Source organism: Streptomyces geranii (assembly GCF_002954775.1).
Taxonomy (GTDB): domain Bacteria; phylum Actinomycetota; class Actinomycetes; order Streptomycetales; family Streptomycetaceae; genus Streptomyces; species Streptomyces geranii.
In genome coordinates this window covers 1-55565 of sequence record NZ_PJME01000036.1, presented here as the reverse complement: position 1 = coordinate 55565, position 55565 = coordinate 1, and the positions used below count along the sequence as shown (strand labels likewise).

The window sequence follows — 55565 nt, the reverse complement described above, 5'->3', positions numbered from 1 at the left end:
AACACCTCGGCCCGCGGACCCGCACGGGGTGCCACAGTCATTGATCCGGTCGGTGACGACATGGACCAGGCCCTGGCCCAGGCCGCCGCCGTCAACGACCAAGACGATCAGATACTCCAGCGGATCACCCAGGACCTCACCCAAAACGTTCTCCCTGAGGACGGGGTTGTCCATGGCAACTCACCGGACAACCCTGTGACCAGCCACTTCACCGCGGACAACCTTCCCGTCCTGCGAGCGGCAGCCGAAACGGCAGCTGAGACAGGCGACTACGACAAGGCCGACCAGTTGTACGCGGCGTACGTCTCCATTCGCTTCCTCGGCCCGGACCACCCCGACTCCCTCTCCGCGCGGTACCAGCTGGCTCTCTGGCGGGGGAAGGCGGTGGAGGAGGCCTCTGTCCCGATGGTGGTCGCCGAGGTGGTGGCGGACCATGAACGGGTGCACGGAGCCGACGCCATCGCCACCCGGCACCAGTTGCTCCGCTGGCGGGTGGAGGAGGCGGAGGCGGTTGTCGTCGCGAAGGCGTTCGGCGAGTTGGTGGCGGATTACGAACGGGTGCATGGAGCCGACCACCCTGACACCCTCGCCGTCCGGTACCAGCTGGCCTACTGGCAAGGGGCCGCGAAGAGCGCGGCCAGTGCCAAGAGGGCGTTCGCCAAGCTGGTGGCGGACTACGAACGGGTGCACGGAGCCGACCACCCTGACACCCTCGCCGCCCGGCACCAGCTGGCCTACTGGCGAGGGATAGCGGGGAATGCGGCCGGTGCCGCGAAGGCGTTCGCCGAACTGATCGCGGACTACGAACGGGTGCATGCCTACTACCCCAACGCCCTCGCCACCCGGTCGCAGCGCGATTTCTGGAGGCAAGAGGCATCAAGTTGGCGTTCCCGGTTGAGTTGGCTTCTGGCTAGTCCGGGCCTAGATCCCCGTGCCGTTGAACCCCCGGGTTGAACGCTCTACCAACAGTCCAATTGGGCATGAACCCCGTTCATCAACGCCCTCGCCGACCGCGAACAGACCCGCGAGACGGAGGACTCCGAGCGCATCTGCCGCGACGATCCCGCCGTGGTCCAGCGCAGCCGCACCAAGGGACGCGCATCTGCCCAGCTTTTCGCTTGTGGTCTGTCCCGTGATGCCCTTGCCCGGCTTCCCTGAGTGCTTCACCATCTGTGATCAGACGGATACAGCAGTCGTGGGGGTGGCTATGTCGTCGGGTACGGGTGGGGGCTACTGGGCGGACAAGGCGCTGCCCAGCGTGTTCAAGCACGATCTCCTCAAGCGGTATCTGCCGCAGTTCGGCGGCATGACGGGTGCGCAGTCCCATGACAAGCGCGTGGTATACCTCGACGGATACGCGGGTGAGGGCCGTTACGAGAACGGCGATCCGGCGTCTGCGGAGATAGCACTGAGGGTCGCCTCGTACCTGCGCAGCGGGCCAGGGTTGACGTTGGAGTGCTTCTTCTGCGAGCCGCAGGCGAAATCCTTCGACCGGCTACACGAGGTCGTCCAGCACCACCTGGCACGGGGCGTACGGGCGCACGCTCATCGCGGTGAGGTCGACGGCGTTCTCGACCGGGTTATCGAGCGTGCTGTCCGGGAGCCGCTGTTCGTCTTTCTGGACCCGTGCGGGCTCGTCCTGCCGCAGGACCGCCTCATCGATGTCCTCGCGCATAAGCGTCCTCAGAAACGGCCGGCGACCGAGTTGCTGATGAACTTCAGCATGATGGCCGTGTGGCGACTGGGCGGCCACGTCCGTTCCCCGAAAGGCAACGAGAAGTCGCTGCAGCGGTTCGACGACGTGTGCGGCGGGATCTGGTGGCGGGAGTACTTCGCCGATGCGGTGGCATCACGCGACAAGGACGGTGCGGCCGAGGACGCGATCGAGGCGGTGGCGGCCGAGTACGCCCGCCGTCTGGCGCAACGCACCGGGATGCTCGTGCAGTCGGTCCCGGTGTCTCACTCTCCGCGCCAGCGGGCCGTGTACCGGCTGGTGTTCGCCACCCGTAGCCAGTACGGCCTGTGGGTGTTCGGCGACACCGTCGCCCGGGCTCGGGCGACGTGGTGGGAGACGCTGGAGGAGCGTGAGGACGACGACGCACTGTTCTCCATGGCTTCGGTGACGCGCCCGGACCCGAAGGAAGTTGAGGCCAAGGCAGTACCGCAGATAGCCGAGAACGTGGCGAAGTTGCTCGCACGAACCCGGCGGCCTGTCAGGCTCGTTGACCACACACTGGATGTCTTCGGGTCCTTCTACGGGCAGGTTACCGAGCCGGTCGTACGCCAGGCGGTCCGGCTTCTACATGAGCAGGGCGTCACGCCCAGCAACGGGGTGGGGGTGAAGAGGACCCGGGAGATCACCCTTTCCCCGGGGAACCTCGCGGCATGACGCTGTGGCCGGACCCAGCAGTACCGGCCGCAGCGTACGGGCCGGTCAGGCGGCTACCGGCAGCGGCATCTGGTCCCAGGTCCGGCCCTCCAGCAGGCGGCCGCCAGCCTTCGGGGTGCGACCACCCCACTGTTTGAAGAAGAACGCCGCCCCGGCCTCCTGAGAGGTGTCGCGGATCTGCGTCACCCACGCCTCGTCCAGAGGCCGGTGCCCTGGCCCCGACTCGCCACCGGCGATCACCCAGTCGATTCCCATCAGATCCAGCCCGTCCAGCGGCCCCAGCAGCGGCTCGCACGACAGGAACTTCACGGCCGCCGGCACCCGTCGTAGATCGTCGACGCGCGGCAGCTCCTTCGCGCTCTCCACTGAGACGCCCATCCACAGATTCGCCGGCCACTCCAGCAGGTCGGCGACCTGCCGCAGGCGCCGCGCCCGCTTGGTGAGCACCTGGTAGGTATGCTGCGGAGTCTCCGCGATCACGTCGAAAACCTGCCGTACGTAGTCCAGCGGCACGCGCGCGTGGAACAGGTCGCTCATGGAGTTCACGAAGACGGTACGCGGGCTCTTCCACCCGTACGGCACGCGCAGAGCGTCCGGATGCACCGTCAGCCCAAACCCGGGCCCGGACGTTCGTGGGTCACCGTCAGCCTGGTACTTCGGCGACCCCATCGCCTTCAGCCGCTTCGCCAGCGCCAGCGCATAGCAGTTGTCGCACCCCTCGGAGACGCGGTCGCACCCCGTGGTCGGGTTCCACGTCGCCTCGGTCCACTCGATCGCACTGCGGTCACTCACCGGCCGGCCCTCCATCCCCTCGAACCGAGCCTCATCCCCGACGGCGCAACCGCGGCCCGCTGTAACCCCAACGACCCGCCGCACCACCGGGTACCGGCATCCAACCATCCGACGCCCGCACCGTGTTCACCACCCCGAGAATGAAACATATGTTCCCTTTTTTCTATGCCGGTCTGCATGTTGCAAACCGGCCATCCCCGGAGGTTCGCAGGGCTCGCTGACGGTGCACGGCCGCGACAGCAGGCACCACCAGGCGGTCCGTCCACGCCCCGCGTCCCGTACGGCCGTCCAGTAGACCGGCCGACGTATGTCCACAGCCCCGAGACGACTGCCGTGGGGCCGTCAACGCCTCCACCACCAGATGCTCTTCCCGCGCGGAGACAGCCTCGCGGCCAGGCAGATGTCACAACTCCTGGGGAAAATCGCACTGTTGAGGTGCGCGGCGTGCGTGAGGGTGGGCTGAAGAGCCTGTACGGGAGAGAGAAGGGTTCGGAATGGAGCCTGTGATCACCGCAGCGGTGGTGACCGTGGCCGTCAGTGTCATCAATGTCATTGGGAAGATCACTCAACGGCGATTGAACGTCTCTGTGGAGATAGCGCGCATCAGTGAGGCGGCGCAGACCGAGCGGGTCCGCTGCCTCACAGGGCGGTCCGCCGCACCCGCCCCCCACCGTGACGGCCGCGAGGCAGAGCCCGTTGGCCGGAGCGGGGGTGGCAAGCGTGGACGACGCCATCAGCACTGACCTGCACCTTGTCGAGCCGCTGGAGACAGCTGCCACACCGCAGCCGGGGATCCGGCTCGCCGGGGTACTGCACGACGAGCAGTACCCGGCTCTGGTCCGCTTCCTGCTGCTGCAGGGAGCGTCGTGGACAGAGGCCCAAGATGCCGCGCAGGACGCTTTCACTCAAATGTGCGCGCCAGGCGTCACGATCACCTACCCACGCGCCTGGCTACGCACGGTGGCATGGCGGTTTTGGGTAAGCCAGCAGGTGAAACTCGAAGAGAGCTGCGCGGACCTCCCCGAACCTCAGCCCAGCCTGCGCTGGCAGACCCCGGCCCACGCCGCCGAGCTGGGGGAGGAGGAACGTCGGGTGATCTCCATACTTCAACCGCTGCCGGCCAAACAACGGGCCGCAATGGCCTGGCATCTGGACGGTTTCACCACTGAGGAAAGCGCACGAGCGATGGGGACTACCCAGGCGGCCGTCCGCCAGAACCTGGCCCGTGCGAGAACCGCGCTGAAGCAAGGCCTGGGGCTGGAAGGCCGGTTCGCCGACGAGAGGAGGAAGACGTGATGGGCAGCGATCCCCGCACCGCGGAAGGATACGGCCGACGCGATGAGGACCTCGACATTCTGCTGAAGACTATGCATCGTCGACTGGGCATTGCCGTTGTTGACCGCCTCAATGCCCATGGCGGACCGCCCGAACTGCGTACCCCTGACCTTGCGTTGGACCGACTCCTGGCAGCGACCCACCGTGCCACGGGGAAGGCTGTCAGCCGCCGTCTGTCCCGGGACGCCCATGCCGCTCAGCACAACTCCGTACTCCAGGCGCGTCTGGGGGCCCGGGGTCCCCTAGCCCGCCGCCCTGCGATGATCCGGGTGAAATACCGCGAAGAGGCCCTGCGCGTGGTGCACAGCTACTGGCCTTTCGACCTGGCCGAGGCCATGCGTACCGCTGTCCGCATCGTCCAGGACCTGTGTGACCTTCTGAACGACAGCGCACAGCCACTGGGCCGTGTCGACACTGTGGTGGAGCAACTCCGAGAACACCTTGAGGGCATGTCCCGGCGGCCCGAACCGCTCCGGCCCCAGGCTGCCTTTACCGGCCTGGACTACCTCGCCGCCGTCGAGTCCGCCCTCGCCGATCCGGCCGAACGCCTCGCCAACGAACTGCACAGCGTCCGGGAACTCCTGGACGAGGAACTGGCCCCTTCTGTCGCCACCCTCAAGGCGACCGGACGTGCCTACCTGTTCGGCGTCGGGGCAGTTGCCCAGGACCTCGTCGACGATCTGACCCACGGCTGTGGGGATGCCGACGCGCTGGCCAGAGTTGTCGCAGAAGTCGAGCAGGCCAGCAACGACTTTGTCGGAGCAGATCTCACCGGCGCCAAGCTGGACGATGTGCCTCTGGAAGGAATCCTGTGGGATGCGACGACTCTGTGGCCAGCCCAGTGGGAAACCCGCGTGCGCCGCGCCTCACTGCCGTCCGATGAAGAGCAAGGAGTCCTCGTGGTCGCGGCCGAGGGATGCGGCTCCGTGGTCCATGCCGATGCGTAACGTCGGGATCCCGCCCGATCGAGCAGTCGGTGCGGCAGGGGGTGCTGATCTACCAGTTGGCTCAGGCCGTGGTCCGCAGTGCAGCCGACTCGGGGACGGCGACCACCGTCCCGGACGTCCGGGACGCACGCTCTTGCCGTGCCCGGCGCAGCGCCAGGGCACGGGCCGCCTTGATCGCGGCCGGCTGGTCGTCCGTGGGCACCCCCGGCTCCGGGAACGCCTTTCGACTGAGCTCGCGCATCGCCCAGGTCTACCGTTCGACCGCCTCCGTGATGGCGAGGTCCGCCGGGGAGGGCGGGGCGGCCTGCCGGTGGGCAGCGAGTGCACGGTGGTAGCCGTCGCTGGCCATCTCCCGTGTCTTCACCGGCTCCTTGGGCGCCTCCGGGGCCTGGAGGATGCCGTCGTTCGACCCCAGTGTGGACACGGAGCCGGGCGCGAGGATCCGCAGGCCGCGCACGACCGTGCGGCCAGCCGACGCGCTGGCAGCCGCGATGATCCGGGACTGCTCCAGCCGGGCCCTTCGTCGCCCAGGCCGCCGACTCCGGACATACAGTGAGCCGGCCAGAGTCGGCGGCGTAGCCGACCGCCACGATGTGTCCGGCGAGCTCGGGGGCGAGGGCCTCCCACCGCTGGCGCAGCGTGGCACCGGCGGCCGGGAACTCCCAGGCCCGCTCGGTCACCAGCGCGCCGATCGCCGCCCCGAGCCCCATCGGCTCGCGCCCGTCGCGATGGACCACCGACGTCGTCCGCGGCTTCGGCTTCGCCGTACGGGTGTTGCCGCCGTTCTTGTGTGTCGCCTTCAGTGCGGCTCGCAGCGCGACCCGAGCCAGTTCGACGCCCGCCCTAGCCACCCGACAGCCCGCTGCCGCTCACGACCGCTCCCAGGTGGTGTAGCCGAGATCCAGGTGCCCGAGGCCGGACAGGCGCTGCACGTCCGCGACGAAGGCCCTGGTGAACAGCCTCTGCGCCGAGTGCTCGCCGTACCGGTCGATATGGTTGAACACGACATGGTGGTCGCGGGCGGCGCGGGTGCGCCAGTCCAGGACCTGCTCGCGGGTCAGGTCCTCGAGGACCGTGTCCTGGTCGACGACGTCGACCTCCAGCACCGGGGCGGCGGGTACCGAGCGCGGGACGGGCCACGCGACCGGGGCCGACGGTGTGGCCGGCTCATCAAGGGCGGGGCGCGTGGCCGCAGTTTCGGCGCGGGCCTTGGCCGCTGCCGCCTGCCGGGCCCTGACCTGCTCCCACTCCTGTTCGCGGGCCCATGCCCGGGCGGCCACAGTCTCGTGCAGCTGCCGCTCGGTCACCGTACGGCGCTCGGCTTCGGAGGCGTACGGCATCGCGGTGTCGACGGCGGCCGCGACCGCGTTGCGCCGGGCACGGCTGATGGCCTGCCGGTCCTCGCAGCGCGGGCAGTCCCGGCCGGAGTCGAGCAGCATGCGGTCGTCGCACAGCCGGTCGCCGCACTCCTGCCTCTGGGGCAGGCCCTTGCCGATCAGCCAGCCCACCGGGTCCTTGATCGGACCGCCCAGCCGCAACTGATCCTCCAAGCGCCGGGCGAGCCGGTCGGCGAGGACCTGCGGGCCGTCGGCTTGGCCTACGAATCCGCTCACCGTGGCCAGCTCAGCACGCGCGGCGGCCTCCACCAGGCGGCGGGCGGCGGGACGCTCCAGACGCGCCCACAGCAGCCGGACCGGCTCGAAGATCACCCGCAGGTTCTCCGGCGACAGGACCCCTCTCCCCTGCTGCTGCCTGCCCTGCCCCGTACTGGCTACGACCCGCACTGGGGCGCTGGCCACCGGGCCGCAGTTGCCGTTCTCGCTGATCGACGACGGGGACTTCTTCGGCTGTTCCCCGCGCAGCGGGCCGTCCTCGTCGCCGACCAGGCGCAGCCCGCCGACAACGTCGGCGTCCACAGCCTGGTCCTCGCGCTCGCACGCGCACTCCGGCAGATCACCGAACCCCTGACGGCCTTCGCCGGAAAACCCACCAGAGAGCGAGAGAGAAGAACCGTCAGTACCCACAGCAGGGTGATCAGTGTGAAGGGATGCCGTAACGTCGGGCTCTGCCACACCCGCCGCATCCGCCACCGACACACCGCTGACCTGCGACTCTGTGTCCGGCTCGAAGGGCTCACTACCCCCTGCCGCAACGTCGGGGTAACCCGGGGCGCTAGGGACGGTCACACGGTGCTTCTTCCGGGCGTCGGCGCCACCGCGCTTGGCGTGCGCGGCGGCGACCGCCGGCACGATCAGCCGCGTACGGTGCGCGAGACCGGACCCCGTCGCCACCCGCACCCGCTGCACCAGGCCCCGGTCCTCCAGCCGCTCCAGAACCCGCTCCCCCGCGGACGCCTTGCTGCCCAGCAGCCGGGCCACCGTCGCCGCCGCACGGCCCCGCTTGGTGTCCACCGTGCCGCCGCACTGCCGCACCCGACCGTTATCCCGCGACGTCAGGACCAGCAGGAGCAGCGCCAGACGGTCGGTCGCCGCCGCACGCCCCGTACGCGAACCGAGCAGCCCGGCCGGAGTCACCCGACCGTCCCGGTGCACCCACCCCGGAGCCATCACGGCCTCCAGCAACCGCAACAAGGTCGCCAGCTCTTTCTTCTCCAGCGCCAGCGGATGCCCGACCACGCTGTACGCGGCCCACACCGGCAGCACCCGGCACTCCAGCCCGACGTCCTGGCCGAACTCGCCCGGCGCCGTCTCAACGGAGACCAGACCGGAACGGCGCAGCGCCGGGACTACCTCGGAGGCGACGTACGACGCGGACAACCCCAGCCACCGCCCCAGTTCGGGCGTACGGATCTCCACGACGCCTGTCTCCGACGGCGTACGCGACGCCAGCACGATCACAGCAAGCCGGACCGCGTCCGACATGCCCTCCAGACCATCGGCGTCCAGCAACGTGCGCACCGCACCACCCAGCCGGGCCTGGGCATCCCGACCCAACGCCAACGGGTGCGCCGGACCGCGCACCGGCACCGGGCCGGCCTGCGCGGGCACCGACCGCAGCCGACGGCGCCGAACACCGCCGACACGGGCGTCGACCAGAGCGGCGGCCGACGCCGCGGCCGTGCTCACCGGCCCACCCGGAAGGAAGCCAGAACATGATCCATCCGGCGACCCTGGACCAGGTCACCTGTGGACAGATTCCAGCGAGCAGTGGCGGGGCTGTGGACAACGAGATCGGACGCGGGTACGGCGGGAGCCGGGACAGAGCGGTGCACACTTTCTACAGGTGTCGCGATCGGGCCCGGTGTGACACCTGACGGGCACCAGATCGGAAAGACGTCCCGAACAGCGGGATGTACAGGGCGAATCGGGCTGTGAGATTGCGCCAGACGGGACGCCACGGACGCGCAAAAGCGCATGAAACAGGCATAAGCGGGCTGGCGAAAGCCCGCGCGGTCGTGCAGAATGACGACGCCTCCTTCTTTGAAGGTGGACACGACGAAGCCCCTCCTGTGAAAGGGGGCACGCGTTGTGGTTCTGGGAGAACCAAGTTCGAACCGCTCGCAGCCGGCTGGTACCGGGGCGAGCAGCCCCTCCGGGGAGGCCGTGGCAGGCCGAAACCGGAGAATTAGTTGGGGCGCCGTGCCGAGGTGAGTGGCATCACTATGTGGCCGGGCCCCGGGCGGCTAGAAGTCCTGCACAGCAGGCGCCGCCCGCAAACTCACCTCATCTCGACCCCCTCGCGGGGCGAGACGTGTACCCGCACTCGGAGATGTGCGGAAGCATGGGAAAGGCACCCGCCCGCCGGAGCGACGTACGAACCATCGCTACTACGGCGGCAGATGCCTTGTTGTGTGCCTGCCCGAAGGTACGGGTACCCTGAGCCATGTCGAGACCACCTAATTTGGTCTGCGGCCGTGCCCCGGAGTGCAGCCTCGCGGGGCTTAACCATGTCCATTTTGATCTTATCCGGAGACACAGTACCCCCCTCACCGCACGCAACGACACCCCGCCCCACGTCGTGTCGACCTTGCAGAAACCCCTTTTGACGCACCGCCAGCCCGATCGCCGTCTGCCCCCGTGAGCTCCCACCGGAGATCAAACCGGCATGATGAGCGTCATGCATGCACCGCCGACCGACTCCCAGGACCTGGACGTGGAGTCCTTCGCCACGCCGCTGCAACAACGTCGCTTCGCGACAGCCATGCAGCGACTCGCCGCCAGCCGAACCCCCGGCGCCCCGGTGCGCGTGTACGTCAGCGCCGCACCCAGAACCGTGGACAACCCCAAGTGGGACAACTGGCTGGCACAGATCACCCAGGACCTGCCCGACAGCGCCGAAGTCCTGCACTACCGCAGCGTTTTCACCGACGACCAGCCCTACGACTGGGACACAGTCGCCGGAGAAATCGACGGCCTCGTCGTCGTAGGAAAACAAAAACGTGCCGGAAGCAGGGTCTACCGCTTCGGACCGGTAGCCCGACTCGAACTCCGCTCGCTCATCGCCCAAAAACCCGTACTCCTCTACGCCCACAGCCAAGGGCTCATCCCGGTCATCGACTGCCAGAGCCAAGTCCTCACACAGGGCGGCACACCGAGGCTGAAGCTCATCGCGCCCAAGAGGTGGAACCAGGAGAGCGCGACGCTCCAGGCCGCGCTCAGGGCTCTGGGGCCGGCTCAAGGGGAAACCACGGAGGAGGAGCGCACGGTCGCGCCAAGACACCTCGCTCATCCGTTCGTCACACCTCCTCGGTAAGGCCATCAAGTTTTTATTAATTGGAGGCAGGTTGCGCCTGCGGTGCCCCCAATCTGAGCAGATTCTTCGGATACTGCCAAGGAGAATTTGGGCTGATATGCCGAAATTCCCGTAGGATGGTTGCCTTTCCCTCAAATTTCCCGTGAGGCGGGAAGTTCGAGGGTGCCCCTTCAATTCCTTCTGGGCGGACGTATCTGTGGGAACCGCTCATCCCAACAGCGAGGTTCCCAACTCGTCTCCTCCACGATGAAGTCAGGATCCCCCAGATAGGCAAGACGGCCAGTGCGGCAGTCGACGCAGCCGCCATTTGCGTTGCACTGATGAAGCATCGCTTCTCCGGAGCCGGGCGTCTCCAGGATGATGCTGTGCGCAGCAAGGACACCCCTGGCACGCCAGTGAGGTACCGGAGGGAAGCGAACCTCCCAGTCGATTCCCCCGAGTTGGAGAGCGGAAAACTCTGTCGCGTGGTGCGGCTGGGTGCACGGCTCGAGCGCATTCCTGCCATGCCCAGAGCTATGGCAGCACGCACCTCCTCCACTGGGTTTTCACCAAGCCTGAACCATTAACCACGTACGTTGTGGGCGCCGAAGTAGCGGTGTAGCTGTGCTTCCAGATCTGGGCCGCCCTCAAATGTCGCCAGCAGGGAAAGTTCGACAGGCGACCCGACTTGGAGGAACCAGAGACGTTTTTCCGGGTTCCTGCTGTAGCCGATCTTCACGAACCTTGAGCCTAGAGAGCCGACCAGATACACCTGGCCTGCCGCACCAATTCCGGTCGTCATGACCACTTCCTCAGGCTTCAAAGGTCAGCAACGGAACGTCATAGAGAAGCGGGTTCTTCGGGCGAGTCATCACGGGCGCGGTGACCTCGACGACATACATTTCGACGAGAAACTGGACACGGGCACTGAGTAGATGACTTGTATATCCGTTTGCCGACCGTGCCTTCTCCCCCAGAGATGTATGGATATGCGGCGAGACCGAGTCCGTCTCAGCGTCGTAGGCGAGGGTTCCACACCCCATTGCCTCCACACCCGTGACGTGGACCTTGCTCCAGACCGGGGCGTCAGGGTCTTCAAGCTTTTCGCAGGCCCCGACGATGTCCGCCTCCGCGAAGCCGGCGATGAACATCGGGATGTAGCCGTGCCGGATCCCGTTCGCGCGGCAGAAATCGGCAAGAGTCGGAAAGAAGTCGTCGCCGTGGTCGAAATTCACGGCGAAGGTCCGGCCGGTGGTCAGCTCGTAGCTACGCAAGGCGGTTCTCCGGATGCTGGTGAGACGGTTACGAGATGGTGCTGAAGGTCTGGGCGATCTGGTCCGTGTTGGCGGAGGTCATCAGCAGCAGCTGTAGAAGGATGCGTGCCTTGATCGGGTCCAGCGTGCTGGCGGAGATCAACCCGTGTGTGAGCAGGTCGGATTCAGAGCCGGGGAAGCCGTAGGTCTGGCTGAGCACAGGACCGGATCCGGTTCGCGTCGCGAGGATGACCGGCATGCGCTTGGCGAGACTGGCGAGTTCGTCCACGCATGCCATGGGGACATGCCCGGCCCCGAACGCCGCGACCACCAGTCCGTCGACATGGTCGCCAACGGCTCGCAGGACGGTCCCGTCGTCGCCGAGACCAACTGTGACGATCGCGGTGCGCGCGGGAGCGCTGGCATTGTGAGGAGCGACCGTCAGAGAGGTGCTAGGGCGCGCCATAATCCGTACGCGGTCTTCCACGATGTAGCCGATCGGCCCGGGGTACGAGGTGAAGGCCGTCGGACTCGTGGCGTGGGTCTTGCGGACCCAGCGGGCAGCGTGGATCTCTTCTCCGAACACCACGGTGCAGCCCGTACCTCGTGCCTCTGCGCTGGCCGCGACGCGAATAGCGGCCAGCACATTCGCAGGACCGTCCGCGCCGGCCATGCTCGCGTTGCGCATGGCGCCCGTGACCACGATCGGCATGTCCCCGGCGGTGACGAGGTCCAGCAGATACGAGGTCTCCTCGATCGTGTCCGTCCCCTGCGTGATGACCACGCCGTGAACCGGGAGCGTCTCGACCGTCACGGCGAGCTCGAGCAGGTCGGCGAAGGACAGCGACGCCCCAGGAAGCTGTCGGAAATCCACGACCTCTACCGCGATACCCGTGTCGGCGAGGCCCGGCACGGCCGCGACGAGGTCGTCGGCCGACAGCGTGGGCGTTGCTCCCTCGCCTGTCTGGGCTGTCATCGCGATGGTGCCGCCAAGGGTGAACACCGCGACGCGTCGGGTGCTGTCGTTCATGGTCTTTTGCCCCTTCGTGGGCGTGCGAATGGTGTGGGTCAGCGGTCAGCTGGGAGAGAGCCCACGTACCTGCATGCGGTGTCGATGCCATCCGGTGAGACGAGTCGGCTGCGGGATTGGATCAGCCCGGACGACCCGACCTTGGCGAGCTGGGCAGACCGCTGGATCAACCAGGACCAGGGCAGATCGAGGTACTGCGCGAGAGCACGCAGCCGTTCAGCAGGGGTGGCCGCTGCGGTGACCGAATGGGCGCCGACATCCTGCGCTGCGTTCGTGAACTCACGGACTACCGATGATCGGGCGGTCACGTCGACATGCCACATGCCCTCACCGCCAACCCAGTTGGCGATCACGGCCTCCTTGTCGGGGGCTACGACGAAGCCCTCGACCGCCTCGTAGGACGCGTCGGAGGTGACCTGGGTATGGATGCCCATCGCTTCCATCAGCGCCATGGCCAAGAACAACAGGATGCGCTCGTGACGTGGGGAAGAACGGACGACGTTCTCGGGGATGCAGAAGGCGCGGGTGCTCGTACTGCCAAGTGCCTTGGTCGTCTCACGCAGGTACGGGTACTTGTGATCGAAGATCAGCCAGGCGCTGGCCTCCTCCCCGCGCTGCTCGCGGGTCCAGAAGGCGGGCACCTCGGGGAGATCGGGCAACGCCCGGAGAATATGGCGAGCACAGAAATCTGAGCCGAGCCACATGTGGGCGACAGGGTTTAGCCCGGGTGCGGCCTCTCGACTGACGGCGGAAGCGGACAGCCGCTCATACGCCCTGAGATCGCTGTGAGTCTCAGCAAGAGCCTGGTCATCCGCCTGCAGCGCGTCGTCGTAGTTCGCGACGGCCCACAAGATGCCCTGGGTGAAATCGTCCAGTTCGTAGGCAGTCGGAGCGGTGACCTCATGCGCGTTGCGGTTCCTCGCGAGCCTGCCACGCGCCTTGCGTCCATCCAGGACATAGAACTGCGGGGCACCCGCAGAGGCGACAGCCCCGACCAGCAAACTGCGATTCGGCCGGTTCAGGAACTCTTCAGTACGCCGCTGGTCGGGGACGGACACGATCACCCGACCCGCCTCGACACGCGCAGGGTGGACCTGGAGCGAGAGCTGGGAACCGAGCATGGAACGACCGCCCGGGATGAGCGCCTGCCAGTCGACGCCGAAGTCGGGAACAGGGCGAGAAAGTCGGAGGCCGGGCCAGCTTTCGGTGAAGCGCCCGGCGAAACCGAACGGGTCCTGTGTTGCGTTGACTGAAGCCGCTGCTGGTGTAGAGAGACCAGCAACCGCCGCTGCACCGATCCCCACCCCAGCGCGCAACAGCGTGCGTCGATCGAGCGCCACGAGCACCACCGTTCCATCGTCAAGACGTTGAGGGACGAAGATCCCCTCCCCATCTGACGATGCCGCCCAGGAGATAGCCGTGGCCAGGTCCAACGATGTATCGGATACATGGACCGACGATTCGGATACATGGACGGGCTCGGAGACCCCTCGGCCAATCTCCTGCCAGAGCTCGACCAAAAGTCCGCCAGCGCCCAGGACCCGGTCGATCAGCTCCGCCTCCTCGCGGTCCTTCGGGGGACGGTCGCCGTTCTCCCAACGTTGCACCTTGGCGTGCGAGACGAACGTCTTGGCGGCCAGCTCCCGCATGGATAGACCGCGCGCATTGCGCAGCTCTCGGATCATGTAGCCAAGACGGTGCTGGGGCGACTGATCCGGCGTCAGCACGTTCGGCTGCTGCCCCACTTTGGGTCCCCTCCATGTATCCAAGTCGGTGTATCCGGCGGCTGGATACACGGTCGATCTAGAACTCGCTCCGTGAACGGGTCTACAACTTTGCTAACGAAGTTGAGCCCGCCAAGGAGGGACGAACATGAGCAAGGTGACGCGGGGAAGGGCGTCAGTCATTGCCCCCCCTCTCGATCTTTTCGAGGCGCGCGACCAAATCCGAGACCTGCTCCTCGAGTCTCTTGAGAGTGCGGGCGGTCGAGTCCTCATTGGACTCGCTTGCCGTCTCGGTAATGAACGATCCGCGCCCCTGGTGGGAGTAGATCAGTCCGGCTACCCGCAGCTCAGCCAGCGCACGTTGGACGGTGCCCGGAGCGACACCGTACTCGCCGGACAACTCCCGTGTGCTCGGCAACTTCGTGCCGGCGGTCAGCCGCCCCGAGCGGATCTTGTCCCGCACATCCTGAACGATTCGCTGGTACGGCTGCACGGACTCGTGGCTCATGAGCGACATCGTAGGTCGACCCCCTCGGCATAGCTAGCTTCCATAGCTTCACCAACCAACTGCTTGACACATCCTGGACTGTATCAGCTAAGTTATGTATGCCGACTAGGTGAACTGGTCGGGATCACGCAGAGCCCGTTAGGGAGTCGGAACCTCGGTCCCTCACAGAACCATCGCAAAACAGCAGGAGTCACTGCCTCTTCGGGGGTGGCGGCAATGGGGTTGAGCCCGCGCTCCCCCAGTCGACGGCGCCTGTACCGAATAGCTCCACCCGAACCACCCCTGAACAGCGAAGTTGCGCTGTCTGTCCGCCAGGACTCCCCGGCCGGAAGGCCGGCCTGGCGCGGCAGAGAGGGCAGCACTCGCTTTACCCGCCGAAAGGAACGTGATGGCGAAGAACCGCAAGCGTTCAGGCCGGACCCGCACCAAGCGCGACAACCGCCGCGCACCGATGCTGCTCAGCAAGATCGACCCTCAAGAGATCAACGTCCGTGAGGGCGAGGCCAAGTCGCTAGTCTGCCCCGACTGCCGTACCTGGCGCCGGCTGATGGGCGGCACGAAGCTGGTGATCCGCGAACACTGCGTCAGCGACACGGTCGCCGGAGGCGAGAAGCACGTCCGGTGCGACGGAAGCAACCAGGTCGTCCAGCTCGACATCACCATCGAGCAGTGGAGCGAGGCGATGCTCGCCGCCGACAGCACGGCGACCGGCCGACGTTCCGCCCGCCAGTACTACAAGCCGCTCCCGGCCCCGGCCAAGCCCGTCACCAAGATGGCGCCCACTGCACAGACGGCCCTCGCTGCCTACCGGGAGCACTTCAAGAAGTGCCACGCCAGCAGCGCGCCGGGACGCTGCACCGGCAACCAGCGCTGTGCCGCAGGGGCCAAACTCGCCACGGTCTACGAACAGCGCAAGGTCCTGGACCGCGAGCGAGCTCGATTCGACCGCTCCTATATCAAGGCCGCCGCGATGGACACCGCAGCCGAGTGGGCCAAGCACCACGAGGCCACGGTCGAAGCGAAAACGGCCACGGCCAAGCGCAGCGGTACGACGGTCGAAGAGGCCAACAACGCCTGCCGGATCCACCCGGCTGGCACGGTCTCCGAGTTCCGCGGCCTCGAGGTGCCGCTACAGCCGGTGCGAATCAGCGCCTGACCTCACACGCACGAACGCCCACGGCCCCGGCCACCCCGATCACTCGGGATGGCCGGGGCCGTGGCCGCTCGTACGACCAGCCAAAACGGCGACAGCCCCGGCGACTTGAGACCCCCGGGGCTGTCCAGGACCTGACTGGAGGACCTGTGCAGACCAGCATGACACTCCCGGCCCCCGCGGCCGGACCCGACCCGATGATCATCGAGGCACTGCGCCGGGTCATCGACGAGCAGATCGGGCCGCGCCTTCCGGGCGCCATCTACTCCAACCAGGACGGCGCCTTCGAGGTGATCGTCCTCATCCGCGACCCGAAGCGGGCCCGCGAGCTGCTCAAGCGCCGCTGCGCGCAGTGGGCGTTGATCGTGAAGGACGTGCTCCGTCCGGGCGCGGAGCCGTTCGCCATCGGATCGACCTGGACAACATCCGACCACCTGGTCCGCGAGGCCAAGGCCCCCGCGACCAACACCGACGGGGGAAGGCACTGATGGACTGGCGACACAACGCGGTCTGCCGCGAAGAGGACCCCGAGCTGTTCTTCCCCATCGGCAACACCGGCCCGGCGCTCCTGCAGATCGAAGAGGCCAAGGCCGTCTGCCGCCGCTGCCCGGTCATGGAGCAGTGCCTGCAGTGGGCACTGGAGTCCGGACAGGACGAGGGCGTCTGGGGCGGGCTGTCCGAGGACGAACGGCGTGCGATGAGGCGCCGCGCCGCCCGCCGCCGGACCCAGGCCAGGGCGGCGGCGACGGAATGACCGACGCAGAACGCCGGCGCATGGAAGACGCCCTCCGTAAGACCAACAAGCAGAGTGCGGACGACCGGCGGGCCCGTGGCTGAGGACCTCCACGCCCGCTACATGAAGGCCGATGCGGCCCGCCGCGCGCACAGCAGGACCTGTACCGGGTGCTCGCCGGACGCGCGGTGCGAGGTGGGCCGACGCCTCGAGGAGTCGTTCGAACGGCTCCAGGACGCCTACCTCACCCGGCTCCGCAAGAGCTGACCCGCCACGCGGGACGCGATCCCAACTCGCCGCCCGCCCCGCGTTCTTCCTCCAGGCCGACCGCCCGCCGTACGGGCGACCGGCCTTTCCCACGCCTTCCGCCCGGGAACGCCCCGGGTTCCTGAACGCAGGAGGACTTGATGCCCCCCAGCACCACGCCCACCACCGTGCCGACCGAACTGCTCCCGGACTCGCTGTGCACGCATACCCCGCGCTGCCCGTCGGCCTCCAGCCCGGCGGCGGAGGCCGCCCGCGTTGTGGTCGGCCACCCGGAGCAGGGCTGGAGCTTGCTGTGCAACGGGGTCCTCCTCTTCGAGGACACCGGCGAGCTGCTCCCCGACGGCCGGATCATCGCCCCGCGTCGGCTCACGGAGGTCTGACCGCACTGCTCCCGCCTGCCGGGAGCGGAACGGAAGTCGCTGCCCGCCTCGCAGCACCGTCACCAGCCGGACGCCCGTGCCACGGGCGGCCGGCTTTTCGCACGTCCCGGCCCGGGAACAGCCCGGAGCCGGTGCACTTCAACGGAAGGACACAACGTGGCACAGCAGCCGCGCACGCAGACCACGCCGACGCAGACCGGCTACAAGAAGGGCGACCTGGTCCTGTTCCGCGACGCCGAACGGTTCTGGCTCGGCAAGCCCGGCCACACGTTCGTCGGCCGGGTGGAGCGGTCCTGGCGGCACGCCGACACCGGCAAGACGCTCTACGACCTGGTGGAGCTGAGCGGCAACCGCGCCCGCGCGGGGATCGACCCCGACTACATGCGACTGCTCCCGCCGGCCGACGCGATGCACGACATCGACACCGCGCCGCTGACCGAGCCGGACACCGGGGCGATGACCCCGGCCGCCGTCGCCTGGCTGCGCCAGCACCTCACGCAGGACAACGGCAAGCCGTCCGTCCAGCGCTGACCACCCGCCCCTTGGCAGGACGGCCCTCCGGGCCCCCGGCATTAGAGCTGCCGGGGTCCCGGAGGGCCTGGTCACGACCCTACCGACCGCCACTGATCCACGGTGCCCCTTCTCAGGGAGGCGCCCGGAAGAGAGAGGACATTCCCGTGGCCAACACCAAGACCCCCCGCCGCAGGCGCCAGCCCGCGACGACGCCGAAGTCCCGCGGCGGGCGCAGCCAGGCGACGGCGGTGGCCGTTCCCGTCCAGGCCGCCGCGCCCGAAGCTCCCGTCCTAGAGGCCGCCGCTCTGGCGGTGTACCCCGAGGCCGACCCGCACCTGGCCGACGCCGCCGACCGCGCCGCCGACCTCCGGGACCAGGCCGCCGACGCCGCCGCCCGCATCCTCGCCGACGGCCGGGAGCGCGCCGCCGAACTGCTGGACAGCGCGCGCACCGAGGCCGCCTCGATCACCGAGGCGGCCACGACCGAGCAGACCCGCCTCCTGGCCGTCGCCGCGACGGACGCCGACCAGGTCCGCAACGACGCCGCGACCGCTGCGGACGCCGACGCGCAGCAGGTCCTCGCCGACGCCGAAGCGAAGGCGGAGCAGCTGCTCGCCGACGCGCGTTCGGAGGCCGACGCCCTCGCCACGGCCGCGACCGGCAGGGCTGACCAGGTCCTCGCCGACGCGCGCCGCCAGGCGCACGATGTCGTCACCGAAGCGAGGACGGCGGCCGGTGAACTGCGGTCCGCCGCCGACCGTGATGCGGTCACCGTCCGCGCGGGCGCGAAGGCGCAGCGCACCGAGCTGCTGGCCGACGCGGACCGCACCGCGAGCGAGACCCGTACCCGCGCCACCACGGACGCCGAACACGTCCTTCAGCGGGCACGGACCGACGCTGACCGGATGCGTGAGAGCGCGGACGGCCAGGCCGCGCAGGTGAGGGCCGGAGCCGAGAAGGTGGCTGCCGGCCTGCGTCAGGACGCCGACCGCGCCCTCGCCGACGCCCGTGCCACGGCGGAGGAGCTGCGGGCTGGTGTCGACAAGGACATCGCCCGGCTGCGCGAGCAGGCAGACGCCGACGCGATGGCGGCCCGGGAGGCAGTCGAGAAGGCCACCGCCGATCAGATCGCCGCCGCCCAGGCCCGAGCCGAAGGCGAACGCGTCCTGGACGCGGCGACGCAGCGCACCGTGCAGCGGGCCCGGCGCCGCGAGATCCGGACCGAGTCGCGAGCTGCCCGCCGCAAGGCACGCAACGACGCCCGGCCCGCCGGCGGCGTGCCGCCGCTGTCCGGGGGGGAGCTGGTGGGCGTCGTCGCGATCGTGCTGGCCGCCGCGGCCGTCTCCACCATCGGCCTGCTGTCCTCCTACACCGCGCTGGAGACCAAGGCGGCCGGGTGGGGCTGGGAGTGGCCGTGGCTGCTGCCGGTCGGCATCGACGTCTCCATCCCGGCTTTCACCGGCGCCAGCCTGGTGCTGATCCGCATGGGTATGGAGCTGCGCTGGATCCGGTGGGTGCCGAGGACGCTGACGGCGGTGACCGTCTACCTGAACTGGCACGCCTCCGACAGCATGTCCGGCCGCCTCGGGCACGCCGCCCTCACGCTGCTGTGGGTCGTGTTCTCGGAGATCGCCTCGCACGTGTACGCCACGAGGATCGGTGCGGTCACCGGCAAGGTGCGGATGGAGACGGTGCGCCGGTCCCGCTGGATCCTCGCTCCGATCCCCACCGCCCGGCTGCGCCGCCGCATGATCCTGTGGGAGATCACCTCCTACGAGGAGGCGCTCACCCGCCTCCAGGAGCAGACGTACCTGCGAGCGCAGCTCAAGGAAGAGCACGGTCTGCTGTGGCGCTGGAAGGCTCCGTTGGAGCAGCGGATGACGCTCAAGCTCGGAGAACTCCCGGCCGCGCTCGCCGACACGCTCACCCCCGAGGACGCTCACACCATCGAGCGAGCGGAGGAAAGCGAGCACGCTCACCCGGAGGTGAGCGCGCTCACCTCCGGGGAGGTTCGCGGTGAGCGTGAGCGCCCGGCGCTCACCTCCGGCGCTCACGAGAGTGAGCGCGCCAGGGAGGACGGAGACGCTCAGCGAGCGGAGGGCGCTCTTACGCGCAGCGAGAGTGACGCGCTGACCGAGCGCCGCCACGCACGCATCCGTCGGCTCTACACCGAGCTCGGGCGCCGTCCCGAGTGGACGGAGATCCGCGACGCGCTCACCCAGGCGGGCCTGTCCGACAAGCCGGTCTCCCGGCCGACCGCTCAGCGCCTGCGTGAGCAAGTCGAAAAGGCCGCCCCGGGCGCGTAGGTGAGCGCCCGGTGAGCGCTCAGGCGCTCACCCCTTGGCAGAACCCCTGCCGCTCATGGTCGTCACCGGCCCGCGCTCGCCCACCGAGCGCGGACCGGTGACGGCCACGGCCGGCAGGCCGCTCGCCCGTACCGCGCCCACCGGGGAGGCGGTGCGGGCGAGGTTCGTTCCGACTACCGCCCCAACCCCGCGCAACAGCCTCGGGGATCACGGATTCCCCCGTTCCCCAACCCCGAGACCCGGAGGTCTTCTCGCATGAACAGCAACGACCCGAACCACTCCCCTCTGCGCGACGTCGCGCAGAGCCCGGAGGCAACCGCCCGGTACCTGGCCGACGTTCAGCGGGTCCTGCTGGACATCGGCAAGAACCTGGAGACCCTCGCGCACGAGACCCGCGTGCACCTGCGTGACACGCACGTGGAGGGCGACCGCTGGTATCACGCGAGGCTGCGCGCGATGCCCGTCGAAAAGGCCCTCGGGAACGTCCTCAAGAACCTGAACAGCCTCACCGGGGGCCTCGAAAAGAGCGCCTATAAGCGCCGTGCCCACGATGAGACCGTTGTAAATACGGCTAAGGGAAGGAGGGAAAAGGAGCTGGAAAGGCAGCGGAAGAACAACCCGCCGACGCTGCAGGCCGCACCCAACCCGCAGCAGCAGGGTGCACAGAGCGAGAATTCCGGGTATGGTGGTCCCACGTCGATTTACGACCTCGGTCGGGAGTCGGCGTGAACCGCCCCCTCAGCAGCGCCGAACGGCGTCAGAACTGGCTGAAGGAAGAGGCGACGAAAGCCCGCGAATCTCGCGGCGAGGCGGGGCTGATGGAATTCTGGCTCCGCCTGGCACGATCCCGAATGTCCAAGGACGTCAAAGCCGGTCGCGGCGACGTCTACTCCGGATTCGCGCTGATCTGCCGCCTGTTCATCACGGCGCTGGACCAGCGGGTGGAGGGCAACGGACGGATCTGGAGCGACCTGCTGCAGTACGCGGAGCAGGTCGTGGCGAAGCACCCCCCGCGTAACTGACCGTCACCAGTGCAGGCCCCGCCGGGCTCCGGCGGGGCCTCGCGCGTGTAAAGCGTGCACACGTGCACGTGCACACGCGTGCACACAAGACCCCACGCTCTGTCAAGTCACAGGAGGGAGGCGCACCGTGTCCGATGAGGACGGCACCGGGACCCTGGTCCAGGGCCCCTGGAGCGGTGATTCCACGTACGTGCCACCGCCGATCCCGGACTACGGCGACACCATTCCGCCGCCGGAAGACATTCCCCCAGCACCGCTGGAGTCGCCGGAGGAGACGACGATGGAACTGCCGGTAATTCCGGCCGCTCCGGACCCGTCGGCAGCTCTACGGTCCGGAGGTATTGCGGCGCCGGAAGCCGGTGAAGAGGACGGTGAATACGAGGAAGGCGAATACGAACAGCCGCGCTCTCTCGCTGACCGTCTCGGTGACTGGCTGGAGTACCGGCTGGAAATGGCGCGGACAAATCATGAAAGCGAAGCGCCTTTCCGTGAGGCCGAAATAGCACGGAAGGCCGCGCTGCTGGAGGGCCGCACCGCGCAGGAAGTCGCGATGATGGAGCAGAACGGAAAGCTCCACGCCGCAATGATGAAAGCGAAGGGCGACAAGGCGGCGGCACGGTCAAAGGCCGACACCGACCGCACGAAGTCGTCCGGCTCCGGCCTGGGGGCGGACAAGGGCCGCTCGAAGGCCGGCGGTGGCGGCGGGTCCCCGCGCGGCGGCAGTGGCAGCGGTCCGTCCCGCAACAACTCGGGTTCCGGCTCGAAGGGGCCGGCCTCGCGCGGGTCCAACTCCGGCGGCAGCGCCGGGCGTTCGGGGTCCGGGTCGACCGGGGGCGGCAAGGGCAGCCCGAAGGGCTCTCAGGCGGGCTCTGGCGGCCGCGCAGCCGGTTCCGGGCGCAACGGGGCATCCGGGGGCCCGAAAGGCTCCCAGACAGGCTCTGGCAGCTCAAAGGGCGACGGCGGCCGGGGCCAGAACGGCCCGGCTTCCAACGCCCGTGCGGAGCGGGCCCGGGGCCGCCAGGAGCGCGCCGGTACCCGGCAGGCCGGGCGGCAGGAGCGGCGCGGCGCCGGGCACACCGCCGGCGTCGCCGACCGGACCAAGAACCGCGACCAGGCCCGCGCCAACCGGCAGAAGGAATGGGAGGACCGCCGGGCCAGGAAAGCGGAGCGGGGGGAGGCGCGGAAGGCGAAGCGGGAAGCCGCGGCGTCGGCCGGCTCCGGTCGCACCACCTTGGGCCAGGCCGTCGGCGAGGAAGTCCAGCGCCGCTTCGACAAGCGCCGTGCCGACGCGAAGGCCGCCGCCGACGCGAAGGCCGCCAAGGCGGCCGGCACCGAGAAGGTGAACCTGACCAAGGACAAGGACTCCAAGGGCAAGGGCACCGACGACGGCAAGAGCGCCGACGACAAGGACGAGAAGGCCGCTAAGGACGGCCCTGACGGGGCCTCCAGCGCCGCGAAGGACGGCAGGGCGGGCGATGAGCCAGGTAAGGACTCCAAGGCTGGTGACGGGGCGTCTGGCGATGCGAAGAAGCGTCGTCGGTTCCGGCGTCGGCGCACCGGCGGCACGGGCCGGACCGGGCGGCGTGGACGTACTCGCCGCACCGGGCGGGCGGGGCGGGCGGGGCGTGGTCGTACGGGTCGTGCCGGGCGGCGCGGCCGTCCGGCGGACAGCCCGTTCGGTGAGGAGGACTCCACCCCGACGTGGGAGTGGCCCGACCGTCCCTCCCGCCCGCCGCGCACCGACAGCAAGGGCGAGGACGACATCGTCGACGCGGACATCGTCCCCGACCAGCCCGCGGCCATGACGACCGGCGTTCGGGGACTGCCGCCCGCGCCGGAACGTCACACCGCACGGCCCGGCACCAGCCGGCCGACCAGCACGGAAGGGAGCAGCGTGAGCAGCGCGCAGGTCAGCAAGCCGTCCGGGCAGGGCAGTCTCAGCGCCCAGCACCGAACGGACATCACGTTCGACGAGTTCCTGATGGAGATGGCGAACATCGCCATCAAGGCCGCCTCCCACCAGGAGCGCGCCGAAGCTATCGCCGAAGCCCTCGGCAAAGTCGCCGACGCCCTGCGGGACATGGCGGCCGACCTGGTCGGCGACCACAACATCGACACCCGCGTCACCGACCAGATCACGGACCTGGCCGACGCCGCGGGCCGCATGAAGCTCCAGGCACTGCGGTGTGCCGAGGAGTGCGGCTTCGCCAAGGAGGCCGCCAAGCTCGCGGCCACGATGGTCGCCCGCATCTACGGCCAGGACATGGCCGCCAAGGAAGACGCGGGCCTCAAACACACGTCGGCCGCCGTCCATCACGACTAGCCCCCCTGGAGGAGCCGCTCATGAGCGATCTCGTACCGCAATCCGGCAGTGCCGCCCCCGTACCGGCCGACGCCGACAATCGCTACAAAGCTGTCCAGACCAAGCTGGACAAGCTCGGCAAGGCGATGGACGACGCCGTCCTCGAACTGGAAGCGCTGCGCCGCGACATGAAGGCCAACGCCACCCACACCACGGGCGTGGCCGACGACATCGACAACGCGGACCTGGACCCCTTGTTCGTGTTTGCCACGAACGAGGTGGCCGTCGCCCTGGGCGGCGCCGCCAACGAGGTGAAGAACCTCGGTGCCACCGCGGGGGAGGTCGTCGACCTCACCCACCAGACCAAGCGCACCCACTCGAAGCTGTACGGCGCGCTGGACGACATCCGCTCCAACCGGCGCGCAAAGACCCCCAGGCCCGGGTTCTTCGACCGCTGACCCCCACCCACCCCCGCCACGGGCGGCCCCGCGACATCCGCGGGGCCGCCCGTGCCCGTTCCCGAAGGAGATACCGTGACCACGCCGCGCAGTGTCGCGCTCGAACGCCTCGCCTACACCCTCGCCGCGCCCGTGCTGGCCGTGGCTCCGAACCTCTATCCCGACAGTCCCGTCAACCAGGTCGTGCAGCTGGCCGGCGCCGCCGGGATCGGCGGCTGGTTCCTGGCCGCCAAGAGCGATGAGCCCGGCGCGGGGCGCAAGATTTTGCGCTGGTCCCCGCTGGTCCTGGCCGCCGCCGTCGACGTCGCCGCCAAGACCACCACCGGCTGGGGCCCGTACTGGATGGACGCCCTGCTCGCCGCCGGATGGGCGGCGGCCGGCTACCTGGTGATGCCGTTCTCCCGGCACACCCGCCGCCGTCACCGTCCCGCCGTCGCCGCCCCGGCCCCCCAGCCGGCCCCCGCCGAAGTCCTCGAGGCGCCGGTGGCGCAGCCGGACGACGGCGCCGACCTGCTCACCCGCGACGCCAGGGTGCTGTGGGAGCAGGCCGGGATGCCCGGCCGCACGCACATCGTCAAGGCCACCCGGCACCCCGGCATGCGGAACGACATGACGATCCTGCTGCGCGCCTCGGAGACCGGACGGCCGATCAGCGGCCTGTCGGAAGCCGTGGTCGCCGCTCCGTTCGGCGTGCACTCCAGCGACGTCGTCCTGGCGGAGGTCGCCATCCAGCCCGGCCGCCAGGGCGGACCCGGCTGGATGGAGGCCCGCATCACCCCCGACGCCAACCAGCGCCGCCGCACCAAGCCGACCGCGCAGGAGCGCTGGACGGACAAGGTCGGCGGGCCAAAGGGCGGCGCCCCCGGCTCCGAGCTGGTCCACAAGACCCGCGACGACGAACGCGGGGTGACCTTCTACCGGGCGAAGATGGCCGACTCCACCGAGACCCCGCGCATCGACCTGGCCAAGGTCTGCCGCGCGCTGAACCTGCCCGAGGACGACTCCTGCGTGTTCGTCCTGATCGACGGCAACGAGTTCCTGATCAGCGCGTTCGACACCCCACCGCTCAGCGCGATCTTCCCCGCCACCCGCGAGCTGCTCACCCCGGACGCCAAGGGCATGTACGTGTGCGGGTTCACCATCACCGGCCAGCCGGTGAAGAGCATGGTGTACCAGCACGACAAGAACGCCGCAGCCCACGGCCTCATCCTGGGCGTGAGCCGCAGCGGGAAGACGCAGTACTTCGCGATCAACATGGCCGCCCAGTCCCTGGACGGCCAGGTGGTGTGGCTGTCCACCGTCCGCAAGGACGAAAAAACCACCGTGCTCGGTCGGTACATCGACCGGCAGGGCTCGAACGCGCTGTGGATGGCACGCCAGGTGCGCGCGGCGAAGGCGCTGTGCGAGATCAGGGCGGAGATGCCCTGGCCGCACGACGGCCAGCCGCACGACTACAAGCCCGGCGACCCGCGCTGCCCCTACCGGCAGCTGAACGTGTACGCGGACGAGTTCATGACCGCGGCGCAGGACGGAGACTTCGGCGAGTTTATCCAGACAGATGGTGATGACCTCACGGTCACCGGCCTCAAGTACGGCATCGGCTTCAACCCGGCCGGGCAGAGCCCGTTCGCGCACAACGGGTTCTCCACCGAGATGAAGGACAACCTGCGGCAGAACAGCCGCCCGGTCATCTTCAACATGGGTTCGCCCGGCGCCACCCGCAAGGCGGCGGAGGGCACCATGGAGAACGCCTACGACGTGCCGACCATCCCGGCCCGCTACTCCCGCAGCGAAGGCTCCGCGATCGAGCGGGCCATCAAGGGCGAGGCCGACCCGGAGAACGGCGTCAGCACGGGCGGCGTCGCGGTCATCGTCCTCGACAACGGCCGCGCCGTGCTCATGCGCTCGCTGTACGCGGACTTCGACACCGACCTCTCCAAGCTGTTCCCCGACGAGGTCAACCGGCTCACCGACTACGAGATCAGCGAGCTGGACAAGCGCGGCCTGTGGTTCGACTGGAACGAGCCCGTACGGCCCGGCGAGTTCTGGCCCGAGCCCGACGAGGACGGCGACGACGACGGCGGCTCCCGCCGACGCGGCGGCGGCAAGGGCGGCAAGCGCGGCGCCAAGTCCGGCAGCAGCCGTTCCGAGTCCCGGGTCACCTCGCCCCGCCAGGCGCTGGAGGCCATCAAGAACCTCAACAACGTCTGACCCTCTCCCGATCCGTCACCGGTGGGGCCGGCCTGCCCGAGCACGGCCGGCCGCACCCGATCCTGAAGGAGGCACCACTCGCCGTGGCCCTTTCCATCTCCGCCGCCGTGCTGCTGGGCATCATCGTCGTCGTCCTGGTCAAGGGCGGCTACGTCCGCATCGGCTCCGCACTGGCCTGCACGCTGTTCGGCTTCACCCTCGCCACGACCGGCCTGGCCCCGGCCATCAACAGCGGCCTCGCCTCGCTCGCCGGACTGATCTCCAGCTTCTGAACTACGCCTCGGTCCACGGCGGGTCGGGCGTGTAGTTGAGTCCGTCGCAGAAGCGGCAGTCCCACTCCGAGGGCACCTCCCACTTGTCGACCCAGAAGCCGACCTGCCTGCCCACGAAGAAGTTGTCCCCGCCGCACCACCCGCACCCGAAGACGAACTCCACCCGATCCCCTTCCCCGTTCCGGTTGGTTCGAGGATGCCCGGGGAGCGGGTGCGGTGACTACCCCGCCAGCGCCCACTCCCCTGCTGCACGACGCCGAAGGGCGCCGCCGGACCTAACCCCGGCGGCGCCCTTCGACGTTCCTCGTCTGGAGCCCGCGATGTCCAACACTCCGTTCTCCCACGCTATGGACCACCCCGCCCCGACGACCCAGGCCGCCGCAGCTGCCACGCCGCCGGTGGCACTGACCCTCGAGGAACGCCTGGCGTTCATCAACGCGGCGATGACCGTGCGGCTGGACGAAGCCAAGGTCGCCTACGAGGTCAACACCGCCCACATCGACACCGAGCCCGTCGACCTGGCCGACGTCGTCACCGTCCCCGTCGACACCGGGCTGTCCCCGCCACCGGACCTGTACCCGACGCCCGCCGCGGCCCTCCTGCAGCGCGCCCACCACCGCCTGCTCACCGGCGGCTGGTGCAAGGACGCCCTGTTCGACGAGGACGGCGCGAGCTGCATGCTCGGTGCCGTCCGAGCCGAGTCCGGCGGCGACCGCGGGCTGGAGAGCACCGCTGTCACGGTCCTCATGGACGCGATCCGCCGCCGGTTCGGCAACGACGTCGACTCCGTCCCGGGCTTCAACGACGCCTTCGCCAACAGCCGCGTTCCGATCCGCATGGTCGACCAGGCCGCCGATCTCGCCGACGCCCGCGGCCTGTGACCCGCCCCGCCCGGTCCCCCTGCCTCGCCCCCGCCCCGGCCTGCTCCAGGAGCCGGGGACGGGGCAGGCCGTCCGGCCGCCAGCGCACCGATCCGACCACCACGACCTCCGACGAAGGAGCTGCTTGACCATGCACTTCGACACCACCCACACCGCCCGGCACTCCGAGCCGCGTACCTACCTGCCCGTCCACGTCCCGCGCACGCCGAAGAAGCCCTCCCGCCTCGCCGCGCTGCGCACCTGGTGGACGACGGCCTGGGCGGAGGGCGGCTTCCTGCACCGCCGGTGGGACGACGTGTTCGCGGCCCGGCACGCCGGCTGGCACGGCATGGCGAACTGGATCAAGGTGACGCTCGGCCTGTTCGCGCTGGGCTGGGGCCCGCTGCTGCTGGACGCTGTGCCCGACGTCGCCAACACCGTCCTGCACGGACTGTTCACCGCGCTCGGGGACGGGCCACCGACCGGCACGGACAGCGGCGGCCTGCGGGGCGTGATCGACAACCCGGTCCGCTCCTACATCGGCCAGAACTCCGCCGGCCTCGCCGTCCCCGCCTCCGCCCTCTACGCCTTCTGGCAGCTCGCCGGGCTGCTCGGACTCATCGGCGGATGCGCCGGCAACACCGGAGCCCGTATCACCTGGGTGCTGTGGGGCGCCGCCTCCGCCGCCATGGTGTGGGCCGCTTCCCCGGCCGGCGGGCGCACCGTCGCCACCGGCCTCGCCGCGCTCATGTGGGCCCTCGCGAGCATCCTCGCCCTGCGCGGCCTGAGCCTGCGGCCCGTCATCAACAACCACCCGCCGGAGTTCCGCCCCGGCCTCCACATCTACGCCACGATCCAGGCCGCCCCGGACGCCGCCGACTTCGACGACGAACCCGACAACATCCACCAGTTCCGCCAGCGCTGACATCCCGTCGACCCGCCTGGTCCTCGAACGCCCCAGTGCGTCCGAGGACTTCACCGGCCGACCGGCCCGCGCATCACCCCCCGACACCCCACCCGTCACCCCATGAGGAGTACGCCGATGAAGTTGCCGTGGATGAGCCGTTCCGACCGCAGCCGCTGGCGGTCCGCCCGGACCGTCGCCGACCTCGGTGAGCTGATGGCCCGCTGGCTGGAGGGGGAGATTGCTTCCCGCCCCGGCTACCAGGCGCGCTACGGGCCCGAGGACGAGACCGAGCACCTGGTGCCCACGCTCGCCGCCCTGTGCCGGGCCGGGTACGTCACCACCTGCTCGCAGCCCGGGGTCGCCGGCACCGGCGTCGACGGCATGTGGTGGGAGCAGCGCGCGGCAGTCGAGCTGGTGGTCGTCGACCCGGCGCTGTGCCACCGCCTGGTCGACGCCGCAATCGCCGCCGGGCTGTTCGTCCGGATCAACGACCACCGCCTCGACAGCGGCGGCGTCCAGGAGCCGCCCGTGGTCGCCACGACCCGCGACGGCGAGGCCATGACCGCGTTCGGCGGACGGATCAGCCGCGCGGACATGGCCATCCAGTGGCCCGGACTGAACCGCGACCTCTACCGGCAGGTCAGCACCGGCACGTACGTCTCGGTCATCGCCCCCGAGTACGGCCCCGACGGCGACCGGCTGTGGACCGTGCTCGACCGCCTCACCGGCCGACACCACAACGACCCGTGGGCGAGCCGTACCCGGCCGACCGGAACCGCCAGCCGCTGACCGTCTCCGCACTCCGGTCGCTCCGCCTGGTCCTCGCCCACCCACACGGTGTGGGCGAGGACCAGGCCGACCGGCCGCCAGCACCATCCCGCGCCCCGCCGACGCACAACGCGTCCGCGGGGCGCGCTGCTTGCCCACCGACGTCTGGAGGACCTGCCCGTGCTCATTCCCCGACCGCGCCGCCGGATCGGCCGGCCCCGCCCCCACCGCCCCGGACCCCGCTACCCCAAGCGACCCGCCCGGCTGCCCAGCACCTGGAAACAGTGATGCCGCGCCCCCGGAAGAAGCGCCGCCCCCGCGAGAAGAAGCAGGTGCCGCGCAACAGAGCCCTGTTGCCCGAGTACGACCGCGGCGCGGTCCCCGAAGGCCTGGCCACGCGGCGCCAGTTACGGGACATGGGCCTCAGCCCCGGCAGCAACAGGGGCACGGTCGCGATCGTGCGCTGCAAGTGGTGCTCCTACCGGCCGTGGCTGTCCTGCAACCACCCCACCCGCGGTTTCCTGCTCCGCGTCGATCTGGCGAAGCCCAAGCGGATCCCGACGCTCGCCCAGGAGTGGGCGCTGGACCGGGCGATGGCGGCTCGCCAGACCTGCGGCGAATGCGGGAGGCGTTTCTACAGCTGCCTCTCCAAGAAGTTGGGGTGCTGCCTGCAGTGCCACGACGGCACACCGGCGGACCCCACCAGCTACGCCGCGCCCACCTCCTCGCCCGCGCACCGGCTCGCAGCCTGACCCGGCAGCGCCCCGAGCGCTGCCGACTGCCTTGACCCGCCCGTACCGCCGCTTGGCGGGCCGGGCGGATCAGGAGAACCGAACACCACCACATAGGGAAAAAACCATGATCAGCATCATTCGCGGGTCGACCCGCCGCACCTACAAGCAGGCGGTGGAGACCGCGAAACGTGTCCCCGGCCTGGAAGGCGAACTCGCCCAGGAACGCGGCAGGGCAGGCGACTTCGAGCAGAAGAACTCCAACCTGGAGCAGCTCCTGGAGGAGCGCGACGGGACGATCGAGAACCTCCGCACCCAGCTCGACAGCCTCCGCCGGGCCGGTGACGAGATCGCCGCGCTGATGGCCACCGGCCTCCCGCCCGACGCCGCCGGCTACCACGCCGCCCGCATCCTGCTGGCAAACGCCGACCAGTTCCGCCTCGCCGACACGGCCGAAGGCCGCGCCGGGCTGAAGGCGATGCGCGACCTGACCGAGCCGCAGAAGGTGACCTTCCTCTACCGCTGCGGCCGAATGCAGTCGGCCCACGCCACCGAGGCAGCAGCCAAGGCGGAGGCCGAACGGCAGGGCGCCCCTGCTGACGGCTGGGGGCCCGCTACCACGTACACCGAGCGCGGTGACCTTGCCCGCGCGCTCGACTATCCCTGGACGTTCGCCACCCTCCGAGTGGACGCCACCGCACCATGGATCACCCCGTGGGACTTCGGCATTGTGTACGTCCTGATGAACGGCCGGGTGCCGTACGCCGCGTTCAGCGACCCGGCCGACGCGGTCCGTGAGCAGGACCGCCTGGGTATCCCGCACACCGCCGACAGCCTGGTCCGCATGGAACTGGAGGCGAACCCCGCCCCGGCCGCGATCTCCGGGAGCAGTACCCGGCCGGACGTCCAGCCGTCCCCGGTCGTCTGAGCCGTGCGCGCCCGAACCGCCCTGCTGCTCGTGGCCGCCGTACCGCTCACGGTCACGGTGGCCGCCACTGCTCTCAAGGCCGGCCACTGGCGGCTGACCCGCTTCCCGTACGGCATCCGGCTGGAGCCGCTCCCCCGCCCCGACTGTCCCGACTGCCGGGGCGAGGGCGGCTGGTGGACGAGCGGCCCGTACCCGGACATGGAGGCCTGCTGGTGCTGGGCAGAGCGGCGCGAGGTATCCCTGCGCCTCCTGCCTCGCTCCACGGGCATCGACGAACCGCCCTTCTGACGGATCCCCGTGCCGCCCCGACCAGCTGACCAGCGCTCAACTCCCCTTCACCCTCTGCGAGATCAGGAGAACTCCAGCATGTACCGTCCCGCCGCCTTCGCCGCCCTGCTCGGACTGACCCGCGCCGCCAGCGCGATCGGTGACTTCTGGGTCCAGAGCGACTACTGCGCCCGTGTGAAGGGTGCCTCCGACGACTTCCCGGTCACCTACGCGGACCCGGTCACCGACGAGAAGACCGTCCACGGCACCGCCGACGGCCGTACGGCGTGCCTGCACCACTGCCTCACCTACACCGCCACCCAGGCGATCGTCGCCGGACTCGGAGCCCGCGCCCTCGGCATCAAGGTGCACCCGGGCGCGGCCGTGGCCGGGCTCGCCCTGTCGCTGGGCACGCACTACATCGCCGACCGCCGGGTGCCGGGCGAGGGCGCCCTGGAGGCGATCGCCACCAAGACCGGCAAGGGCGGCTTCTACCGCCTCGCCGACTTCGGCATCAACGGCGCCTTCCACCTCGACTCCGCCTGGCACCACGGCTGGGAGACCGTCGCCGCCCTCATCGCCACCACCAAGGCGACCAGCCGGTGACCACCCGGTCCCGCACCCGCCTGGACCGGGTGCGCGCCTCGGTCGGCATCGCCCAGCTCGCACTCCAGCAGATCGAGGACGACCTCCAGGCCGACGACATCGACCCGGCGGGGCTCGCCGCGATCCTGCGCGAACTCATCGAGGACACCGACCAGCCCGGCGGCCTCATCGCGGCCGTGGCGCAGCTGGTCACCGCCGCCGCACGCCGGGCTGCGCAGATCGAGCCGGACCGCGACGGCGACGCCTCCTGCCCGCTGCACGAGGCTGCCGCCCTGATCACCGACAACGCCGGGCAGCTCCTGATCTGGGCAGCCCGCGCCCTTGACCCCCAAGGAGAAGCCGTATGACCGCCCCCCTCTACCCGGACCTGCCCGAGAACGCGCTCCTGGTGCTGATCGGAGCATCCGGTGCCGGCAAGTCCACGCTCGCCGGCACCTGGCCGGAGCACCAGGTCGTCAGCCTGGACAAGCTCCGGGGCGTCATGACCGACGACTGCGGCGCGCAGGAGGCCACCGCCGACGCCGTCGAAGCGATGCACCTGATCGTGGACCGCAGGATGGCCCGCCGGCTCAACACGGTCGTCGACGCCACGTCCGTCTACGCCAAGGACAGGGCCCCGCTGGTCGACGCCGCGAAGCGCCACGGCATGCCGGTCATCGCCGTCCTCGTCCCCACCCCGCTGCCGGTATGCATCGAGCGGCAGCAGGACCGGCCCGCCAACCGGAGCGTGCCCGGGGACACGGTCACCACTCAGCACCAGGCCATGGTCCACTCCCACTCGAACCTGCGGGCGGAAGGCTTCAACGAGGTCGTCTTCTCCGACAGCCTCTACCGGCTGGAGCCCTTCCTCAGCCAGATCAGCGACATCCGGATCCGGGAGCTCGGCACGGGCGGCAGCGACGGTCTGGGCGACCTGATCCTGCCCCGCAGGTTCTTCGGCCCCGAACTCCTGCCGCTGTGGCGGTGGAAGGACAGCTCCCCCCTCGCAGGGGACGACCGCGTCGCGGAGATCCGCATCGGCCAGCAGTACCTCACCCTCGCCCTGCGTACGGACATCGACGGCGAAGGCAGCGTCGGCTTCGAGGTCCTGCTGCCCTGCCCCTTCGACGACGAATGCGAGGGCGAGGCGTGGGCCCCGGCCTACACGGTCACCGACCTGTGGAGTGCGCTGTCCGGCGACCGCGACCAGGACCCCGACATCGTCTGCACCGTCCACGGCGGCTTCGGAGACATCGACCAGGAGGCCGACGACCACGCCAACAACAGCAGGCAGGAAGACGACCCCGAAGGGCACGCCGACCTGGAAGCACAGGCGATGGAAGCGGTCCACGGATGACTACGGAGCCCGACACGTCTACTGCTTGCGGCTGGGACCAGGCCACCTACCGGTGCGGCCGGTGCGGAGCCGCGTACACCCTCACAGAAGAGGCCTACCTGAAGGCCGTCGGCGTCCACGGCGACGCACACGCCGTGTGGGACCGCCTCAACCCCACCGAGCGGGACGGCTTCGCCTCGATCCTCCGCGTGATCCTGGCCTCGGCGGGCCTCGGAGCCGAATTCCTGGTCATCGCCGACCGGATGACGCACATCGAGTCCGGCAGCACCAGCTGACCATCCCGCTCCCGCACGAACACCCCACAGCCCACCGCTTCGGCCGGCGACCGACCTCCGTACGTCGACGCCGCGCAGCACCGTCCACACGGCCGCCGGGCTGCCCCCGGCGGCCCATCACCCTCCAACTCGACTACCAAGGAGACCCTGTGGCCGCTCGCCAGCCCACCAGGAACATGTTCGCCGCGCTCAGCGCCTGCTTCAGCCGGGATCTCGCCGCGCTCATCTCCGAGGACGCGCCGCACGACCCGACACCGAACGAGTTCATCGACCTGGTGACACGCGTCCGCGACGGCGTCAACCCCGTCAGTGAGGACCTGGTCGATGCCGTCACCGAACTCACCGACGCGCTGAACGGTCCCACGGGCGACCAGCGGGAGGCCCTGTCGCGGGCCCGCGCACACCTGCGGAACGCCATCGAAACAACCCACTGAACCCCCGCGTTGAGCGCACTCTGTGCCGCCCCGGCCCCCGCCACCTGGCGGGATCCGGGGCGGTCGCAGTGGCCCCTCAACCACCACAGCACAAGGCGAACTCCCGGGCCGACACCCAGAGCCCGCCCTCCGCCTCCCCTCCCCCGTGTTCCCTTCATCCGCCCTCGCGGGCAGGAACGGAGTTTCGTCATGTCCTCCGACGCCGTGCTACGGCAAGCCCCCGGCCCCGCCGACCGCGCCCTGCCCGACCCGACCGGCGCACCCACCGGCGCACACGGGGTGCTGCCGACCGAGCCGGTACAGATCACGTTCACCCCCGCCGGGCCGGACGGAGCAGCGCTGGCGGCCGGTACGGGCTGGCTCCAGCCCGGAGGCCTGGTCGTCCACACCGGCTGGTCCTCCCCGTACCCGGACCGCACCCAGCCCTGGCGGCAGAGCGAGGCCCGGGCGGGCGCCCAGTCCTGGATCATCTCCACCCCGTGCGGCCAGGAAGTGGCCGCGTTCCCGTACTTCAGCCGCGAACGGGCACAGGAGGCCGCAGCCGTCATCGCCGCCGCCCTCCCGGACGGCGCCTGGACGCCCGGAACGCGTGCGGACGGTCTCTTGTACGAGCGAGCCTTCGACGCCTCCACCGGGCCGGAGATGCTGCCCGGCAGCGACAGCCGCGGACGTCCCGACTGGGGCTTCGGCGCCGCCTGGATCCTGTGGCGCATGCCGCCGACCCGCGCCCTGTACGAGCGGATGATCGCCAAGCACGATGGCCCCGCCCCCACGAAACACTGCCTGTCCTGCCGCGAATCGGTGCGCCAGGCCCGCCGCGACGGCTGGAACTGCCGCACCGGTCACTGGCCGGCCTGGGGAACCCACCCGCCCGGCTACGTGGAACACGTCCACTGCTCCTGCCGGCACTGCCTCGCCTTCGTGACCATCGGCACCACCGGGAAGACCACCGACGGCCAGCCCGGCGCGCTCTCCGCCTACACCATGAGCCCGATCCGGGAGAACGACCAGCAAGTCCCCTACGAGGAACGCCCCTTCGCCTGGTGGCGCCACATGCTCGCCGAGGGCGGCCACGTGATCCTCGACAACCGCCCCTGCTCCGGCCTGTGGCCCCAGGGCGTACGCCACGACGACGCCTTCCTGTGCGAGACGGGCCTCGCCGGAACCGACACCACCGGCACACACGCCACTTCCCGTTCCCGGCCCTGACCCGCCCGGGCCAGGGCATCCGACCAGCCCCATCACAGGAAGGAGATGGGCCGTTGCCGTACTACGAGGTCGACGTCCCGATCAGCAACACCCGCCAAGGCCTGCGCGGGGTGCACGTGTTCACCGGCCAGGCCGACAGCCCCGGCACCGCCGTACGGCTCGCGCACGAGGCCTACGACGCGGCGCGCTCCGCACAGCAGGCCGGACTCGCGATCCCCGGCAGCCGACCGGACGGCTGGGGAGCACGCGGCTACCGGCCCGGCTGGGAGCCCGACTGGCCCGCAGCGACCGCAGACCGCTGGAAGAGCCCCTACAGCTGGACCAGCCTCAGCACCTTCGGGCTGTAGCTCCGCCCCGGGACGGACGACAAGGCATCCAAACCAACCGCCCGTCCCGGGCCCAACCCACCCCGTACGAGACGAGAGGGAGATCCTCATTATGGGCTCAGCCCTGCACACACGGGCCCTGTTCGGGCAGCGCGCACTCATACTGACCACCGCCGCTGTGCCGTTGACCGGCTGGACCGTACACGCCATCGCGCTGCACCGACGCCTGGCGTCGGCCCGCCGCGACCCGCTCACCGGCCTGCACGCCCGCCCCGGCTACGTCCAGCACGCGACCCGCCGCCTGAACCGCCACGGCGACAAGGCGATGCTCGTGTTCCTCGACATGGCCGGCTTCAAGGCCGTCAACGACCGCCTCGGGCACGACACCGGCAACGCGCTGATCATCGCCGTCGCCGAACGCCTTCAGCAGTGGGTCGGCGACGACGGAATCGCCGCGCGCCTGCACGGTGACGAGCTCGCCGCCGTCCTCACCTGCCCCGCCGCCGACCGCGCCCGGCGCCTGGAGCAGCTGCACCACCTGCTCCACCAGAGCGTCGACGTCGACGGCCAGGCCGTCGACGTCGCGGTGTCCATCGGCGCGTCCAGCCCCAGCGACCTGAACTCCCGTGACTACACGTACGTGCTGCGCGGAGCCGAGGGCGCGATGTACGAGCACAAGCGGGAGCGCACCGGCCTGTACCGCATCGCCACCCCGAAGCACGCAGGCGAGCCGACCGTCAACGGCCGGCGCCTCGGGCGCACGGGAACCACCGCACACCCCCTCGCCTCGGAGGACCTGCGATGACGACCTTCTCCCCCGTCGCGGACACCACCCCGTACGCCCGGCTGTCCCGCGAAGCCATCCCCACCGGCGAGTACTTCCGCACCCGCACCCCGGCCGGGACGCTGCCGCTGACCCCCCAGCAACAGCGCACCAACTACGAGAAGCTCGCCGCGGTCTCCAGCCGGCCGCACACCGCGCCGGACCACGACCTCACCCCGATCCGGTGCATGACCATCCGGCCGCCCTGGTCGGACCTGATCGCCCTCGAGGACGACCAGGTCGCCAAGCGCATCGAGAACAGGGTGTGGACCACCCGCTGGCGCGGCACCCTGCTCATCCACGCCGGATCCGAAGTCGACCTCCAGGCCCTGACCCTGGATGCCGTACGGGAGACCCTGGACGGCTACGAGCTGGTGCGCGGTGCAGTGGTCGCCATCGCCGACCTCACCGGCATCCACGCCGACGACGGCGCGTGCACGCCCTGGTCCCAAGAGGGCTGCTTCCACTGGGAGCTCGCCCAGGTGCAGCGGCTGACCACACCCGTCCCGGCCCGCGGTGCCCAGCGCCTGTGGAAGCCCACCCAGAAGCTGCTGCGCGAGATCGCCTACACCAACCCGTACCTGTCCGGGCGGCTCGCCGCCGTGAAGGCGGCGTGATGGGCGGCAAGTTCACCGACTGGGCTGAAGCCCTCGACACCTCGGCTCTCACCCTGGAGCCGGAATCGGAAGACACCGCCGGCCACGACGCTGCCGTGTCCCGCCTCGTTGCGCGCAACGCCCGCGACAAGGACGACCTCGCCGACCTCCTGGACGCCATCGGGCTGCCGGGCACCGAGGACGACCTCGTGCCGCTGCTGGCGCTGCTTCCCTCCCCCACCGACCACCCCGCCACGGGAGACCCCATGACCACCTCCGCCCCGACCACCAACGCCTTCTTCGCCGTGGCGGTCTCGATGCTCAAAGAGGGCACCGACATCGCGACCGTCCTGGAGACCGTCGACCTGTCCGAGGCCGAACTCGCCGAAGCCCTCGCCCTCGCCGGACGACCCGACCCGGACACCCAGCCCGCCCCCGGCGACACCACACCCCCCAGCGCCGATGCCGACGGGGACGCGCCGGGCGCCACGCAGGAGGAAGCCGGACCGGCCGACGCCCCAGCGCCCACCGAGCCGGCCGACCCGGACAGCGTCGACGGCTTCGACAGTGACCCGGCCTGTGACCGGACCGAGGAACTGCTGGTCTGGGGCGAACAGCACGACGCCCGCAGCCGGCACCTCGCCGCCCAGGCCCGCGACGCGCTCGCCGAACTCGCCCGCCGACGCGGCAACGCCGCCGTCATCGACCAGGCCAAGGCCAAGGTCGCGGCGCTGGAGAACGAACTCGCCCGCGCGCGTGAGGAACTCCAGCAGGCCGTCGGCGGCGAGGACCTCACGGCCGTCGTACCGGCCGTGCCCGCCCTGGCCGTCGCACCGGCGCTGAAGAACGAGCCGGTCCGCCCCCGAGGTGACCGGGAGACGATCCGCCGGTGGGCCAAGGCCAACGGGCTGCGGGTCGCTGACCGCGGTGCCCTGTCCAACGACGTCGTCATCGCCTACAACGCCGTCCACAACGGCGCTGCGTTCGCGGAGGTGGGCTGAGATGGAGCACATACCGTTCGCTCTCACCGGCTACCTGGACCGCAGCGTCGTGTCCTGCACCCGCCCCGGTACGGCCTCCTGGCGGCTGACCTCATCCCCCGACGACTGCACCGAGGAACAAGAAGCGATCATCCCGTGCACCACCAGCGACCCGGCCCTCGCGGACAGGGTGCTCAGGTGCCAGACCGGTGACCTGCTGCGTGTCACCGGGCACCTCACCCTCCCCGACACCGCCGACGGCCACATCCGGCTGGACGTCGACGACCTCAAGGTCCTGTGGGAGGTGGCGCTGGAGCTGGAGCAGTCTCTGCCAGAAGAAGACGACGCTGAGCCGGACGCACCGGAGACCGCAGACCACGGCGGTCGGCCCGCGGCGGTCCAGGCCCTGGCCGAAGCGCTCGCCGCGCTCCCCCACCAGCACGGAGACCAGCCCGGGATACGCCTCGTCATCGGCCCCGTCGACGACAACGCCCTGGACGTCACCCACGGCCACATCATCGACATCACCACGGCCACCACCCACGAACTCGCCAGCGCGGTCACCGCGATGGCCGCCATGCTCGCCAGCCTGCCCCCGCAGACCGGTCCCAGCCTGGACCCGCTGACCATCGCCGAACTCACCGACTACTTCGACGCCCTGGATCTCACCGAACTGACCCGGGCCGTCCTTGATGAGACCCGGCCCGAGGACCGGCTCGCGGTCACCCGCGCCCTGGACGACCTGTTCGGCGACATCCCCGTCACCGGCATCGACGACAACGACCAGTAGACCGCCACCGCGCGGCCCATCAGCATCGACCGGCCCGGGCGGGCCGCCTCCACCTCGAGGCGGCCCGCCCGGCCCCTTTCACGCTCCCGCAGCCACGACGAAAAGGCCCTGATGAAGCTCACCATCGACACCGACAAGCTCGCCGACGCCGCCCAGTGGGCGCTGCGCGCCGTCCCCGGCAACCCGCCCATCCCGGTCATGGCCGGCATGCGCCTCGAAGCCGCCGACGACAACACCCTGACCCTGGCCGGGTACGACCACTACCGCTCCGCCCGCGCGGCTGAGGACTGCGAGGTGTGCGAGCCCGGCACGCTCCTGGTCCCCGGCCGCGTCTTCACCGACATCGTCAAGGCCTTCCCTAAGGGCAAGCCCACCACGCTGGCCCTGGACGGCACCGACCTCGCCCTGTCCTGCGGCACCGCGCACATCCTCCTGCCGACCCTGCCGCTGGAGGACTACCCGACCCTGCCGACGATCTCCGCCGCGAGCGGCACGGTCGACGGCCCCGCCCTGGCCGCAGCCGGCGCCGCAGTCGCGGTGGCCGCCTGCACCGACGAAACCATCGCGACCCTGACCGGTGTCCAGTTCGGCCTCGGCGACACCACGCTCACGCTGTCGGCGACCGACCGGTACTCGTTCCACGTCGCCGACATGCCCTGGACCCCCAACCCGGGCGCCAAGGGCAAGGGCAAGAACAAACCTCGCGTCGCGGGCAACGTGCTCGTACCGGCCGATGCCGTGCGCGACGCCGCCCGCATCCTCGCCGACACCGACACGGCACAACTCACCATCACCGAGTCCCAGTTCGCCATCAGCGTCCCCGGCCGGTGGGCCACCAGCAGCCTCATCGAAGGCGAACTCCCCAAGTACGCAGCCCTGTTCCCCACCGAGTTCGAGTCCGTCGCCACCACCGGCACCGAAGCCCTGATCGACGCCATCAAGCACATCCAGCCGCTGCTGGGCAAAGCCGACCCGATGGTCCTCGAAGTCACCGACGGACAGATCACCGTGCGCGCCGGAACCGACGACAAGGGCCGCGGCCGCGACCAGGTCCACGCCGACCTCGAAGGCGAACCGCTCACCATCGCCTTCAACCCCGGCCTGCTCCTCAAGACCCTCCAGCAGATCGGCGGGCCCGTCACACAGTTCAACTTCACCACCGCGACCAAGCCCGCCCTCGTCCACGGCGTCGACCAGGCCGACGTCTTCCGGGGCCTGGTCATGCCGATCCGCCTCACCAGCATCAGCGGCTGAACCACCCCGCCCGGGCCACGGGCGCCACCCTGCCTGCGGGGCGGCCGTCGACACCGCTCCGGCCGCCCCGCAGCACCACACGACCAGCCCATCACCTCTCCAGCACGTCAGAACCCACATCCCAGAGACGAGGAATCGCATGACTGCCCGCGCATTCTGGAAGACCGTCCACCGCCTCACCGCCCTCGGCACCGACGGATACGCACGCGAACAGAAGGCCGCACACCGTCCGAAGATCGTCGTGCTGTGCGGATCCACCAGGTACTGGGAGCAGTTCCAAGAGGCCAACCTGTACGAGACCGCGGCCGGCCGGATCGTCCTCGCGCCCGGCTGCAACCTCAAGCAGCCCCACCCCCTTTGGTCCGACCCCGCCCAGACCGACCGCCTCAAACAGGTCCTGGACGACCTGCACCTGCGGAAGATCGACCTCGCCGACGACGTCCTCGTGGTCAACCCCGGCGGCTACATCGGCGAGAGCACCCGCCGCGAGATCGAATACGCCCGCAGCCTCGGCAAGCCCATCCGCTACACCCACCCCGTGGACGGAGGGGACGGCCGTGGCTGACAGCACGTCGATCGAATGGACCGACAGCACCTGGAACCCGGTCACCGGCTGTACGAAGATCTCCGACGGCTGCACGAACTGCTACGCGGAAACCTTCGCCGAACGGTGGCGCGGCACCGCCGGCCACCACTTCGAGAACGGCTTCGACATCACGCTGCGGCCGGACCGGCTGCGGCTGCCGATGACGTGGCGCACCCCGCGCCGCGTCTTCCTCGACAGCATGTCCGACCTGTTCCACACCGACATCCCCGACCACTACATCGCCCAGGTGTTCGCCGTCATGGCGCTCACCCCGCAGCACACCTACCAGGTCCTCACGAAGCGGCACGGCCGCATGAAGACGCTGCTGTCTGGCCCGGCGTTCTGGCATCTCGTGGCGGAGCAGGGCCGGGAGCACCTCTCCGGCTGTCAGCAGGACTGGCTCGCTGTCGGCGCGATGCTGGGCGGACAGCCGCTGCCCAACGTGTGGCTGGGCGTCTCGGTCGAAGACCAGAAGTGGGCCGACATCCGCATCCCGGCCCTGCTGGGCACCCCGGCCGCCGTACGGTTCCTCTCCTGCGAACCCCTGCTGGGACCCGTCAACCTCAAACGGGCCGTCATCACCATGGGCAGCGAACGCGGTCACGGTCTCACCACCTCCTACGTCCACGCCGCCGGATGCTGCGAGAACGGCCTCCACGGCATCGACTGGGTCATCGCGGGAGGAGAGAGCGGGCCCCGGGCCCGCCCCATGCACCCACAGTGGGCCCGCCACCTGCGTGATCAGTGCGCATGGGCCGGAGTGCCGTTCTTCCTCAAACAGTGGGGGCAGTTCGCACCCGAGGACCACGGACACGACCACGGACGCCTCGCCCTCATCGACACCCAGGGCCGGAACTGGACGGAGCGGGAAGCACCCGCCCCGCACGACGCGGTCCGCATGCGCCGCGTGGGCAAGACCCAGGCCGGACGACTCCTGGACGGCCGCCACCACGACGCCATCCCGGCCCGGTGAGCGGCATGACCGGCCGGGTGTACCTCGAGCGCGGCCAGCCCGTCACCGTGCTCATCGCGTACTGCGCCCGCCGTGTTCCCGACGTCACCGGCGACTGGCTGCACTTCCAGTGGCCCGGTCGGCGACCCGCCGCCGGGCCGCGCAACGTGGCGATCCGCCGTGCTGACGGATCGATCGTCGTCAGGCCGTTCCGAGGCCTCACCCGCAGCGCTCCGACCGACAGCCCCCACCCGAGGAACCCATGACCATCCCCCACCCGAGCCCTCACACCTTGGCCTCCAAGGCGGCCGACGCCCTGCTCGCCGCGCACCCCGACCTCCCCGCCACGTCGGTGGACGTCGCGCATGTGCGCGGCCTCGGACCGGCCGCCCTGATCCAGGTCGAGGACAAGCCCGCCCTGCGGTCCTGGGCGCAGGCCCTGAACACCACCGCACGCACCACGGGCGCCAGCGGCTACGGCACCACCGAGCCCCACCAGCAGACCGGCCTGCCCGAGTGGCTGTGGTGGCGGATGACGTTCATCGACACGACCGTCGACCAGACGCCCATCCGGCTGTGGACGCTCGAAGCCACCGACCAGCCCCGCGCCCTGGCCGCCTTCCTCGCCTCCACCGCACACACAGCCACCACCACCAAGTAGCAGCCATCACCGGAGCGCCGTGCCCGCCACCATGCGGGCACGGAACCACCCCGCCCCAACCTGCGGGCCAGCCGTCGATACCTCTCCGGCCGCCTCGCAGCACCGCCAGCACCAACACCCTCACGAAGGGCCCTTCATGACCGACCACACCACTCAACTCGCCCGGCTCCGCTTACGGATGCTGGGCAGCGCCTACTGCAACGCCGACTTCTGGACCCGCCGCAACGCCTACCTCACCGACCAGGCCGTCGCCGCGCTCGCCCGCCGAGACCCCGCCGCAGCCGAGAACCTTGCCGCGCAGCTGCTCAACCCCGAGTACATCCATGACACCCAGATCCTGGGCGCGGCCGTGGAGGCCGGTATCGACACCACCACCTGGGAGGAGCGGCGCAAGAAGACCCAGGCGCACGCCCGGGACGCCGACCAGGTTCCGCCGCGCTTCGACCCGGACACCGAGGCTCACCGGCTGTGGGCCTCCCTTTACAGCCACTACCCCCAGACCGCGGCCGCGCTCGCGGACTACCTCGCCGACCTGCCCGACACCTGGCGGGACGACCTGTTCACCCGCGACAACAGCCTTACCCGCCTGCCACCCGAGGCACGTCCCGGCCCGGAAACCGCACCGTACGACGACCGGTCCTGGGAGGACTGCGAGGCCTGCGCCGAATGTCAGGACTCCTGCCGCTTCCACAAGGGGGTCTTCGTCGGCATGGAGTACCAGAGTGACCTGGTCAAGACGCTCCTGACCGATCCCATCGCCCAGGAACACCTCCAGCAGCGCCACGCCGAAGTAGGGCTGCTGGAAGCACGGAAGAAGGCGGCCGAGACGAACACGGTCGGATAGACGGCGGGTGCGCGCAAAGAGGCCTTGTCCCACCCGGAACTCCGGGTGGGACAAGGCCTCTTTGTGTTTCCAGGGGCATCCCCGGGCGGCGCTACTCCTCTTCCAGTTCCTTCCTGCTTCGGTATTCCTCGATCGCCCGCTGTACCTCCTGGGCATGCTCCAGAGCTTGCTGGTGCGCCTGCACGCTGCCGTAGTCGCGCCCGATCCGCTGGGTGAGGTCGGCAGCGACGGGGGCCACGAAGTCCTCCGGGCCTCTCGTGGTGGAGTCGGCTGCTTCGGCGTAGTCCAGCAAGTGGAGCACGGCCTGCAACTCGCTGCGCCGGATCGGCAGATCGACGATCGCGTCTTCCCCGGACACCAGGGCATCGATCACGCGCTGCCGGTACGCCTGGCCCTGCAACGACCTGAAGCGGTACTCGTAGTCGTGCTCGCGGAGCTCGTCTTCGGGGGCGAATGCCTCCAGCCGTTTCAACAGCTCGGGGAGGTTCTCCCGAGGGGTGCGGTAGAAGGGCCGCTCGGCACTGCCGGCACTGCGGGCGTCCAACTGCGCGGAGGAGACGAACGCGGCCACCCGCTCGGGGGAAGGCAGCAGTCCCGCGCCAAGCCAGCGCGCTCCGCCATACAGCCCGCCACCGCTGTTCGGGATGAGGAAGAGGCACCAGCCCGATGCGCCTGCCCAGTGGAGTCCTGCCTCGCCACCAGGAAAGACACTCTGCTGGAACGCGGAACCGAAGTCGATTCCCCCTTCGACGTCGTCGCTCTCCTGCTGAGTCGTGTCGTCGTAGTGGCCGTACGCGTGAATGGACTTCACCGGAAGCCCCTCGGCTAAGAGCTTCACGGCAACGGCCGTCACGTAGTGGCCGATCGCGGACTCAAGGTCGTCCACAAGATTCGAGTCGAGTGTCATCCGATCCCCTTTGCTGGGACACCGCCGTGATCACACTGTGCCGCCAACACTCCCTGCAGGCAGGTGGATAGGCGGACTTTCTGGCGGACTTTCCGGGGATCCTGCTCTACGCCACGCCCTGATCCGACTGCGGCCTCCCGAGGCGACCGCTGCACATCGGCCAGGCAACCGAGACGCGCTGGCGTCACAGCTATTACGGCGTAATAGGTCGCGGTCTCCCCCGCGGAGAGACTGACGCCTCAACAAGTTCCCATAACTAACGTGTTGATGCGACTAAGGATCATGGACGTTAGTAAGGTGTCCTCCATGAGTTCTCCAGCCACCTCCGGCGACCGCGAGAAGGTCGTCTCCAAGCTGCCGGGATGGCTCCGGCAGAACCTCAAAGTCAGGGCCGCCCAACACGGCATCGAGATCCAGGTCGCCGTTGAACTGGGCATCACCGACTGGTGCAACCTGGCCGCCACGCCCGCAACCATCGACACCGCGGGCGCGGACTCCTTCTCCACCTTCCTGCCTGACGGCCAGTGGGACACATTCCGCAGCGTCGCCGCAGACCGGAACGTCTCCCTCATCCAAGGCTTGGCCCAGGCCGTCCAGCTGTGGCTCGACGCCAACCCCGCCCCGCACGTCGCGCGCCCGGCGATCACCCGACGCATGGTCGTCTGCAACCAGAAGGGCGGTGTCGGAAAGACAGCCATCACCGCCGGCACCGGCGAAGCACTGGCCGAAGACCCCAACACCCTGCACGCGGTACGGGTCGCCAAGGCGCTCACCAAGGCTCTCCGCGCGAGCGAAACCCGAGCCGATGAATCCATGCCGAGTGGAGACGACCCTCTCGACATCGAGAATCTCCCGGGCCCCGGATTGCGAGTGCTGCTTGTCGACTTCGACCCGCAGTGTCACCTCACCAACCAGCTGGGCGCAGTACCCCTGCCGATGAACGGGGACAGCCTCACCAACCACATGGCAGGCGATCCCAAGGGAGACCTCCGCGACCTCATCGTCTCCATCGACGACGAAAATTTCGGCGGCCGACTCCACCTCCTGCCCGCCTGCAACGACGCATTCCTGCTCGACGTGCGCCTCTCCGCCGTGCGAGCCCGTGAAGCCGCCCTGGAACGCGCTCTCGCGCCGCTCGAGGCCGACTACGACGTCATCCTTGTCGACTGCCCTCCCAGCCTTGGCCTCAGCATGGACGCTGCCGCCTACTACGGACGCCGCCGTGACGGCGAAAAGCCCGGCCAGTCCGGCGCCCTGATCGTTGTCCAGGCCGAAGACAGCTCCGCCGACGCCTACGGACTCCTCACCAACCAGATCGACGACCTGCGCGGCGACCTCCAGATCGACATCGACTACCTGGGTATCGTCGTCAACCTCTACGACGGCCGCCGCGGCTACATCGCCACCTCATCCCTTCAGGGCTGGGTCGACATAAAGGATCCACGGGTCGTCGGACTCATCGGAGACCTCAAGGAACAGAAGGAGGCCGTGCGGATGAAGCAGCCCCTGCTGTCCTACGCCCCCAAATCACAGCAGGCGATCGGCATGCGCGCACTTGCACGGGAGATCTCATGAGCAAGGCCGATCAGCTCGGTGCTGGCCGCTTCGGCGGCCAGAGCCAGGCCCTCAGCGCGCGCCGCCAGGCAGTCGCCGCAGCCACCGGCGTGCCCACCGAAGGCGTCGCCGCGCCGACCGAACTCCCGGTCCACCGCATCAGCCTCAACCCTGACAACCCCCGCTCCGTCCTCGGGGACCTCACCGACCTCGCAGGCAGCCTGACGACCCACGGCCAGAAGCAGGCAATCACAGTCATGAACCGTGACGCCTACATCAAGGCCAACCCGGAGCGCGAGGGCGACCTCGAACCCGACACCACCCACGTCGTCGTCGACGGCAGCAGCCGCCTTGCCGCCGCCCGCGAAGCACAGCTCGACACCGTCAAGATCATGGTCAGCGACGACCAGGGCACTACTTCCGAGGAACTTCTCGAATCCGCCCTCGTTGCCAACATCCACCGCCAAGACCTCGAAGAGCTCGACGAAGCCCGAGCTCTCCAACGCCTCTTGGCGATCCACGGCAGCCAGACCGCTCTGGCCAAGCGGCTCCACCGCTCCCAGGGGTGGGTCTCACAACGCCTCGCTCTGCTCAATCTCACACCCGAACTCCAGGCCAGGATCGGCGAAGAGCCCATCGACCTGTTGCGAGCCGTGGGAAACAAGCCGGCGGCAGAACAGGAGACAGTGCTCAGAGACCTGAAGGATGAACGAGCCCGCAAGGAAGCACTGAAGAAGGAGCGCGGCCCAAGGAAGCCGGGAAGAAGCACTGAGTCTGCGGCTCGGGAGAGCGTGAACTCCGATGACTATTACGACGTAATAGGAGACGACGAGCCGAACGGCCCACCATCGAGTGAGCAGACAGGGCAGACCGCTGACAACCGAGCACTCGCGCAGGCGGTACCGGAGCCCCGGGCAGACTCCTCGGCACCGGCCGCCGCTGAGAACAGTGCCGATAAGGAACGGCCGGTCCGCAGGCTGCCGTACGACGAGCCCGGCTCCCTCGCGATGCTCCTGGACTCGAAGATGGCGGACGACGCCTTCTTCGACCTGATCCGGTTCTTGAGTATCAAGGGACTGGAACGCGACCCCGCCCGACTGGTTGAGCTCGTGCAGCCCTTCGCCGAGCAGGCCGCCACCAAGTAACTGCACGAACGCGCTGCGGGGCTGGTCTTCAGAGAGGGGGACCGGCCCCGTCGCGGTCACCGACCTTCGACTACCCCTCACTCCAGCCGGACTCCCGTAGGGCGACCCGAGTACCAAGCCATGGAAGCGGGCGTTCTTTAACGGTGATTCGAGGGTAGCTGCGGGCCTTGTTGGTGCTTGCCGAGGGGTCTCCTGCGAATGGACACGGCCCGGTCAGGTCTCGTAGAAGGTGCACATCGAGTCGGCCTGCTGCTGTGACCGGGTGGCCTCGCAGCCGGTACAGCGGTACGTGGGTGTGCACTGGTTGACGGTGAGTCGGCTGCTTGTGGGTGGCTGCTCTGTCCCGCAGTATTCGCACGAGGCCGGTAGGCGTCCCCGTAGCGGGCTCGCATCACCTCGTTCCGGCGACCGGGGACCGTCCGCGGCTGACGTGGCGGCCCGCCTGACGGGCTCTACGGAAAAGATTTGGTGATGGCCTCCCGCCCGGCGGGAAGCACCCGGGATCACGCTTTCCCGCAGGTCACGGGCGGGTTTCCATGACCGGGTGACAATCAGCGAAGCGAAGATCGGCCCGGGCGGGTGGCCGTACTACTGCAACGGCGTGATGGTCGGCGACGGCCACCGCCCGGCGGGCAAGCCGCTGCGCGACGCCCAGGACGAAGCGGGTGTCCCGCCCGGGATCTGGAAGGGCCAGGGTCTGGCCGCGCTAGGTCTCGCGGCCGGGGACGTGGTGACCGAGCGGCAGGCCGAACTGCTCCTGGGGGAGGGCCGGCACCCGGACGCCGACCGGATCGAGCGCGAGCTCCTGGACGCGGGCAAGAGCCCGGCGCAGGCGCGGCGGGCGACGGTGCTGGGCAGGCCCATCGAGCACAACAAGTCGCCGGAGACCGAGAACGCGAAGGAACGGTCGCCCTGGCTGGCCATGGATCTGACGTTCCGGGCGCCGTCGACCGCTCAGATCGCGTGGGCGCTGATGGACGACGCCACCCGCCGGGTGCTGGAGCTGTGCGAGGACATCGCCCGGGACAAGACGCTGGCGTGGGTGGAGAAGGCGGTCGCGGAGATCCGCTGGGGGAGCGGCGGCAAGCACCGCCGCCCGGTGAAGGACGGGCTGATCGTCGCGGTGTTCCGGCACTACGAGTCCAGAGCCGCAAAACCGTTGCTTCACGATCATGCGGTGATTTCCATCCGTGCCCAGCGCCCGGACGGCAAGGGGACGTGGGGCAACTTCTCCGCGGACTCGATGCTGGAGCACATCGTCGCGGCCGACACTCTCTTCACCCTCTACTTCATGGAGGAGGTGTCCGCCCGGCTCGGGTGGGCGTGGGAGCCGCGCGAGGTGACGCCCGGCAGGAGGCCGGTCCTTGAGATCGCAGGGATCGACCAGCGGCTCATCGGCTGGCAGTCGACCCGCCGTCAGCAGATCGCGGACGCGCTGCCCATCCTCATCGCCGACTACGAAGAGACGCACGGGCACCCGCCGGGGGAGCGGGTCGCCAAAGCGCTGGACCGGCAGGCCGCCGACCGGACCCGCCCACCGAAGCGCAAGGTGCCGCGGTCGCTGTCCGAGCTGCGCGACGGCTGGCGGCAGTCGGCGATCCGGGCGTTCGGCGCCTGCACGGTGTACCGGCTGGCGGAGCGGGTGCGGGCGGCGGCCGTGGCGGTGTGGGCGCGGGTGCGGCCGGTGGTCGACATCGCGCTGGCGGCCGTGGACATCACCGCCGTGGTGTACGTGATGCGCGGCGCGTTCAAGCGCCATCACCTGCTCGCCGAAGCCCGGCGCCACCTCGCCCACATCCTGCGCGGCCGGCCCCACGAGCCCGGCCTGGACGAACACATCGTGCAGACGGCCGTCGACGACTACACCCGCCCGGCCGGTCAGACGATGATGACCGCCGATCTGCGCGCCCTGTACCCGAACGACTTCGAGGACCAGGCCGTGATCCGCCCGCTGACCCGCGCCCGGTCGGCGTCCCGCTACGACAAGGCCCGCCTCGCCGCCGGCGCCCTGACCGCCCGCGTGAACGCGGTGCGCCGCTCGCACCGGCTCGGCTCCCGCTCCCTGCCGCACACCGTCGCCGTGGCCGCCGGAGCTCCGCTGCGCTCGATGCGGGACCGGGGAGAAGCCCGTGCCCAACGCGCTATCCGCAAGGAGGTCCGGGACCAGGAGCAGATGACCGACCTCGCCACGATGGAGGAGAGCCGCCGGGTGATCGAGGCCGTCGCTGCCCAGATGGCCGCCAAGCTCCGGGACGGCATGCGGGAACGCGCCGCCGCCCACGGACCCCGCCTGCAGCCCGCCCCAGCGCCCCACACTCAGCAACCCGGAGTCCAGCCCGGCCCGGGCCCGGACACACCCACTGGAGGAGTCAGATGACCATTCCGCCCGACGATCCGAGGATCGAGGCCGTCCTCTCCCTCGTACGGCAGGGCGCCGAAGAGCGTGCTGCCGTGCCCGGGCCGACGCCCTGGCAGCCGGTCTGGAAGAGGCTCCGCAAGCCGCTGACGAAGGCGGAGCAGAAGCGGCGGCTACGCCTGCAGCGCCAGCGGCTCCAGCAGGCGGGGCACCGGCGCTTCTTCGCCGGGCAGTCCCGTCGGCCACGCTCAAGAAGGAACCGCGTCGGCAGCGCGGCTGGTCGCCGCGACGCGCGCGCCTTGTCCCGGCTGCGGCACTCCAATGCCTGGCTGTGGTGACGATGCCCGGCATCCGATGTTCGACGGGCGGCGCTCCGGTCTCGTGGACCGGGGCGCCGCCTGTTGTCACTTGGAATACCGGGCATCGTCCGGTGCGCACCCGCGCGATGAACCGCATGGAACGGATCACCGGCGACTCGATGGCCGTTCCGGCGAATTGATGCCTCGCCGCACCGAAGCAACGTTTGTACGCGGCACCAGGCGAAGGCTGCCATGGCATGTGGGGTCTGCGGTGGATGCGCCGAGGCGCCTGGTGATGCAGGTCACATTTCATGTTGGGGTGGAGTACGGGCTCTGAGAGGCATGACTGACAACAGCGAAGGCGACGTGCCGGAGACGGCGGTTGGTGAGGACGCCGTGCCAGCCTCCAGCGGCATGGGCCCGCCCGGTTGTGTCCAGACCGGGCCTGAGAGCGGGCCGTCGGTGCCCGTCGGCGGGGGGCAGAACGAGGTGGCGGGTCTTGTCCTGCTCATCAACACGGTGCTGGGCGGCCTGGGTACGCTCTACGTGACCACCAAGTCCGTGGAGATCACGCTCTGTTCGGCACTGCTGGTGCTGGTGATCACCCTTGTGGTTCTCGTCGTGAGGCGGGTGACCGGGCCCGGGGGCCGGCCAGAGCGGGAGGGCCAGGGTGCGAGGTGAGGAAGACGAGTATGAAGCCTTCTTCCGGGAGCAGTATCCGCGGGTGCTGGCTTTGCTGATCGCCTTTTACAGGTTTGCGCCGGAGACCGCCAAGGACGCCGCCTCCGACGCCATGATCAAGCTGTACCTGAACTGGTCCAAGGTGAGGACGCCGCGAGCCTGGGTGCGCACGGTTGCATTGCGCTCGGCACGCCGCATGGTGAACCGGCGTTACGTGCAGCTGGACACCGAGGTGGAGGTCGCCGACGGCGACCTCGCCGCAGTGGAGCTGGCCATGATGGCCGGCGCCGCCATTACAGCGTTGCCGCCGCGCCAGCAAGAAGTCATGAGGTTGACACTCGTCGACTTGACGCCCACGGAGATCGCGGATGTCCTCGGCTGCACAGCCGAGCAGGCCCGCGGCAATCTCGCCTGCGCCCGCCGCACCCTGCGGCGGGTGCTGCGAACGGAGGAGGAGGCATGAGCACTGACCCCACCCAGGGCATCGAGACGGACGACCGCGATGAAACCTATGCGCGGCTCGTTGCACGCTACTCCGCCCCTGAGACTGTCAGTGACGCGCTGGAACAGGTCAAGGCGCGGGCACGGCGTCGGCAGGCAGCCAGGGACCTCGTCACCCGTGCGCAGGGCGGACTGCTTCACCACCGCACGGTGCGGGAGATCGCCCGCTTCTTCCGCGATGCCGACCGTGGACGTGTCGAGCTGTGGCAGGTGGCGGAGAGCACCGGCATTCCGCTTGACGACGGCCTCCAGGTTCTGCGCGAGTTTGTCGACGCCGGCCTACTGAACCAGTACAAGGAGGGGGTGGGCCGGGACGTGTGCCGTACCTTTGAGCTCGCCGACGGCGCCAGGGGCGGCATGACCGACGTGTTCGTCGAGGCTGAGGCCGCTGCTCAGCGCGAGGAGCACAGCGGCCAGGAATGGCCCCGGGCGACCGAGCGGGAGAAGAAGGTGGAGAAGTACTTCCATCCCACTCCGGAACGGAGCTTCGACCAGATTGCCACAGCACTGCTTGCGTTCGGCGGTATTGCGGTGCTGGTCGGGCTGATTGCCCTGAACAGCAACGCGTTGGTCGGAGTGCTGCTGATGGCGGGCGGTATCTGGGCCGCAGTGAAGGGCGGCCTGAAGAAGAAGCAGTACAAGGATGCCTATGAGAGGGCGGAGCCCAAGCCGTCCGATCGTGAGATGGACCGGCTCCTCGCTCAGGATCTGAAGGTCATCGAGGACCGTGCGATGCGCCGCCTGGGCATTACTGCGGACCATCTGGAGATCGGCGCCCAGTCCTGGGACCCGGTCGCGGCCCTGCTCGGTACGAGCCCGTCCGAGCGTCCGGAGAAAAGGCCGCTGGTGCTGTACGGGCCGAATCTCAGCGGGTTCGGAATCGGCGACGACGGGGTGTGGCGGTTCCAGGAGTACGAAGTCCTGGTCCTCTGTCCCACCCTGCACCACCTCGCGCTCTTCCACTGCTCGCTGGACTTCCTGTCGGGTGGACTGTCCAAGGAGGACACGGAGGAGTACCAGTACAACCACGTGGTCGCCGTCTCGACCAGGACCACACCCGCTCCCGCCGACATCTCCCTGGAGCAGCTGAACACCCGTACGCCCGACGACGACTCGGTCCACTTCAGCAAGGTCCAGCGGCGTCGGCTGGAGGTCAGCGTGTCGAACGGCCAGTCCATGGGTGTCACGGTCGGCATCTCCGACGAGGACGACAGCACGAAGCGGGCCAGGCTGCAGTCGAGCGGCATCGACGAGGTCATCGGGTCCATCCGGCGCGTACTGCGCGACCGTTCGCAGCGAACGTGAACGGTGGTGTTCGGAATTCCGGGATTTGTATCCTGCCGAATTGCCCATGGACCACATAGGTGAGAAGCCCCGGACGATGAGTCCGGGGCTGCGTCGGGGGTGTCACGAAGGGCGGTTGGCCGCTGGAAGTCTGCCGCCGGGCTGCTGGTGTGGCGATCCGGGCCCGGGTGGGCCCGCATGTGGACACCGCGCTCGCCGCCGTCGACGTTGCCGCGATCGTCTTCACCGTGCGCCGCTCCTTCGCCCGCCGCCACGTCCTGGCCGAAGCCCGCCGACACCTCCTGGAGACCCTGCGCGGCCGCGCATTCGAGCCGGGCCTGGACGACTCCATCGCCGATCTGGCCCTGACCCGCCACTCCCGTCAGCTCACCGTTCCCCAGAAGGGCCGGAGGGCCCCGTCGCCGGACCAGCTGTCTTACACGGCCGACTTCGCCTGGCCCCACCGGTGGTGGATCGCCGGGACCGACGGCGAACCGCCCAGGGAGTCGAGCAGGTACGAGCGGGCCAGGGTCGCCAGCCTCGCCCCGACACAGTGGGCCGCGGCCGTCCAGGCCCACCAGCAGGCCGCGATGCCCGAGCTGCTGGAGGGCCGAACGACCGACCCGGCGACATGGATGCACACGCCGAAGAACCTCGCCCGGCTCGCCGCCCTCAAGCTCGAGACCGACGCCCGTGGACGCGCCGTCGCCGCACATCAGCTCAAGCACTCCGAGCAGCCGGCCACGGACGCGGCCGGTCCCGTCGACCAGCAGCAGCACCAGAACCGCAACTCGCAGGGGAGAGGGGGCGGCCTCGAGCGCTGACGGGGGCCAGACCGGCCAACACATGGAGGTGCAGTGCGTTGCCGACGTGCTGGTGCTGGTCAAGACCCGAAATCCGGTCGGGGAAAAGCGTTTTGCCGCCAACGAGCAGTAATCGACCCACCGCACGGAGTGGTTCGGGGTTACTTGTGGGCTGGGACGTTCGGGTCTGACGGGGAGGGCTGGCCGGATGGTTCTGACGATCAATGTGGCGGTGCTGCTGGCGGTCATCATCGTCATGCGGCTGCGGCGGCGTACGCAGGCCCGCAGCCGGAACGACGAGCAGCTGACCGTGCTCATCGTGCTGGTCTTCGGCGTGCTGATCGCCCCCACAGCGTTCGGCCAGACCATCTTCGACGTCGTCGGCCAACTCACGCAGGGCGTCACGCAGTCGGGCAGCCCCTGAACTCTGTGAACCCTGCCCGTCCAGCGGCACCGTCCCTGCCCGCCCTGCGGGACGGGGGACGAAGTCGCCGGGCCAGATGCCGGGACGCGGCCGGAGGGCGGGCTCCAGAGTCGGCGGGCGGCGGCGAGGGTACGGGGAGAGACCAGCCGAAGCCTGGAGGCCCCGATGGTTGATCCGATCCCGCCGCTCTCCCTGGAGCGTCTGGCGAGACTGAAGGAGCTCACCGACGCGTCCCGGCTGCGGGTGGCGCTGTAGCCGCCTCCGAAGCTGCCGCCGTGCCGTCGCCGTACCCGGCAGTTCCCCAGCGGCAAGCCGAACCCGCTGTGGCAGCCCGTGCACCACCGCAGACATCGCCGGGGATGAACCGAACGACGCCGCACCGGTGCGCCCCGGCGGTGCGCACCGCACCGCGATGTACGCACTCACGGTGACGGCGCGCAGGGATGGTGCGCTGGTGCGCACCCCTTGTCGAGATGCGCCGCACCGGATGCGCACCCCTTGTCGAGTTGGGAATCAACCCTTGTCGGGGCCGCAATCGGCGACGTTCTTCCTAGACCTCGTTCGCTACCGCCCGCATCGTCCTCTTATGTGTGCGCGATGCTGTGCACTGAGGGGAGAACTCTCCCGCCCTCACCCGCCCTTGGGTCCTACACGCTGAGTGAACCGGTGCGCGGCCCGCTCCACGATGCGCACCGCCCGGCGGGAGTGCACGGCATCGTGCGCACCGGGTGCGGGAGCCAACAGCACGAGGTGCGCACCATCCGGTGGGGGAGTGCGCTGCATCGTGCACAACTCATCGCGCCGCGCGCACCCGGTGCGCACCAGTGCCCCGCTGGCTCAGGAGGCCGGCGCGTGTGGCACACGGCCGTACGCGGCGCGGTGGTTCTATGCTCCGTCCGTGGGACAGACCCCGGCACAGAAGGCCGCCCAGGCGGCACGCGGCCAGCAGCCGAAGAAGAGGCCCGGCAAGGCGCAGCGCGAGGCGATCAAGCAGGCGCAGACCGCGAAGAAGGCGGGCGGCAGGATGCCGGCCGCGAAGAAGACCGCGGCGAAGAAGGCGGTGCCGCTGCCGCGCGGCTCGGTCCGGGCCGCCTACCCCGGCACCTGCCCGGCCTGCTTCAAGGACTACGACAAGGGCACGGTCATCACGAAGGTGGGGGAGACCTGGGGCCACCCGGTCTGTGCTCCCCGCCAGCTGTCGGCCGCGGAGCGGGAGTTCGCGCGGAACAAGGCCAGGATCGAGAGCGGCGAGGCGTTCCGTTCCCGCAAGCCCTCGGACTGGCGACGCGGCGCCTCGGTGTCCAGCACTCGCCCCGCCGGCTGAACTCCCACTGGACGGTGTGGCATTGGCCACGGACGAACCGTCCGGTCAAGGGGTGGTCAAGGGTCATAACGGACACCCGGGAGCGGTGGCCGTCAGGTCGCGGACAAGGCGTGCTTCCTCACGGTGGCTCCGGCCCGTACGCCTCGCGTGTGCGGGCCGGGCCTGTCACCGATCCGGCCGCGCGCGGCCGGAGAATCCCGAGGACACGATGACCACTGCACCCACCCCGCCGGCCCCGGCTGGCACCGCTGCGACGGCGAGCCCCGCTCCGAGCCCTGTAGTAAGCCCCGCTCCCAGCCCCGCAGCCCCAAGCCGCCGCCTGACGGTCGTTGCTGATCAGACCCCCGATTCACCCGCCACGGCCAGTTGCAACTCCTCTTCTCCCAGTACTGATGTACCTGGAGAAGCATCCCGGGCCCGGAAGGCGGCGGCGAAGGCCGGCGCGGAGATCCGTGGCGAAGTCCTGCTCACCCTCGCCCAGCTGCGCCTGGCCACACCCTGCCAGCTCAAGGCGCTGCTGTTGCCGCGTCAGCAGGGCACCGACCATGTCCGGCGGGCGCTGCGCAATCTGCTTGCCGAGTCCCCGGCCCTGGTCGGCCGGACCCACCGCAAACAGCAGAGCTACTGGTACTGCACCTCGGCCGGTCTCGCCGAAGCCGCCGAGTCCGGCGAACTCGCCGGGGCCGGCCGGACCACCGGGAAGCGCATCGCGGCCAGCAAGACGGGTCTTCGGGAGCACGGCCTCGCCCTGGTCGACGCCGTCGTCGCCTTCCACGAGGCGGAGGCGGCCCACTTCGCCGACTGGCAGGTGGAAGTCGCCCATCCCACTCCGGCCGGGAACCTGGTGCCCGACGGCGTGGTGCTCCTGGCCAACGGCACCAGTGCGTTTGTGGAGATCGACCGCACCATGTCCTATGCCCGCCTGGTCGCCAAGCTGGAGCGCTACGACGCCTACCGCAACGCGCCCGCGTCCGGGCGCGGGAACGCCGCCCGGGCCCCGCGCAGTCATTGGCAGGAGACCTACAGCGGGCCGTCCATGAACCGGCCCTTCCCGCCGGTGCTGTTCGTCTTCGCCCCGGCGCAGCGTCGCGCGGCCCCGGCAACGAGGGAGGCCGCCTTCCTCGAGCGAGCCCGCCAAGTTTCCAGCGTGGACTACCGGCTCACCGTGGCGACCACGACTCTGCCTCTGCTCACCCTGCACGGCGCCGACGGGCCGGTGTGGCGGGTCGTCGGCAAGGGCCGCGGTGAGGACCGCTGTTCTCTGGCCGCGCTGCCGAAGGCACGGTGAGCACGGTGAGTCCGGCCTTCACCCAGACCGGACCCACCTGCCCGCGCCTGTCGTTGTCAGTAGCGGCTGGGAGGCTGCTCGGATGAACGGAGATGAACAGCTGCTGCGCGGCCGGGTGTAGGGCTCGGACCACGACGACTGAGACCCCGGCCTGCTGCCGCACCAGACGTACGCTGCGCTCGTCGGCGGGCCGCTGGACGGACTGCTGCTGGACATCATGGGCTGGCGGACCGAGGAAATCGACGACGGCGTCGCCCTGTTGGCTGCGAAGCTCTCTCCGAGTGTCGTTTGTCGATGAGTCTGGATGTCAGTTGAGGGCCGACCAGCCGTCGAGTGTCGATGAGTTTGAGTGTCACTTGGGCGTGCGCGGAGGGATGCAGACCCGAGAGCGTGTCCGCGCGGTCGCGATCGCCAGCTCATCGCTTTGAGCGAACTCGTCGTGATAGTCAGAGCCAGTGATTGGTCGACTTCCCCTTGATGAGCAACTGGACGTCTTGCAGACGGTCCTCTCCCGCAACGAGATCTTGACGGATGTGCTGGCCAGAACTGCGACGCTCGACTTGCCCGGTTGGTATGTGA

General features: G+C 69.6%; 64 protein-coding genes and 2 pseudogenes (1 of these 66 running past the window's edge). 53 read left to right on the top strand and 13 right to left on the bottom strand.

Going from position 1 to position 55565, the window contains the following annotated elements; all coding sequences use genetic code 11:
* Together CW359_RS31860 and tcmP are read left to right on the top strand one after the other, a co-directional pair.
* Positions 1-954, top strand: the 3' portion of a protein-coding gene (locus tag CW359_RS31860) for a helix-turn-helix domain-containing protein (protein WP_105973663.1). The gene continues 732 nt to the left of window position 1, outside the view; only the last 954 of its 1686 coding nucleotides appear in the window; its start codon lies beyond the left edge, outside the window; it ends in the stop codon at positions 952-954.
* Between the two features lie 181 nt (positions 955-1135).
* On the top strand, positions 1136-2389 hold the full coding sequence (gene tcmP, locus CW359_RS31855; RefSeq protein WP_157968679.1) for a three-Cys-motif partner protein TcmP: 1254 nt from the start codon (positions 1136-1138) through the stop codon (positions 2387-2389).
* A gap of 45 nt (positions 2390-2434) precedes the next feature.
* On the opposite strand, the gene CW359_RS31850 is transcribed toward tcmP, so the two are convergent.
* Positions 2435-3181, bottom strand: coding sequence for a DUF5131 family protein (locus CW359_RS31850; protein ID WP_105973702.1), 747 nt, complete (start codon positions 3179-3181; stop codon positions 2435-2437).
* Positions 3182-3901: 720 nt separating this feature from the next.
* On the opposite strand from CW359_RS31850, the gene CW359_RS31840 reads away from it, so the two are divergent.
* Together CW359_RS31840 and CW359_RS31835 are read left to right on the top strand one after the other, a co-directional pair.
* Positions 3902-4477 carry an RNA polymerase sigma factor gene (locus CW359_RS31840; RefSeq protein ID WP_105973661.1) on the top strand — a complete coding sequence of 192 codons (576 nt, stop codon included), beginning with the start codon at positions 3902-3904 and terminating at the stop codon, positions 4475-4477.
* Positions 4477-5463: a hypothetical protein gene (locus tag CW359_RS31835; protein ID WP_232838700.1), complete on the top strand. Its 987-nt coding sequence runs from the start codon at positions 4477-4479 to the stop codon at positions 5461-5463. Before CW359_RS31840 ends, CW359_RS31835 begins: the two co-directional genes overlap by 1 nt.
* A gap of 61 nt (positions 5464-5524) precedes the next feature.
* Here CW359_RS31835 and CW359_RS46790 read toward each other — a convergent pair whose 3' ends face one another.
* The 4 genes and pseudogenes from CW359_RS46790 to CW359_RS46030 form a co-directional block, all read right to left on the bottom strand.
* Positions 5525-5704 carry a hypothetical protein gene (locus CW359_RS46790; RefSeq protein ID WP_232838699.1) on the bottom strand — a complete coding sequence of 60 codons (180 nt, stop codon included), beginning with the start codon at positions 5702-5704 and terminating at the stop codon, positions 5525-5527.
* 9 nt (positions 5705-5713) lie between these two features.
* A complete protein-coding gene (locus CW359_RS46785; RefSeq protein ID WP_232838698.1) occupies positions 5714-5887 on the bottom strand; it encodes a hypothetical protein in 174 nt (57 codons plus the stop codon).
* A 154-nt stretch (positions 5888-6041) separates the two neighbouring features.
* Positions 6042-6173 (bottom strand): annotated as a pseudogene (locus tag CW359_RS46780) (DUF721 domain-containing protein); the annotation flags it as partial.
* Positions 6174-6332: 159 nt separating this feature from the next.
* Positions 6333-8549: a hypothetical protein gene (locus tag CW359_RS46030; protein ID WP_232838697.1), complete on the bottom strand. Its 2217-nt coding sequence runs from the start codon at positions 8547-8549 to the stop codon at positions 6333-6335.
* 991 nt (positions 8550-9540) lie between these two features.
* Here CW359_RS46030 and CW359_RS31820 point away from each other — a divergent pair.
* Complete coding sequence (locus CW359_RS31820; protein WP_157968678.1) at positions 9541-10176, top strand: hypothetical protein; 636 nt, start codon at positions 9541-9543, stop codon at positions 10174-10176.
* Between the two features lie 562 nt (positions 10177-10738).
* Here CW359_RS31820 and CW359_RS31815 read toward each other — a convergent pair.
* From CW359_RS31815 to CW359_RS31795, 5 genes are all read right to left on the bottom strand, one after another.
* Positions 10739-10957, bottom strand: coding sequence for a GIY-YIG nuclease family protein (locus CW359_RS31815; RefSeq protein WP_105973658.1), 219 nt, complete (start codon positions 10955-10957; stop codon positions 10739-10741).
* Between the two features lie 10 nt (positions 10958-10967).
* Complete coding sequence (locus CW359_RS31810; protein WP_105973657.1) at positions 10968-11429, bottom strand: PPC domain-containing DNA-binding protein; 462 nt, start codon at positions 11427-11429, stop codon at positions 10968-10970.
* A gap of 28 nt (positions 11430-11457) precedes the next feature.
* The gene (locus CW359_RS31805) at positions 11458-12438 is read right to left on the bottom strand and encodes an asparaginase (protein WP_105973656.1); all 981 of its coding nucleotides are present in this window, start codon (positions 12436-12438) and stop codon (positions 11458-11460) included.
* Between the two features lie 38 nt (positions 12439-12476).
* Positions 12477-14183 (bottom strand): helix-turn-helix domain-containing protein, encoded by a 1707-nt coding sequence (locus CW359_RS31800; protein ID WP_105973655.1) that lies wholly within the window; start codon positions 14181-14183, stop codon positions 12477-12479.
* A 154-nt stretch (positions 14184-14337) separates the two neighbouring features.
* The gene (locus CW359_RS31795; protein WP_157968677.1) at positions 14338-14670 is read right to left on the bottom strand and encodes a GntR family transcriptional regulator; all 333 of its coding nucleotides are present in this window, start codon (positions 14668-14670) and stop codon (positions 14338-14340) included.
* 388 nt (positions 14671-15058) lie between these two features.
* Here CW359_RS31795 and CW359_RS31790 point away from each other — a divergent pair, with 388 nt between their 5' ends.
* The 9 genes from CW359_RS31790 to CW359_RS31750 all read left to right on the top strand — a co-directional run bounded on the left by CW359_RS31790 (position 15059) and on the right by CW359_RS31750 (position 21044).
* Positions 15059-15826, top strand: a complete 768-nt coding sequence (locus CW359_RS31790) for a hypothetical protein (RefSeq protein WP_105973653.1) — start codon at positions 15059-15061, stop codon at positions 15824-15826.
* 146 nt (positions 15827-15972) lie between these two features.
* Positions 15973-16311 (top strand): hypothetical protein, encoded by a 339-nt coding sequence (locus CW359_RS31785; RefSeq protein WP_232838696.1) that lies wholly within the window; start codon positions 15973-15975, stop codon positions 16309-16311.
* The gene (locus CW359_RS31780) at positions 16311-16577 is read left to right on the top strand and encodes a WhiB family transcriptional regulator (RefSeq protein WP_105973652.1); all 267 of its coding nucleotides are present in this window, start codon (positions 16311-16313) and stop codon (positions 16575-16577) included. The genes CW359_RS31785 and CW359_RS31780 overlap by 1 nt, the downstream gene beginning before the upstream one ends.
* 75 nt (positions 16578-16652) lie before the next feature.
* Positions 16653-16823, top strand: a complete 171-nt coding sequence (locus CW359_RS46025) for a hypothetical protein (protein WP_198655467.1) — start codon at positions 16653-16655, stop codon at positions 16821-16823.
* Between the two features lie 194 nt (positions 16824-17017).
* Positions 17018-17203: a DUF5999 family protein gene (locus CW359_RS31770; protein WP_332875001.1), complete on the top strand. Its 186-nt coding sequence runs from the start codon at positions 17018-17020 to the stop codon at positions 17201-17203.
* Positions 17204-17359: 156 nt separating this feature from the next.
* A complete protein-coding gene (locus tag CW359_RS31765) occupies positions 17360-17734 on the top strand; it encodes a hypothetical protein (RefSeq protein ID WP_105973649.1) in 375 nt (124 codons plus the stop codon).
* A gap of 146 nt (positions 17735-17880) precedes the next feature.
* On the top strand, positions 17881-20022 hold the full coding sequence (locus CW359_RS31760) for a DUF2637 domain-containing protein (RefSeq protein ID WP_105973648.1): 2142 nt from the start codon (positions 17881-17883) through the stop codon (positions 20020-20022).
* 255 nt (positions 20023-20277) lie between these two features.
* Positions 20278-20751: a hypothetical protein gene (locus tag CW359_RS31755; protein WP_105973647.1), complete on the top strand. Its 474-nt coding sequence runs from the start codon at positions 20278-20280 to the stop codon at positions 20749-20751.
* Positions 20748-21044, top strand: coding sequence for a hypothetical protein (locus CW359_RS31750; RefSeq protein ID WP_105973646.1), 297 nt, complete (start codon positions 20748-20750; stop codon positions 21042-21044). Before CW359_RS31755 ends, CW359_RS31750 begins: the two co-directional genes overlap by 4 nt.
* Before the next feature lie 325 nt (positions 21045-21369).
* Here the strand turns inward: CW359_RS31750 and CW359_RS45505 are convergent, their stop codons facing one another.
* The gene (locus CW359_RS45505) at positions 21370-21621 is read right to left on the bottom strand and encodes a hypothetical protein (protein ID WP_157968676.1); all 252 of its coding nucleotides are present in this window, start codon (positions 21619-21621) and stop codon (positions 21370-21372) included.
* A gap of 6 nt (positions 21622-21627) precedes the next feature.
* Between CW359_RS45505 and CW359_RS31745 the strand changes: the two genes are divergently transcribed.
* The 4 genes from CW359_RS31745 to CW359_RS31730 all read left to right on the top strand — a co-directional run bounded on the left by CW359_RS31745 (position 21628) and on the right by CW359_RS31730 (position 26287).
* Positions 21628-23367 carry an ATP/GTP-binding protein gene (locus tag CW359_RS31745; RefSeq protein ID WP_232838695.1) on the top strand — a complete coding sequence of 580 codons (1740 nt, stop codon included), beginning with the start codon at positions 21628-21630 and terminating at the stop codon, positions 23365-23367.
* A gap of 20 nt (positions 23368-23387) precedes the next feature.
* Positions 23388-23804 carry a conjugal transfer protein TraB gene (locus CW359_RS31740; RefSeq protein ID WP_105973644.1) on the top strand — a complete coding sequence of 139 codons (417 nt, stop codon included), beginning with the start codon at positions 23388-23390 and terminating at the stop codon, positions 23802-23804.
* A 75-nt stretch (positions 23805-23879) separates the two neighbouring features.
* Complete coding sequence (locus CW359_RS31735; RefSeq protein ID WP_105973643.1) at positions 23880-26015, top strand: chromosome segregation protein ParM; 2136 nt, start codon at positions 23880-23882, stop codon at positions 26013-26015.
* A gap of 83 nt (positions 26016-26098) precedes the next feature.
* Complete coding sequence (locus CW359_RS31730) at positions 26099-26287, top strand: hypothetical protein (RefSeq protein ID WP_105973642.1); 189 nt, start codon at positions 26099-26101, stop codon at positions 26285-26287.
* A gap of 1 nt (position 26288) precedes the next feature.
* On the opposite strand, the gene CW359_RS46020 is transcribed toward CW359_RS31730, so the two are convergent.
* On the bottom strand, positions 26289-26450 hold the full coding sequence (locus tag CW359_RS46020; RefSeq protein ID WP_198655466.1) for a hypothetical protein: 162 nt from the start codon (positions 26448-26450) through the stop codon (positions 26289-26291).
* 157 nt (positions 26451-26607) lie between these two features.
* On the opposite strand from CW359_RS46020, the gene CW359_RS31725 reads away from it, so the two are divergent.
* From CW359_RS31725 to CW359_RS31620, 23 genes are all read left to right on the top strand, one after another.
* On the top strand, positions 26608-27168 hold the full coding sequence (locus CW359_RS31725; protein WP_198655465.1) for a DUF6197 family protein: 561 nt from the start codon (positions 26608-26610) through the stop codon (positions 27166-27168).
* Positions 27169-27298: 130 nt separating this feature from the next.
* Complete coding sequence (locus tag CW359_RS31720) at positions 27299-28072, top strand: hypothetical protein (RefSeq protein ID WP_105973640.1); 774 nt, start codon at positions 27299-27301, stop codon at positions 28070-28072.
* 117 nt (positions 28073-28189) lie between these two features.
* The gene (locus CW359_RS31715) at positions 28190-28843 is read left to right on the top strand and encodes a DUF6919 domain-containing protein (protein WP_105973639.1); all 654 of its coding nucleotides are present in this window, start codon (positions 28190-28192) and stop codon (positions 28841-28843) included.
* A 266-nt stretch (positions 28844-29109) separates the two neighbouring features.
* Positions 29110-29574 carry an RRQRL motif-containing zinc-binding protein gene (locus CW359_RS31710; protein WP_105973638.1) on the top strand — a complete coding sequence of 155 codons (465 nt, stop codon included), beginning with the start codon at positions 29110-29112 and terminating at the stop codon, positions 29572-29574.
* Between the two features lie 106 nt (positions 29575-29680).
* Positions 29681-30481 (top strand): hypothetical protein, encoded by an 801-nt coding sequence (locus tag CW359_RS31705; protein ID WP_105973637.1) that lies wholly within the window; start codon positions 29681-29683, stop codon positions 30479-30481.
* Between the two features lie 3 nt (positions 30482-30484).
* Positions 30485-30769, top strand: coding sequence for a hypothetical protein (locus CW359_RS31700; protein ID WP_105973636.1), 285 nt, complete (start codon positions 30485-30487; stop codon positions 30767-30769).
* A 78-nt stretch (positions 30770-30847) separates the two neighbouring features.
* Positions 30848-31354 carry a hypothetical protein gene (locus CW359_RS31695; protein WP_105973635.1) on the top strand — a complete coding sequence of 169 codons (507 nt, stop codon included), beginning with the start codon at positions 30848-30850 and terminating at the stop codon, positions 31352-31354.
* A complete protein-coding gene (locus tag CW359_RS46015) occupies positions 31351-31701 on the top strand; it encodes a hypothetical protein (protein WP_198655464.1) in 351 nt (116 codons plus the stop codon). The genes CW359_RS31695 and CW359_RS46015 overlap by 4 nt, the downstream gene beginning before the upstream one ends.
* The gene (locus tag CW359_RS31690; RefSeq protein WP_105973634.1) at positions 31698-32690 is read left to right on the top strand and encodes an ATP-binding protein; all 993 of its coding nucleotides are present in this window, start codon (positions 31698-31700) and stop codon (positions 32688-32690) included. The genes CW359_RS46015 and CW359_RS31690 overlap by 4 nt, the downstream gene beginning before the upstream one ends.
* On the top strand, positions 32687-32965 hold the full coding sequence (locus CW359_RS31685; protein ID WP_105973633.1) for a hypothetical protein: 279 nt from the start codon (positions 32687-32689) through the stop codon (positions 32963-32965). The genes CW359_RS31690 and CW359_RS31685 overlap by 4 nt, the downstream gene beginning before the upstream one ends.
* A 149-nt stretch (positions 32966-33114) precedes the next feature.
* The gene (locus CW359_RS31680; RefSeq protein ID WP_232838694.1) at positions 33115-33399 is read left to right on the top strand and encodes a hypothetical protein; all 285 of its coding nucleotides are present in this window, start codon (positions 33115-33117) and stop codon (positions 33397-33399) included.
* A 189-nt stretch (positions 33400-33588) separates the two neighbouring features.
* Positions 33589-34608 (top strand): hypothetical protein, encoded by a 1020-nt coding sequence (locus CW359_RS31675; RefSeq protein ID WP_105973631.1) that lies wholly within the window; start codon positions 33589-33591, stop codon positions 34606-34608.
* A 53-nt stretch (positions 34609-34661) separates the two neighbouring features.
* Positions 34662-34955 carry a hypothetical protein gene (locus tag CW359_RS31670; RefSeq protein ID WP_198655463.1) on the top strand — a complete coding sequence of 98 codons (294 nt, stop codon included), beginning with the start codon at positions 34662-34664 and terminating at the stop codon, positions 34953-34955.
* A 91-nt stretch (positions 34956-35046) separates the two neighbouring features.
* Positions 35047-35739 (top strand): GGDEF domain-containing protein, encoded by a 693-nt coding sequence (locus tag CW359_RS31665; protein WP_105973630.1) that lies wholly within the window; start codon positions 35047-35049, stop codon positions 35737-35739.
* Entirely contained in the window at positions 35736-36374 is a 639-nt protein-coding gene (locus CW359_RS31660) for an ASCH domain-containing protein (protein ID WP_105973629.1), read from the top strand. The genes CW359_RS31665 and CW359_RS31660 overlap by 4 nt, the downstream gene beginning before the upstream one ends.
* Complete coding sequence (locus CW359_RS31655; protein ID WP_105973628.1) at positions 36374-37354, top strand: Lsr2 family DNA-binding protein; 981 nt, start codon at positions 36374-36376, stop codon at positions 37352-37354. The genes CW359_RS31660 and CW359_RS31655 overlap by 1 nt, the downstream gene beginning before the upstream one ends.
* 1 nt (position 37355) lies before the next feature.
* Complete coding sequence (locus CW359_RS31650) at positions 37356-38123, top strand: hypothetical protein (RefSeq protein ID WP_232838693.1); 768 nt, start codon at positions 37356-37358, stop codon at positions 38121-38123.
* 111 nt (positions 38124-38234) lie between these two features.
* Positions 38235-39377 (top strand): DNA polymerase III subunit beta, encoded by a 1143-nt coding sequence (dnaN, locus tag CW359_RS31645; protein ID WP_105973627.1) that lies wholly within the window; start codon positions 38235-38237, stop codon positions 39375-39377.
* 139 nt (positions 39378-39516) lie between these two features.
* Positions 39517-39942 carry a hypothetical protein gene (locus CW359_RS31640; protein ID WP_105973626.1) on the top strand — a complete coding sequence of 142 codons (426 nt, stop codon included), beginning with the start codon at positions 39517-39519 and terminating at the stop codon, positions 39940-39942.
* Positions 39935-40936: a DUF5131 family protein gene (locus tag CW359_RS31635; RefSeq protein WP_105973625.1), complete on the top strand. Its 1002-nt coding sequence runs from the start codon at positions 39935-39937 to the stop codon at positions 40934-40936. The genes CW359_RS31640 and CW359_RS31635 overlap by 8 nt, the downstream gene beginning before the upstream one ends.
* The gene (locus CW359_RS31630; protein ID WP_157968675.1) at positions 40933-41181 is read left to right on the top strand and encodes a hypothetical protein; all 249 of its coding nucleotides are present in this window, start codon (positions 40933-40935) and stop codon (positions 41179-41181) included. The genes CW359_RS31635 and CW359_RS31630 overlap by 4 nt, the downstream gene beginning before the upstream one ends.
* Positions 41178-41576, top strand: a complete 399-nt coding sequence (locus CW359_RS31625; RefSeq protein WP_105973623.1) for a hypothetical protein — start codon at positions 41178-41180, stop codon at positions 41574-41576. The genes CW359_RS31630 and CW359_RS31625 overlap by 4 nt, the downstream gene beginning before the upstream one ends.
* Before the next feature lie 136 nt (positions 41577-41712).
* A complete protein-coding gene (locus CW359_RS31620; RefSeq protein WP_105973622.1) occupies positions 41713-42420 on the top strand; it encodes a hypothetical protein in 708 nt (235 codons plus the stop codon).
* A gap of 91 nt (positions 42421-42511) precedes the next feature.
* Here CW359_RS31620 and CW359_RS31615 read toward each other — a convergent pair whose 3' ends face one another.
* Positions 42512-43327, bottom strand: a complete 816-nt coding sequence (locus CW359_RS31615) for a DUF6292 family protein (RefSeq protein WP_105973621.1) — start codon at positions 43325-43327, stop codon at positions 42512-42514.
* Between the two features lie 306 nt (positions 43328-43633).
* On the opposite strand from CW359_RS31615, the gene CW359_RS31610 reads away from it, so the two are divergent.
* The 12 genes and pseudogenes from CW359_RS31610 to CW359_RS46770 form a co-directional block, all read left to right on the top strand.
* Positions 43634-44902, top strand: a complete 1269-nt coding sequence (locus CW359_RS31610; protein ID WP_105973620.1) for a ParA family protein — start codon at positions 43634-43636, stop codon at positions 44900-44902.
* Positions 44899-46026 (top strand): ParB/RepB/Spo0J family partition protein, encoded by a 1128-nt coding sequence (locus CW359_RS31605; protein ID WP_105973619.1) that lies wholly within the window; start codon positions 44899-44901, stop codon positions 46024-46026. The genes CW359_RS31610 and CW359_RS31605 overlap by 4 nt, the downstream gene beginning before the upstream one ends.
* A 604-nt stretch (positions 46027-46630) precedes the next feature.
* Positions 46631-48403 (top strand): MobF family relaxase, encoded by a 1773-nt coding sequence (mobF, locus tag CW359_RS31600; protein ID WP_105973698.1) that lies wholly within the window; start codon positions 46631-46633, stop codon positions 48401-48403.
* Positions 48400-48720 carry a hypothetical protein gene (locus CW359_RS31595; protein WP_105973618.1) on the top strand — a complete coding sequence of 107 codons (321 nt, stop codon included), beginning with the start codon at positions 48400-48402 and terminating at the stop codon, positions 48718-48720. The genes mobF and CW359_RS31595 overlap by 4 nt, the downstream gene beginning before the upstream one ends.
* Before the next feature lie 303 nt (positions 48721-49023).
* Positions 49024-49362, top strand: a complete 339-nt coding sequence (locus tag CW359_RS31590; protein WP_105973617.1) for a hypothetical protein — start codon at positions 49024-49026, stop codon at positions 49360-49362.
* The gene (locus CW359_RS31585) at positions 49352-49825 is read left to right on the top strand and encodes an RNA polymerase sigma factor (RefSeq protein ID WP_105973616.1); all 474 of its coding nucleotides are present in this window, start codon (positions 49352-49354) and stop codon (positions 49823-49825) included. The genes CW359_RS31590 and CW359_RS31585 overlap by 11 nt, the downstream gene beginning before the upstream one ends.
* Positions 49822-51168 (top strand): hypothetical protein, encoded by a 1347-nt coding sequence (locus tag CW359_RS31580; protein ID WP_105973615.1) that lies wholly within the window; start codon positions 49822-49824, stop codon positions 51166-51168. Before CW359_RS31585 ends, CW359_RS31580 begins: the two co-directional genes overlap by 4 nt.
* Before the next feature lie 149 nt (positions 51169-51317).
* Entirely contained in the window at positions 51318-51971 is a 654-nt protein-coding gene (locus CW359_RS46775; protein ID WP_232838692.1) for a hypothetical protein, read from the top strand.
* 187 nt (positions 51972-52158) lie between these two features.
* Positions 52159-52374 carry a hypothetical protein gene (locus tag CW359_RS31570; protein WP_105973614.1) on the top strand — a complete coding sequence of 72 codons (216 nt, stop codon included), beginning with the start codon at positions 52159-52161 and terminating at the stop codon, positions 52372-52374.
* Positions 52375-53272: 898 nt separating this feature from the next.
* Positions 53273-53698 carry a hypothetical protein gene (locus tag CW359_RS31560; protein ID WP_198655462.1) on the top strand — a complete coding sequence of 142 codons (426 nt, stop codon included), beginning with the start codon at positions 53273-53275 and terminating at the stop codon, positions 53696-53698.
* 208 nt (positions 53699-53906) lie between these two features.
* Positions 53907-54986: a replication-relaxation family protein gene (locus tag CW359_RS31555; protein ID WP_105973613.1), complete on the top strand. Its 1080-nt coding sequence runs from the start codon at positions 53907-53909 to the stop codon at positions 54984-54986.
* Positions 54987-55068: 82 nt separating this feature from the next.
* Positions 55069-55248, top strand: a pseudogene (locus tag CW359_RS46770) (hypothetical protein); the annotation flags it as partial.
* Positions 55249-55565 lie beyond the last annotated feature (317 nt).

Bases quoted from the DNA above. Each gene is read 5' to 3' on its own strand.
- CW359_RS31835 (WP_232838700.1), top strand. From the start codon at position 4,477: ATGGGCAGCGATCCCCGCACCGCGGAAGGATACGGCCGACGCGATGAG.
- CW359_RS31675 (WP_105973631.1), top strand. From the start codon at position 33,589: ATGTCCTCCGACGCCGTGCTACGGCAAGCCCCCGGCCCCGCCGACCGC.
- CW359_RS31655 (WP_105973628.1), top strand. From the start codon at position 36,374: ATGGGCGGCAAGTTCACCGACTGGGCTGAAGCCCTCGACACCTCGGCT.
- CW359_RS31705 (WP_105973637.1), top strand. From the start codon at position 29,681: ATGATCAGCATCATTCGCGGGTCGACCCGCCGCACCTACAAGCAGGCG.
- CW359_RS31620 (WP_105973622.1), top strand. From the start codon at position 41,713: ATGACCGACCACACCACTCAACTCGCCCGGCTCCGCTTACGGATGCTG.
- CW359_RS31610 (WP_105973620.1), top strand. From the start codon at position 43,634: ATGAGTTCTCCAGCCACCTCCGGCGACCGCGAGAAGGTCGTCTCCAAG.
- dnaN (WP_105973627.1), top strand. From the start codon at position 38,235: ATGAAGCTCACCATCGACACCGACAAGCTCGCCGACGCCGCCCAGTGG.
- CW359_RS46790 (WP_232838699.1), bottom strand. From the start codon at position 5,704: ATGCGCGAGCTCAGTCGAAAGGCGTTCCCGGAGCCGGGGGTGCCCACG.
- CW359_RS31695 (WP_105973635.1), top strand. From the start codon at position 30,848: ATGTACCGTCCCGCCGCCTTCGCCGCCCTGCTCGGACTGACCCGCGCC.
- CW359_RS31660 (WP_105973629.1), top strand. From the start codon at position 35,736: ATGACGACCTTCTCCCCCGTCGCGGACACCACCCCGTACGCCCGGCTG.
- mobF (WP_105973698.1), top strand. From the start codon at position 46,631: ATGGTCGGCGACGGCCACCGCCCGGCGGGCAAGCCGCTGCGCGACGCC.
- CW359_RS31715 (WP_105973639.1), top strand. From the start codon at position 28,190: ATGAAGTTGCCGTGGATGAGCCGTTCCGACCGCAGCCGCTGGCGGTCC.
- CW359_RS31665 (WP_105973630.1), top strand. From the start codon at position 35,047: ATGGGCTCAGCCCTGCACACACGGGCCCTGTTCGGGCAGCGCGCACTC.
- CW359_RS31685 (WP_105973633.1), top strand. From the start codon at position 32,687: ATGACTACGGAGCCCGACACGTCTACTGCTTGCGGCTGGGACCAGGCC.
- CW359_RS31555 (WP_105973613.1), top strand. From the start codon at position 53,907: ATGACCACTGCACCCACCCCGCCGGCCCCGGCTGGCACCGCTGCGACG.
- CW359_RS31745 (WP_232838695.1), top strand. From the start codon at position 21,628: ATGATGAAAGCGAAGGGCGACAAGGCGGCGGCACGGTCAAAGGCCGAC.
- CW359_RS31605 (WP_105973619.1), top strand. From the start codon at position 44,899: ATGAGCAAGGCCGATCAGCTCGGTGCTGGCCGCTTCGGCGGCCAGAGC.
- CW359_RS31725 (WP_198655465.1), top strand. From the start codon at position 26,608: ATGTCCAACACTCCGTTCTCCCACGCTATGGACCACCCCGCCCCGACG.
- CW359_RS31805 (WP_105973656.1), bottom strand. From the start codon at position 12,438: ATGAACGACAGCACCCGACGCGTCGCGGTGTTCACCCTTGGCGGCACC.
- CW359_RS31650 (WP_232838693.1), top strand. From the start codon at position 37,356: ATGGAGCACATACCGTTCGCTCTCACCGGCTACCTGGACCGCAGCGTC.
- CW359_RS31720 (WP_105973640.1), top strand. From the start codon at position 27,299: ATGCACTTCGACACCACCCACACCGCCCGGCACTCCGAGCCGCGTACC.
- CW359_RS31815 (WP_105973658.1), bottom strand. From the start codon at position 10,957: ATGACGACCGGAATTGGTGCGGCAGGCCAGGTGTATCTGGTCGGCTCT.
- CW359_RS31780 (WP_105973652.1), top strand. From the start codon at position 16,311: ATGGACTGGCGACACAACGCGGTCTGCCGCGAAGAGGACCCCGAGCTG.
- tcmP (WP_157968679.1), top strand. From the start codon at position 1,136: ATGCCCTTGCCCGGCTTCCCTGAGTGCTTCACCATCTGTGATCAGACG.
- CW359_RS31755 (WP_105973647.1), top strand. From the start codon at position 20,278: ATGAACAGCAACGACCCGAACCACTCCCCTCTGCGCGACGTCGCGCAG.
- CW359_RS31795 (WP_157968677.1), bottom strand. From the start codon at position 14,670: ATGAGCCACGAGTCCGTGCAGCCGTACCAGCGAATCGTTCAGGATGTG.
- CW359_RS31595 (WP_105973618.1), top strand. From the start codon at position 48,400: ATGACCATTCCGCCCGACGATCCGAGGATCGAGGCCGTCCTCTCCCTC.
- CW359_RS31625 (WP_105973623.1), top strand. From the start codon at position 41,178: ATGACCATCCCCCACCCGAGCCCTCACACCTTGGCCTCCAAGGCGGCC.
- CW359_RS31690 (WP_105973634.1), top strand. From the start codon at position 31,698: ATGACCGCCCCCCTCTACCCGGACCTGCCCGAGAACGCGCTCCTGGTG.
- CW359_RS31570 (WP_105973614.1), top strand. From the start codon at position 52,159: ATGGTTCTGACGATCAATGTGGCGGTGCTGCTGGCGGTCATCATCGTC.
- CW359_RS31640 (WP_105973626.1), top strand. From the start codon at position 39,517: ATGACTGCCCGCGCATTCTGGAAGACCGTCCACCGCCTCACCGCCCTC.
- CW359_RS31580 (WP_105973615.1), top strand. From the start codon at position 49,822: ATGAGCACTGACCCCACCCAGGGCATCGAGACGGACGACCGCGATGAA.
- CW359_RS31710 (WP_105973638.1), top strand. From the start codon at position 29,110: ATGCCGCGCCCCCGGAAGAAGCGCCGCCCCCGCGAGAAGAAGCAGGTG.
- CW359_RS31615 (WP_105973621.1), bottom strand. From the start codon at position 43,327: ATGACACTCGACTCGAATCTTGTGGACGACCTTGAGTCCGCGATCGGC.
- CW359_RS31820 (WP_157968678.1), top strand. From the start codon at position 9,541: ATGCATGCACCGCCGACCGACTCCCAGGACCTGGACGTGGAGTCCTTC.
- CW359_RS31740 (WP_105973644.1), top strand. From the start codon at position 23,388: ATGAGCGATCTCGTACCGCAATCCGGCAGTGCCGCCCCCGTACCGGCC.
- CW359_RS31790 (WP_105973653.1), top strand. From the start codon at position 15,059: ATGGCGAAGAACCGCAAGCGTTCAGGCCGGACCCGCACCAAGCGCGAC.
- CW359_RS31590 (WP_105973617.1), top strand. From the start codon at position 49,024: ATGACTGACAACAGCGAAGGCGACGTGCCGGAGACGGCGGTTGGTGAG.